The sequence below is a fragment of the Streptomyces sp. NPDC023723 genome (genome assembly GCF_040639815.1).
Classification (GTDB): Bacteria; Actinomycetota; Actinomycetes; order Streptomycetales; family Streptomycetaceae; genus Streptomyces.
In genome coordinates this window covers 110,637-168,307 of the sequence record NZ_JBFAAP010000014.1, presented here as the reverse complement: position 1 = coordinate 168,307, position 57,671 = coordinate 110,637, and the positions used below count along the sequence as shown (strand labels likewise).

The following is a 57,671-nucleotide window of genomic DNA, read 5'->3' as shown; positions in this document are numbered from 1 at the left end:
CGCCTTGTCCGGTAGCCGGCCGCTCCGCGTCCCGGTGGGCCGGGACGCCCACCGCTGGAGCACGTTCCAGGGCGACCGCACCCTCGTGGTCGCCGCCCGCACGGTCACCTCCACCGTGCGCGTCCTCGAAACGCTGCCGTCCCTCGTGCGCGACGACCCCCGGATCACCGTCGTCTTCGCCCACGACCCCACGTCCGCCTTCGACTCCGGCGTCCTCGACCTGCTGCACACGGCCGGCTGCCGGGTCATGCCCTGGGACCAGCTGGCTCACATCTCTCCCGACCTCATCCTCTCCGCCAGCGAGAACATCGACGTCCCCGAGGGCGACTGCCCGGTGCTCGTCCTGCCGCACGGCATCGGCTTCCAGAAACTCGTGCCCGACTCCCGCAGCCCCCGCGAGCGGCTCTCCGGTGTCGTACCGGACTCCCTGCTGGAGAGCGGACGCGCCTGGCTGGCGGTCTCGCACCCGGCGCAGGAGGAGCAACTGCTCGCCGCCCACCCGAAGGCCGCCGGGCACACCCTGCTGGTCGGCGACCCCTGCTACGACGAACTGGTCGCCAGCCGGCCGCACCGGGCGGCGTACCGGGCGGCCCTCGGGATCGCCGAGCACCAGCACCTGGTCATGGTCAGTTCCACCTGGGGCCCCACCTCGCTGCTGGGCCGCCACCCCGGCCTGCTCCCCCGCCTGCTCGCCCAACTGCCCTGCGACGAGTACCGGGTCGGCGCCATCATCCACCCCAACGTCTGGTCCGCCCACGGCGCCTGGCAGATCCGCACCCTGCTGGCCTCCGCCCTGGACGCGGGCCTGCTGCTGATCCCCGCCGTCCACGCCTGGCGCCCCGCCCTCGTCACTTCGACCGTCGTCCTGGGCGACCACGGCTCGGTGACGCTGTACGGCGCGGCGACCGGCACCCCCGTACGGCTGGCCGCGTTCGGTGACGACGCGGTGCCGGGCACCGCCGCGCACGCCCTGGCCGCCGTGGCCCCGCGGCTGGACACGCGCGGGGATCTGCTCCAGCAGGTGCGGCAGGCCGTGGCCGAGCACACCCCGCACCGGTACGCCGCCGTCGCCGAGCGGGCCTTCGCCGACCCCGGACACGCGCTCGCCCGGCTCCGCACCGCGCTGTACCACCTGATCGGACTCCCGGAACCGGCCGCCCCGCCCCCGCACTCCCTGGTACTGCCGGACCCCGATCCCCCCGCCGCCCCCGTCACCTCCTGGCAGGTGACCACCGAGGTCACTCACGAAGTCGCGGGCGACCCGACCGTCACCGTGCTCCGCACCCCGGCCGCCGTCGCCGCGTACGGCACACCCCGCCCCGGCGGCTCGGCCGCCCCCGTCACCCACCTGGCCTGCACGGACGACGAACGCGACCGCCGGCTGACCGAGAGCGCCTCCGTACTCCTGCGCAGCCGCCCGGCGCACACCGCCGTCGAGGCCAGGCGCTGGATCGGGGACACTCTCGCCCGGCTTCCCGGCAGCCTGCTCGCGGCCTCGGCCGTCCGCGGCGGCGGCTGCCTGGTCGGCCTCCGGGACGGCCGCACCGTAGAGGTCACGGTCACCGGCCCGCCCCTGGACCCCGGCCTGCCGACCGCGCTCGTCTACGCCTGCCTGCGCGCCGGCCTCCCTCTCGAACACACCCGGGCGACGCTACGGATCAGCACCGTGCGCGACGAGGACGCGACCGTACGGCTGCGCCCGGAAGCACCACGAGCACCACGGGCACCACACGCGTAGCCACGCACCGCCACGCGTAGCCACGCACCGCCACGCACAACCCCGTACCGCCACCCGTGGCCACGCACCGCCACCCGCGGCCCCGACCGCGAACAGCCCCCATACCGCCGGCCGCCACCACCCCGTCACCAGCACCGCCCCCGCCCCCATACCCGCCCCGCGTCACCCGTCAAGCCGCTCCACCCGCCGCCGCACGCTTTCCGCCCGAGGATCGCCGTTCGCCGCGTAGATCGCGTGAGCCCGCTCCAGATACTCGCGCACCAGGTCCCCCTGACCTCCCACCCGCTCCACGACACCGGCCAACTGCTCCAGCGCCTGCGCCGCGTAGTGCGCCGCGCCCTGCTCCTCCAGCTCCCGCACCGCGTCCCGCAGTTCCCGGACCGCCTCCTCGGTCGCCCCGAGCCGCGCGTGTACGCCGCCGATGGCCGCGCCCGCCCGGGCCGCCATCCGCCGGTCCGGCACCGCCAGGTCCACCAGGTCCTGCCGGGCCCGGCGCAGCGTGCGCAGGGCCTCGGTGTGATCGCCGCGGGCGTCCAGCGCGCACCCGAGGAAGAACGCCGCGAGCGCCGCGCCGCGGGCTTCCCCGGCCCGTTCGTTGAGTTCGAGGCAGCGGCGCAGGGTCTCGACGGCGCGTCCGGGCTCGTAGCGGTCCGGGAACCGGTCCTGGAACCGTCCGAGGAACTCCACTACGGACGCGTGGACGAAGAGGTTCCCGGCCACCTCGGCGAGAGCGGCCGCCCGTTCCAGTTCCCGGCCCGCCCGGGTGTCGTCGCCGAGGTCGAGCAGCGGACGCGAGAGCAGGCTGCGCAGCCGCGCCTCGGCCGCCGTGGCCCGCGCGATCTCCTCGGCGCTGTCCGCCGCCGCCGCTGCCGCCACGGCCGCCGCGATGCCCAGTTCCAGCGACTCCTGCCAGGCACCGAGGTAACGGCGGTGCAGGAACAGCGCGGTGAACGCCTCGGCGAGCTGCCACACCAGGCCGTGCAGCCCGTGCGCACCGGCCGCGCGCAGTACGGCGAGGATGGCCGGGCGCTCGGCGTCCATCCACTCCAGCGGGGACGGCCCGCCGGGCGCGGCGAACGGATCGTCGGCCCGGCTCAGCAGCCCGGACAGTACGGCGACCCGCAGCCGGTCCGCGCGCAGCGCCCGGTCGGCGAACGCGGTGAGGACGAGGTAGTGCGTGCCCACCCGCTCGGTCAGCGCCGCGTACGCGCCCTCCGTCTCCTCCCGCGTCGCGCGCTCCCGCGCGTCCAGCCGGACCAGGTCGTGCATGCGGTAGCGCCCGTCCCGCATCGTCTCGACGAGACTGGCCTTGGCCAGCACCCCGAGCAGCCGTTTCGCGCTCCCCGTGTCCAGGTCGGCGGCGACCGCGGCCACGCCCGCGTCAAAGACACCGACCGGCAGCCAGCCCAGCAGCCGGTAGAGCCGTGCGGCGGCCGGTGGCAGCAGCCGGTAGGAGGGACCCAGGACAGCCGACACCGGCGACTCCTCTCCGAACAGCGCCAGACCGGCCAGCCGGCCGGCCTCGTCCGCCAGTTCCTCGGCCAGCGCCGTCAGGCTCGGCCCGTCCCCGGTGACCAGCCGCGCCGCCACCACCTGGAGGGCCACCGGCAGACCACCGCACAGTTCCACCAGCCGCTCGGCCGCCGCCCGCTCGGCAGCCACCACGTCCGCGCCGCACCGGTCCCGCAACAGCTCGAGCCCGCCCCGCGCGTCCAGCGGCCGGACCGGGATCAGCCGGGCACCGGCGTCCAGCGCCAGTTCACCGAGCCGCCCCTGGCTGGTGACCAGCACCGCGCTGCCCGCCCCCTTGGGGATCAACGCCCGCACCTGCGCGGGCTGGTTCACGTCGTCCAGCACGAGCAGCAGCCGCAGATTCACCGAACGGGACCGGAACAGATTGGTCCGCGCCGCCACCGAGTCCGGAATGCCCTGGTCACCGCCGGGCAGCGAGCGCAGGCAGATGGCCAGTGCCTCGGACACGTCGGCGCCGGCGCCGCCCGACGCCGCGGTCTGATCCCGCAGGGCGGCGAAATCCACGTAGAGCTGCCCGTCCGGGAACCGCTCCCGAGCCCGCTCCGCCCACCACCAGGCCGTGGTCGTCTTGCCGACCCCGGGCAGCCCCTCCAGTACGCCGATGCCGACGCGCCCGCGCTCCGCCGACCCGAGCGCCTGGTCCAGCACCGCGAGTTCGGCCGTCCGGTTGCTGAACGGGACGGTGACGACCGGAACCTGGTCCGGCCGCTGCGGCCGCTCCGGCGCGGACGGCTGGGCCGGCTGGGGCCGGACGTTGAAGACGATCCCGCCGTGGATGTGCGACCCCTGAAAAGCCGGCCCATAGTTCACCCCGCCGCTGACCAGGCTCACGAAGTTCCGCGACGCCTCCGGCGCCATCTCGGCCAACAGCCCCGCCAGCTCCGTAACCGCCTCGGGCTCCTCCCGGAAGACCCCTTCCAGCCGCCCCTGCCACCGATCCCGCACGACCTCCTCGGTACGCCCGTCCCCCACCGCCCGGGCCCGGACCAGCTCCTCCCGGTCCGTCCGGAGCTCGTCCTCGGCCGCCGCGTCCCCGGCCCGCCGCCCCAGGAACCGGGCCAGCCGCCCCTTCGCCTGCTCGAACGCCTCCGACACCAACAGCCCCACGAACGCCGTGGCCCCGGACGCGGCAAGCGCCGCCAACTCGGCTTCCACGCAACCCCCTTCGTGTCCCGGCCCCAGGTGAGCCGCCGGGCACCCACCGTAGAGAGATCTACCCCCGTTGCCCACCACGGCACGCGGCACACCGCTCTCAGCTCTGGGGCGATACAGGTCAAGTTGATCGTGCTGTCACACGGGGTTGGCCGCTCCCCGGAGCGGCTCCTGGAGGACGGCCGTCCGCGCGCCGGATCCCGGCCGACACGCCGGTTGCTCATCGCGCCCCGCACGCAAACAACAGAAAACCCCAGGTCAGCTACTACGCGACCTGGGGTTCATGGAGCCGCCTTCGGGATTCGAACCCGAGACCTACGCATTACGAGGGCCTGCAAGATCGTGACGGATCGTGCCGCAGTTGCACACCGGATCCTGTCTTGCCTGTTCAAGGGATTCGTCGGGCTCCGACCCGTGACGCCACGTCCAGCGTGTGGCGCTGTGTCCGCTCACGCATCGCTCACGCGCGGAGTCGGCGCCGGAGCAGATGATCGCAGCTGGTCAGCCCACCAATCTGCTGATCACTCATCGTGGTGGTCTGCTCTTCGACGCAGAACCTCAAGTCAGCGCCTGGAGTTCCCGATCTCGGCACACACACCGCCGAAAAGGGAGCCGCTCATGGCCATGCGCTTCACAGCCCGAACCATCGCAACTCTTGCTACGACGGCGGCGCTCGCCGTCTTACCTCCATCAGCGGCACACGCCACCGCCATCGGGTCCACTCCCGTCGCCACCTTCAACTACCAAGTCGGAGGCGTCACCATGAAGGTCCCGACAGGGTGTGCGTTCACCCACATCATCCGCGGCGGCGGCAAGAAGATCACCTACGAGAACGCCGGCGTCGACTGCGGCTTCGTCGGCGCTCTGAACAGCGGCTTCTGCAACTGGCGCATCGACTTCACCTACGCGGACACCAGCAACAGGACGTACCGCACCTCCCGCGGCAGGACCCACACCGAGTGCAAGATCGACCCGATGCGGAACAACGCCCCGCAGAAACTCCCCCACTACGGCAAGGCTTGCGCTCACCTCTCCGTCAACGGCGTGCGGCGAGTCAGCCAGTGCCACCACATCACCAAGTGAGCCGCACATGACCCCCGAGACCTCGTCCCAGGATCCCGTCCAGGAAGCGAAGCTCCGCCGCGCCGGCATCATTGCCTTCGCCATCGGCACCGCCGCATCGCTCGCGTTCTTCGCCTTCTTCCCTGGCCTCCCCCACGTCATCGACTGGGGTGCCATCCTCGCCTCCCTCGTCGTCGGTGCACTCACTCGCTGGGTCTGGCTGGCCCGGGCCCGAAGGAAGCGCGCCAGCGTGGGGTAGCTCGTCACGGCCGCTCCCACCACCGAAGCTGCCACGCGGCGGGCACTTACCAAGCCAATGCGCATCAAGCCAGACCCGATGTTGCTTCCCACCTGGTGCTACTTCCTCCGGAACCTCAGGCCCCAGTCTCCAGGCGCCCACGATCAAAGGGAAGCTTCAGAAGGGGCATACACGGAAACCGAGACACACCCCCGCACACGGAGCAGTTCCTGCAGCTCCGGGCTCCGCGCAATTCCTCAAAGCAGTCCCGCCTGGCGCCACCCACATCTACGCTGCCACCAGGTCCGTGAGATGCAGCGAGGCTCGATGCAGCAACAGCCCTGGAACAGCGACCGCCGCCGGACGGCCATCGGTCGTACGGCCCTCTCCGTACCTGCCCGTCAGGCTCTCGCCGACAGACAACTCACGCCCGACAGAACCGTCCTCGACTACGGCTGCGGGCGCGGTGACGACGTTCGGGCCTTGGAAAGGCTCGACTGCAAGATCACCGGCTGGGACCCGTACTACCGCTCAGAAACACGCGCAGAGCCCTCCGCCGTCGTCCTCCTCACCTACGTCTTGAACGTGATCGAAAATCCAGCTGAACGCCACGCGACCTTGAAGCGCGCCTGGGAGCTCGCAAACACCGTCTTGATCGTCTCCGCGCGACTCACCTGGGAAAAGTCCAAGGTACGCGGCGAGTCATTCGGCGACGGACTGCTCACCAGCCGCCAGACTTTCCAACACCTCTTCGGAGTGAGCGAGTTGCGCTCCTACGTAGAGGAGGTCACTGGAGCTCGGGTGGTTTCGGCAGCCCCGGGCATCGTCTACGTATTCAAGGATGACGCGGCCCGGCTCAGCTATCTCGCCCACCGGATCAATCCCGATGCCGAGTGGCTCACCTCAGAGGACACCGCGTCCGCGATCACGGCTCTGGTCGACTATGTGGAGCGGCGGGGACGCCCACCCCGGACTGACGAGATGCCCCGTGCGACAGCTGAGCTCCTCGCGCACCTAAAGCCCAGCGAGGTGAAGCGTCTCGTGAACGACACGGCGGACAGCGACAAGGTCTCGGAAGGAGGCAAGCGCTCCACCTTGAACACTCTGCTCTACCTCGCGGTGGAGCTCTTCAACGGCCGCGGCCCTTTCGCCAGCCTCCCCGTCAGCGTGCAGCTCGACGTCCGAGCATTCTTCACTTCGTACAAGGAGGCGTGTCAGCGAGCGGACCGCCTGCTGCTCAAGCTGCGGGACAGCGGCTACATCCGCGGGGCCATGAACGCCTCAGCCGTCGGAAAGGTAACTCCCACCGCTCTGTACGTGCACCAACGCGCGGTGGGCCTGATGCCCACCGCGCTGCGGTTGTACGAACACTGCGCGTCGATCGCCGCCGGACGTCCGCAGGAATGGACGATCGCCAAGTTGAAGCACCAGGGACGCGCGGTGTCGTGGCTGAGCTACCCGGACTTCGACAAGGATCCGCACCCGCGCATCGAGTCTTCGTACATGGTGGACCTCCAGTCGTTGGAGACCTCGCACCTCTCGTACGCCAACTCGGCCAACCGCCCCCTCCTGCACCGTAAGCACGAGTTCCTCGCTCCGGACGACCCCGATGCTCCTCGCTATCGCCGCCTCACCGAGTCCGAGCTCAAGGCGAACCTCTATGCGAATCCGCACCTCATCGGCACCGAGAACGGGTGGGAGGCCGAACTCACGCGACGCGGGCGCGCGCTGCGAGGACACCGTCTCGTACGGCGCCTCACGAACTGACAACCCCAGACTGCTGGATGGGTCGTCACGAAGATGCCGGCTGCGCGTGGGCGATCGTCTCGGCCAGCTCCTCCGGGTTGAAGTCGGCAACTTGGCCAGGGAACCACGAGAACCGCAGCCCGTTCGCCGCCACTTCAGGGGGCAACCCCATAGCTGTCAGGACGTGGCTCGGCGTGTACGAGGCGCTGGTGCAGGCCGAACCCGTCGCCACGGCAGCCTGGCCCTTCAACCGTACGATCAGGGCCTCCGCGTTGAGCCCGTCGAACGTCACGTTCAAGATGTGGGGCACGGAGTGCTCGGCATCTCCGTTGATCTGGAAGCGCGTCTTCCCCAGCGCCGCGAGCAGGCGCTCACGCATCGCAACGGCATCTCGCTCCCATCGGGGCCGCCCCTGCTGGAAGATCTTCGCCGCCTCGTACAGCCCCATGATCAACGGGACGGGGAGGGTGCCCGGCCGCAGCTTTCGTTCCTGCCCGCCGCCGAACATGATCGGCTCCAACGGAACCTTGTTCCAGCCCCGACGCCGTGTGACCAATGCGCCTACGCCCTTCGGTGCCCCGATCTTGTGCCCGCTGATGCTGATCAGATCGATGGGAGCCTTAAGGTCCTCGGGGACCTTTCCGTAACCCTGTGCGGCATCGACATGCATAAAGGTGTCGGTCTCGCGCAATTCGCGCGCGAGCTCGGCCACCGGCTGAATTACTCCGGTCTCATTGTTGACGTGCATGAGCGAGACCAGCAGGGTGTCTTCGCGCACCTTGTCGAGCACAGCTTCCCTCGAAAGGCGACCACCGGGCCCAGGCTCCAGGAAATCTACTTCGAATCCCTTTTCCTGCAGGTGCAGCAGAGGTTCAATCACGGCTTTGTGTTCGATAGCAGACGTAATGATGTGGCGGCGCCCGGTCTTCTGGCCAAGAGTGATGTGGGAAACCTCCAGCTTCTGCTGCAAGTCAGCAACCTGACGCAGCCGTCTTGTCTGACCGAGTCTGGTCACCTGCAAGACGCCGTACCTGTCAGGAGTCGCGACCAGAGTGATGTGGCTGCCCTTGGTCCAAAGCTCCCTGGGCCGGGTGGTCGTCCATGTCCACTCACGGCGTCCGGAGGCCGGGAACAACTCCTCTTGCCATTCGAGATACGCCCTCTCAGCCTCTGTGCACCTGATGATCGCGACCATGCCAATCATTCTGTCGTCCGGACTCGCCGACGGTTGACGTTTGGGCAAGGACGGGCCAAGGCGTGCCCCGGGCAACTCGGTACGGACAGGTCGTGCACTCACGGCTTGTCCGCCAGTGGGGCTAGGCAAAGGGAAAGAAGCCCAAGAAGTAGGCCCTGCGGGCCCACCGCTCACGCATCGCTCACGCAAGCACTTCCGCGACCTCCCCGTCGCGCGGCCCGCCACACCCCAGGCGTGAAAAACCCCAGGTCACGGCGAGTGAGTCCTGGGGTTTCTCTGAGCCGCCTTCGGGATTCGAACCCGAGACCTACGCATTACGAGTGCGTTGCTCTGGCCATCTGAGCTAAGGCGGCGTGTCCTGCGCACATGGTGCGGTCAGCGACGTCGGTAAGTCTACACAGTTTCGCGGAGTGCTTCGTACCGGCCCCGGGCCGGTCCCGGGCCGGTCCCGGGCGGGTCCCAGACCTGCCCCCGGCCGGCCCCGAGCGGAACCCGGGGCCGGTGCACGACCGGTCGCGAGGTCGGTTATGAGCAGCGCTTGCCGTTCGCCGGGGCCGTGCCCCGCAGCAGGTAGGCGTCGATCGCGGAGTCGACGCAGGTGCTGCCGCGGCCGTAGGCGGTGTGGCCGTCGCCGTCGTAGGTGAGCAGGCGGCCGGCGGAGAGCTGGGCGGCCAGGGCCTCGGCCCAGCGGTAGGGGGTGGCGGGGTCGCGGGTGGTGCCGACCACGACGATCGGGGCGGAACCCTCGGCGGCGATGCGGTGGGGCTCGCCCGAGGGCTGGACCGGCCAGTACGCGCAGTTCAGGGAGGCCCAGGCGAGGCCCTCGCCGAAGACGGGGGACGCCTTCTCGAAGTCGGGGAGCGCGGCGCGGACCTCGTCCGGGGAGGTGAAGGCCGCCGGGAGGTCGAGGCAGTTCACGGCGGCGTTGGCGGACATCAGGTTGCTGTAGGTGCCGTCGGGGTCGCGTTCGTAGTAGCTGTCGGACAGGGCGAGCAGGCCGGCGGCGTCGTTCTTCTTCGTCGCCGCCGTCAGTGCCTCGCGCAGCTGGGGCCAGGCGCCCTCGTCGTACATGGCCGCGATGACGCCGGTGGTGGCCAGCGACTCGGTGAGCTCGCGGCCGTCGGTGCCGGCGGTGCGGATCGGGTGGGCGTCCAGTTTCCCGAAGAACGCTTTCAGGTTCTTGCCCACCTGGTCGGGTGCGGTGCCCTTGCCGCCGAGCGGACAGCCGGACTGCCGTACGCAGTCCTTCGCGAAGGACTGGAACGCGGTTTCGAAGCCGGCCGTCTGCTCCATGTTCAGCTGCCGGGCGGGCAGGGAGGGATCCATCGCGCCGTCGAGCACGAGCCGGCCGACCCGGTCCGGGAACAGTCCCGCGTACGTCGCTCCGAGAAACGTTCCGTACGAGGCGCCCACGTACGTCAGCTTCTCGTCGCCCAGTACGCCGCGCAGCAGGTCCATGTCGCGGGCCGACTCCGCGGTCGAGACGTGCCGGAGCAGTTCGGGGGCGTCGGTGGAGCAGCCCTCGGCGAACGTCTTGTAGGCGCCGACGAGCTGCTCGGTCTCCTTCTCGTCGTCCGGGGTGGTGTCGGTCCGGGTGTACGCGTCCATCTTCGGGCCGTCGAGGCACTCCACGGGCTCGCTGCGGGCCACGCCTCTCGGGTCGACGGCCACCATGTCGTAGCGGGCGCGTACCTCCTCGGGGTAGCCGATGCCGGCGTACTGCTGGAGGTAGCCGACCGCGGAGCCGCCCGGGCCGCCCGGGTTCACCAGCAGTGACCCCAGCCGCTGCCCCGGGCCGGTCGCCTTCTTGCGGGCCACGGCGAGCCGGACATCCCCCTCGGCCGGGTGCGCGTAGTCGAGCGGCGCCTTCATGGTGGCGCACTGGAAGCCGGGCACGCCGCAGTCGCGCCAGCTCAGCTTCTGCCCGTAGTACGGCGCCAGCTCCGCGGGCGTGGCCTGCGGCAGCGCGGCCAGTGACGCTCCCGAGGCCGATCTCGCGGAGGTCGACGCGTCCGTCGAGGAGCAGGCGGTGGCGAGGAGAGCGGCGGCGAAGAGGGCGAGACCAGTGCGGGATCTGCGAGTTCTGCGGCAAGTGCTCCTTGTGTGCATCCAGCGAGCGTAACGGTCAGCGATGGCCCGAACGCCGTGCGTGCCCACCGTGCCCCGGACGAGTTACCCCGCTCCGTGTCCCGCCGTTCAGCCCGCTCGCAGTGCCATCGTCATCGCCTCCACGGCCAGCAGCGGCGGCACATTGCGGTCGAGGGCTTTCCCACAATCGGCGACGGCCTCAATACGGCGCAGAGTCGCTTCAGGGGTGCCCGCGTTGGCCAGGTGCTCCAAGGCTTCCATCGAGTCGGCGTTGGCGATCGCCACACGGGAGCCGAGCTGGACGGCAAGAACGTCACGGTAGAAGGTGGTCAGGTCGCCCAGCGCGAGGTCGAGGCTGTTGCGCTGGGTACGCGTCTTGCGGCGTTTCTGGTTTTCCTCCAGGTCCTTCATCACACCGGCCGTGCCGCGCGGCAGTCGCCCGCCCGGGGCCGCGCCCAGGGCGGCCTTCAGCTCCTCGGTCTCCTTGTTGTCCATCTCCTCAGCGACTTCCTTGGCGTCCGCGGCGGCCGCGTCGACCAGTTCCTGCGCCGCCTTGAGCGCGCTTCCGATGTCGTCGACGCGCAGGGGCAGCTTCAGCACAGCGGCCCGACGTTCCCGAGCGGCCGGGTCCGTCGCCAGGCGACGGGCGTGGTCGATGTGCCCCTGGGTGGCCCGCGCGGCGGCGGCGGCGACGTCCGGCTCGATGCCGTCACGACGTACGAGCAGGTCCACGACGGCCTCCACCGGCGGCGTGCGCAGATTCAGGTGGCGGCACCGGGAGCGGATCGTGGGGAGCACGTCCTCGATCGACGGGGCGCAGAGTATCCAGACGGTGCGGGGGGCTGGTTCCTCCACCGCCTTCAGGACGGCGTTTCCGGACTTCTCGTTCAGCCTCTCGGCTTCCTCGACCAGAATGACCTGCCAGCGACCGTTGGCAGGTGAGGTGAACGACTTGCGCACGGTCTCCTTCATGTCCGGGAAGCGGATCTCCGCGCCCACCGCGGCCACCGTGCTGACGTCCGCGTGCGTACCCACCAGCGCGGTGTGGCAGCCGTCGCAGAATCCGCAGCCGGGGACGCCGCCCAGCGCGCGGTCGGGGCTCACGCACTGGAGCGCGGCGGCGAAGGCCCGCGCCGTCTGGGACACGCCCGCGCCGGGCGGTCCGGTGAACAGCCAGGCATGCGTCATCTTCGACGCCTCGGGCGGCGGGGTGTCGGCCGCCGCGGCCGTGACGAGCGCGTCGGCGTCCCGGGCGGCGGCGGTGAGCTGCTCGCTCACCCGCTCCTGCCCGACCAGGTCGTCCCATACGGTCATGGGTCACGCCGTCCTTCCGTGCGCTGTCCGCCCGCTTGCGTTCTGCCCCCATTGTGCGGGCGGCCACTGACAGCGGCCCCTGACAACGGACGTCGGCGCGAGGTTCAGCGCCCCCGGCCGCCCTTGCCCCGGCGCCCCCTGTCGTCGTCCTCGCGCGGTCCCAGCAGTTCGTCCGCCAGCGACGGCAGGTCGTCCAGCGGGGTCTCCTCGGCCCAGTCGGGCCGGGGCCGGCGGCGCGACGCCTTCGGAACACCGTCGGGGTCGACCTGGGGCAGCTCCCGCGTACGGTCCTCGCCCCCGCCGGACCGGTCCCGCCCGGCGTCCTGCTCCTCGTCCCGGAAGTAACCCGGCGGCACCCGGTCCGCCGGCCCGTCCTCGCGCACCTGCGGCAGCACGGCCGTCTCGTCGGCCGCGCCGGGCGCCACCGACGGCAGCTCCGCCGTCACCTCCGCCTCGCCCGGCCGCACCGCCGGGAGCACCGCCGTCTCCTCCGCCGCACTCGGCGCGGCGGGCGGGGCCGGCGGGATCGGCAGCTCCGCGGTCACCTCGGCCTCCGAGGCTCCGGAGCTTCCGGAGCCTGCGGAAGCGTCGGACCCTCCGTCGTTCTCCTCCTTGGAGAGACTGATCCGCTCCCCCCGTGCCCCGGCCCCGGCAGCGGGCTCGTCCCGGACCGGCCGCAGTACCGCCGTGTCCTCCACCGGGCCGCCGGAGGCGTTGGTCGGCGTGACCACCGGGGTCGGCACGGTCGACGCGTCCGGGGGCGTCTGCCGCCGGGGCGCGCCCGCCGCGGGCGGGGCCGTCGGCCGCGGTCCGGTCGCTGCCGCCGCGGCCGCCTGCTCCGCCGCCCGGCGGGCCTCCTCGGCGCGCAGCAGCGCCTCCTCCGCCTTGCGCTGCTTCTCCAGCCGCTTGGCCTCGGCCTCGGCGCGCAGCCGCGCCTCCTCCTCGGCCTGCTTGCGCAGCCGCTCCTGCTCGGCCTTGCGCCGGGCCTCCTCCTCGGCCCGCGCCTTCTCCTCCGCGAGCAGCCGCTGCCGTTCCTCCTCGGCCCTGCGGCGGGCCTCCTCGGCCCGCTGCCGGGCCTCCTCCGCCTGCCGTTCGGCCTCGCGCCGCTGCGCCTCCTCCAGCTCGCGCCGCTTGCGCTCTTCCTCCTCCTTGCGCAGCCGCTCCAGCTCCGCGAGGCGCTCGCGCTCCAGCCGCTCTTCCTCGGCCTTGCGGGCGGCCTCCTCCTCGGCCTTGCGGCGGGCCTCCTCCTCGGCCTTGCGGCGCGCCTCCTCCTGGGCCTTGATCTCGGCCTCGGACAGCGGCAGCACCCGGTCGAGCCGGTGCCGTACGGCGGTGGTGACGGCCTCCGGCTCCTGGCCGGCGTCGACCACCAGGTACCGCCCGGGGTCGGCGGCGGCCAGGGTCAGGAAACCGGCCCGTACGCGCGCGTGGAACTCGGCGGGCTCCGACTCCAGCCGGTCGGGCGCCTCGGTGAACCGTTCGCGGGCGGCCTCCGGCGCGACGTCCAGCAGCACGGTCAGGTGCGGGACCAGCCCGTTGGTCGCCCAGCGGTTGATGCGGGCGATCTCGGTCGGGGACAGGTCGCGGCCCGCGCCCTGGTAGGCGACCGAGGAGTCGATGTACCGGTCGGAGATCACGACGGCGCCGCGCTCCAGCGCGGGCCGGACCACCGTGTCGACGTGCTCCGCGCGGTCGGCGGCGTACAGCAGCGCCTCCGCGCGGTGCGACAGTCCGGCGCTGGAGACGTCCAGCAGGATGGAGCGCAGCCGCTTGCCGACCGGCGTCGCGCCCGGCTCCCTGGTGAGCACGACCTCGTGCCCCTTGCTGCGGATCCACTCGGCGAGCGCCTCGGCCTGGGTGGACTTCCCGGCGCCGTCGCCGCCCTCCAGGGCGATGAAGAAACCGGTGGCCGCGGGGGCCTGCACCGGGTCGTCGCCGCCGAGCAGCGCGTCGCGCAGGTCGTGCCGCAGCGGCACCCCGGCGCGGTCGTCGACCTTGGCCAGCACCAGCGCCGCCACCGGCAGCAGCAGCGCGCCGACCAGCATCAGCGTGAACGCGGCGCCGCCGTGCGCGAAGACGAACCTGCCGTTCTCCAGCCGGTGCGGTCCGATGCCCGCGGCCACCAGCGGGGCGATCACCACGGCGAGCGCCACGACGAACCGCACGCACGCGTGCAGGTGCTCGGTGGTCCGCGCCCGGCGGGCCTCCTCGGTCTCCTGGTCGAGCAGGGCGTGTCCGACATTGGCCGCCACCCCCGCACAGGCCCCGGCCAGCGCCAGGAGCAGCAGCACGGTGGTGCCGTCCGGGACCAGCCCGGCCACCAGCAGGGCGATCCCCTGGAAGGCGATCACCAGGGCCAGCAGCCGCCGCCGGGACAGCGACGGCAGCAGCGCGGGCGCCGTGCGGATACCGACGACCACGCCGCCGGTCAGCACCCCCACCATCAGCCCGTACAGCACCGGTCCGCCGCCCAGGTCCTTGGCGTGCAGGACGGCCACGGCGACCGCGGCGGCGACCGCGCCGGCCACCGCCACGCAGGCCAGCACCAGCAGCGGCAGGACTCCGGTACGGCCCTTGTCGGCGGACGGGCCGCTCCTCGGGCGGCGCAGCCCTTCCAGCGGCGACCGGGCGCGCGGGGTGCGCGCGTCGGGCAGTTCCAGGAAGGACACCACCGAGACGGACGCGGCGAACAGTCCGGCCGCCACGTACGAGGCGAGGGCCGCCTGGTGCTGCGCGAACCAGTCGATGCCGGCGCCCAGCAGGTTGTTCAGCAGCCCGGCGACGACCAGCGCCAGCGCCGCGAGCGGCACCGCCACGAAGCCGGTACGCAGCGACAGCCGGCGCAGCGCGTCCATGTGGTCCGGCAGCGGGCGTACCGTGGCGCCCTCCAGGGGCGGCGCCGGCAGCAGTGCGGGGGCCGCGCTTTCCCGGCACACCGTCCAGAAGCGCTCGGCGACGCCGACCACGAAGACGGTCACCAGGAGGGCGGCGAGGGAGTCGTCCGGCGTCCAGTCGATCCACAGCGGCGCGACGATCAGCAGCGCCGCGCGCACCCCGTCCGCGCCGACCATCGTCCAGCGGCGGTCCAGCGGGCCGTCCTGCGACGTGAGCGAGGTGAGCGGTCCGAGCAGCACGGCGCCGAACAGCAGCGTCGCCAGGATGCGCACCGCGAAAACGGTCGCCACTGCGAACGCCACGCCCCGGTAGCCGCCGCCGAACGAGCCCACCGAGATGGCCGCCTGAACGGCCAGCAGCACCAGGACCAGCAGGGCGAGCGTGTCGCCGATGCCGCCCACCAGCTGGGCACTCCACAACCGGCGCAACTGCGGCCGGCGCAGCAGGGCGCGCACGGCGCGCTCTCGGGAGTCCGCCACCAGCGCGTCGTCGGGGGCCGGCTGTGGGGCCGTGGGCTGCTCGGCTCGCGTCATGCGTTCAGCCTATCGGGAGCCACCGACAGCACCGCCTCCCCCGTCGAACGTACGCGCGCCCCGACACCGAATCGATGCCGGGGCGTTCGTTTCGCGAAGCGAGACCTTCAGCCGACGCGAGGGAACCGACGCAGGGAAACCGACGCGCGGGAACCGACGCGGGGAGAACCTCGCGGTCGGCGGAGCCCCTCAGTCCTCGGCGCCCTTGGCCGCGGTCGCCTTCTTCGCGGTGGCCGTCTTCTTGACCGCGGTGGCCGTGGTCTTCGCGGTCGTCTTCTTCGCGGCGGTCTTCTTGGCGGTGGCCGTCTTCTTCGCCGGGGCCTTCTTCGCGGCCGTCTTCTTGGCGGGCGCCTTCTTCGCCGTCTTCTTGGCGGGCCCCTTGGCCCGCTTCTCGGCGAGCAGTTCGAAGCCGCGCTCCGGGGTGATCTCCTCGACGCTGTCGCCGGAGCGCAGCGTCGCGTTGGTCTCCCCGTCGGTGACGTACGGCCCGAACCGGCCGTCCTTGACCACGACCGGCTTCTCGCTGACCGGGTCGGTGCCCAGCTCCTTCAGCGGCGGCTTGGCCGCGGCCCGGCCGCGCTGCTTGGGCTGGGCGTAGATCGCCAGCGCCTCGTCCAGCGTGATGGTGAAGAGCTGGTCCTCGGAGGTCAGGGACCGGGAGTCGGTGCCCTTCTTCAGGTACGGGCCGTAGCGGCCGTTCTGCGCGGTGATCTCCACGCCCTCGGCGTCGGTGCCGACGACCCGCGGCAGCGACATCAGCTTAAGGGCGTCGTCCAGCGTCACCGTGTCCAGCGCCATCGACTTGAAGAGCGAGGCGGTGCGCGGCTTGACCGCGTTCTTGCCGGTCTTCGGAGTGCCCTCGGGGAGCACCTCGGTGACGTAGGGGCCGTACCGGCCGTCCTTGGCGACGATGGTGTGCCCGGTGGCCGGGTCGGTGCCCAGCTCGAAGTCGCCGCTCGGCTTGGCGAGCAGTTCCTCGGCGAGTTCCACCGACAGCTCGTCGGGGGCCAGGTCCTCGGGCACGTCGGCCCGCTGGTGGTTCTCGGAGTCCTTCTCGCCGCGCTCGATGTACGGGCCGTAGCGCCCGACGCGCAGCACGATGTCGTTGCCGACCGGGAACGAGGAGACCTCGCGGGCGTCGATCGCGCCCAGGTCGGTCACCAGCTCCTTGAGCCCGCCGAGGTGGTCGCCGTCGCCGTTGCCGGCCTCGGCCGCCCCGCCGGACACGCTGCCCTCACCGAAGTAGAAGCGGCGCAGCCACGGCACGGCCTGGGCCTCGCCGCGGGCGATGGCGTCGAGGTCGTCCTCCATCTTGGCGGTGAAGTCGTAGTCGACGAGCCGCCCGAAGTGCTTCTCCAGGAGGTTGACCACGGCGAAGGAGAGGAAGGACGGGACGAGCGCGGTGCCCTTCTTGAAGACGTAGCCGCGGTCGAGGATCGTGCCGATGATCGACGCGTACGTCGACGGGCGGCCGATCTCCCGCTCCTCCAGCTCCTTGACCAGCGACGCCTCGGTGTAGCGGGCCGGGGGCTTGGTGGCGTGTCCGTCGACCGTGAGCTCCTGGGCGCTCAGCGGGTCGCCCTCGCTCACCTGCGGCAGCCGGCGCTCGCGGTCGTCCAGTTCGGCGTTGGGGTCGTCGGCGCCCTCGACGTACGCCTTGAGGAAGCCGTGGAAGGTGATCGTCTTGCCGGACGCGCTGAACTCGACGTCCCGGCCGTCGGCCGCGGTGCCACCGATCTTGACGGTGACGGAGTTGCCCGTCGCGTCCTTCATCTGGGAGGCGACGGTCCGCTTCCAGATCAGTTCGTACAGCTTGAACTGGTCACCGGTCAGACCGGTCTCCGCCGGCGTGCGGAAACGATCGCCGGAGGGCCGGATCGCCTCGTGCGCCTCCTGCGCGTTCTTGACCTTCCCGGCGTACGTACGCGGCTGCGGCGGCAGGTAGTCGGCGCCGTACAGCTGCGTGACCTGGGCGCGGGCGGCCTTGACCGCCGTGTCGCTCAGGGTCGTGGAGTCCGTACGCATGTAGGTGATGTAGCCGTTCTCGTACAGCTTCTGCGCGACCTGCATGGTGGCCTTCGCGCCGAAGCCGAGCTTGCGGCTCGCCTCCTGCTGGAGCGTCGTCGTGCGGAACGGGGCGTACGGCGAGCGGCGGTACGGCTTGGACTCGACCGAGCGGACGGAGAAGGCGGTGTTCTCCAGGGCGGCGGCGAGCGCGCGGGCGTTCGCCTCGTCGAGGTGGAGGATGTTCGCGCTCTTGAGCTGTCCCAGCGAGTCGAAGTCGCGGCCCTGCGCGACCCGCCTGCCGTCGACGGTCTGGAGGCGGGCGACGAGCGAGGACGGGTCGCTCGCGTCCCCGGCCCGGCCGGTCCCGAAGGTGCCGGTCAGGTCCCAGTACTCGGCTGAACGGAAGGCGATGCGCTCGCGTTCCCGCTCGACCACGAGCCGGGTGGCCACCGACTGGACACGGCCCGCCGACAGCCGCGGCATGACCTTCTTCCACAGCACCGGCGAGACCTCGTAGCCGTAGAGGCGGTCGAGGATGCGGCGGGTCTCCTGGGCGTCGACGAGCTTCTGGTTGAGCTGGCGCGGGTTGGCGACGGCGTCCCGGATCGCGTCCTTGGTGATCTCGTGGAACACCATGCGCTTGACCGGGATCTTCGGCTTGAGGACTTCCTGGAGGTGCCAGGCGATGGCCTCGCCCTCGCGGTCCTCATCGGTGGCGAGGAAGAGTTCGTCGGAGTCCTTCAGCAGGTCCTTGAGCTTCTTGACCTGGGCCTTCTTGTCGGCGTTGACCACGTAGACGGGCGCGAAGTCATGGTCGACGTCCACCCCGAGGCGGCGCACCTCACCGGTGTACTTCTCCGGCACCTCGGCGGCGCCGTTGGGAAGGTCGCGGATGTGCCCGACGCTCGCTTCGACGACGTAGCCGGGGCCGAGGTAGCCCTTGATCGTCTTCGCCTTGGCAGGCGACTCGACGATGACGAGTCGGCGGCCGCCCTTTGCGGTCTCGCTGGTCGGGGACAACTTCGCTCTTCTCTCCGGTCGACGCTGGGGACTGACCCGGCAGGGTCCCAGCGTGGGTCCCGGGGTCGGGTCCTGCTTCTTTGTTCGCTCGTGACGCTGCGGAGTGTGACGGTACCTCCCGCCCCCGTGTCAAACGGGAAAAGCCCGCAACGGCCACTCGAACGGTAACCCGACTAACCCTCTTCCTGCCGCCCGGAGTGCCCACGGGCTTCCTCGGACGTATCCGGAGCGCGACCCTTCGGTTACGCCCCGGGCGGCGTCCGCGGCCTTCGGAATCCGCCGCTCAGAGGTGACGGAGGGGTGCGTCGGACGCGCCGCTCAGAGGCGGTCGGACGGGTCGCTCAGCGGTGGCCGGGAGGTGCCTCAGACATGCGTCAGACACCAGCCGCCGACCGCCAGCGCGATCACGGCGGCGACGCTCGCGACGGTCGCCGATGCGACGGGGCTCACACCCCGGGCGACCGGGCGCCGGTAGCGCAGCTGGGTCGCGGTCCACGCCAGCAGGCCGCCTCCGAACAGGACGAACACCACGCCTGTGAAGATCGCCGGCCCACGTTCCATGGCTACCGTGCCCCTTGTTTCCGTCCGTGACTACCACGCCTCACGGAGGCTGACACGCGCGGGCGGCGGCCAGGCGAAGCCGAGGTGAACAGGGGGCCGACGGGACGTCTCGTGGTACTCCGCTCCCGCGGCGGCACCGGGTGACCACCGGGTGCCCACCGGGTGACCACCGGGTGCCCACCGGGTGCCCACCGGGCGTCCTGGTCCGCTCCCGACGCGGCCGCGCGCGTACCTGACCTGGCTTCACGGGTACCTGGCCTGGCTTCACGCGTACATGACCCGGCCGCACGCGAACCCGACCCGGCGTCACGCGTACCTGGCCCGGCTTCACGCGAACCCGACCCGCCTTCACGCGTACATGACCCGGCCGCACGCGTACCCGACCCGGCTTCACGGGTACCTGGCCCGGTTTCACGCGTACCCGCCCCGGCTCACGCCGCCGGTTCGATGAACCCCTGCTCCACCAGCAGCCGGATCTGCGCGGGCGTCCGGTCCCGGAGCAGCACCGGGTCCTCGGCCAGCAGTTGGGCGATCGCGTCCAGGATGCGGCCGGCGCTCATCGTGCCGTCGCAGACGCCGGCGAACCCGGCGGCGACCGTGTCGACCCGGGTGGCCCGGCGCATGCCGCGGTTCTGCCGCAGCACGACGTGCTCCGGGTCCTCGGCGCCGGGCAGCCCGACCTGTTCCTGGACCACCTCGCCGGCCAGCGTGAAGCACGCTTCGAGCAGGGCCGCGTCGTCGTGCGCGCGCAGGTAGTCGATCCGGTCGAAGTGGGCCCGGACCGTCTCGCCGAGCGGCTGCTCGACCGGATGCGGCCATTCCTCGACGGTGACCGAGGGTTCGGCGGCATCGCTGCGGCGCAGGGTGATCCAGCCGAAGCCGACGGCCCGGACCTTGCGCGCCTCGAACTCGTCCAGCCAGGCGTCGTACCGCGCCTGGTAGGCGGCCACGTCGTCACGGTGGTCGCCCGCGTCCCGCAGCCACAGCTCGGCGTACTGGTTGATGTCCTGCACCTCGCGCTGGACGATCCACGCGTCGCAGCCGCGCGGCACCCAGGAGCGCAGCCGGTCCGTCCATTCCTCCCCCTCCACGTGCTGCCAGTTGGCGAGGAACTGCGCGAACCCGCCGGCGGTCAGCCGTTCCCCCGCCTCCTGAACGAGCGTGCGGCACAGATCGTCCCCGCCCATCCCGCCGTCCCGGTACGTCAGCCGGGCGCCCGGCGAGATGACGAACGGCGGGTTGGAGACGATCAGGTCGTACCGCTCGTCCTGGCGCACCGGCTCGAACAGCGAGCCTTCGCGCAGGTCGGCGGCGGGCACCCCAGACAGCGCCAGGGTGAGGCCGGTGATGTGCAGGGCGCGCGGGTTGACGTCGGTGGCGGTCACCCGCGTGGCGTGCCGGGAGGCGTGCAGCGCCTGGATGCCGGAACCGGTGCCGAGGTCGAGGGCGGCGGCGACGGGCGTCCGGACGGTGAGTCCGGCCAGCGTCGTGGAGGCGCCGCCGACGCCGAGCACGACGCCCTGCGCGCGGCTGCCGATGCCGCCCGCGCCGCCGACCGCGCAGCCCAGGTCGGACACGATGAACCAGTCCTCGCCGTCGGGCCCCCCGTAGGGCCGTACGTCGACGGTGGCGGCCACCTCGTCGGCGCCGGCCCGCGTCAGCCAGCCACTGTCCAGGCAGTCGCCGACGGGCAGGATCCGCGCCACGCGCGCGTGCGGCACCGGCTGCTGGAGCAGGAAGAGCCGGACCAGCAGCTCCAGCGGCGTGTCGCCGCGGGTGGCGCGCAGCGCGGGGACGGTCTCGCTGCGGGAGAGCGCCGCGTAGGCGGGGGCGCCGAGCAGCTCCAGCAGTCCGTCGGCGGTGTAAGAGGCCCCGAGCAGGGCGTCGCGGAGCCGGGCGGCGACGTCGGGGCGGTCGGGTGCGGGCAGCGGGGCGAGGGCGTCGGCGTTACTCACGTCCCCATTGTGGCCCTCATCGCGTCCACCGCCGCCTGTGCTCCCGCCCGCATCGCGTCGCCGCCGTCCGCTCCTGCCCGCATCGCGTCGCCGCCGTCCGCTCCTGCCCGCATCGCGCGCCGCCCGCCCGCCCGCGGACCTCAGCTGGTCGTCGCGGAGGCCGGCGCTGAGGCCGACTTGCAGCTGGCCTGCTTGGCCATCGCCTGGCCGACGTCGCCCTCCTCCAGCGCCTTGAGGGCGTCGTTGCCGCTCTGGCTGAGCTTGTTCAGCTCGGTGGCGACGTCCTTGAGGCCGTCGGCGAACTTCGCCTGGTCCTTGGTGTCCAGCTCCTCGACCTGCTTCTTCAGGGAGGCGTACGACGACGACAGGGCGTTCAGTTCCTCGACGGCCGCCTTCTGCTTCTTCTCGCCGTCCTCGACGTCCGGCGCGCCGGCCTTCTGCACGGCCGTGCCCATCGCCTTGTAGGCGTTCGACATGTCCTGGAACGCCTGCGCGTCGGTCTCCTGCACGTCGGACGGCTGGCTGCTGTCCGAGGTCTGCTTCTGGATCGCGGCGTTGGCGGCCTCGATCTTCTTCGCCTGCGGCTGTACGCCCTCGCAGACCTGCTTGGCCCAGGAGTTCAGCTTGTCGCTGTTGTCGTCGCCGCCGCATCCCGTCAGCGCCAGTACCAGTACCGCACCGCCGGACAGCGCGGCCGCGAGCTTCTTGTTCACCGGATTGGTCCCTTCCATGGCTCTCGGCCCCGGAACATACACGCCATCTGGGCGACAACCGCGTGACCAACATCCGATACGACCGCTATTGCAGCCATTTGCACCAGGCGAGAGAAGGCTCACGGAAGCTTCACGGAGGTGCTGGTGAGGGGCTGGTGAGGGGGCGCACCCGGGCATGACGCGAGCGGTCGGCGCGCCAATACGCCCCGTCCGCCCGCGTCCTGACGAGCTGTGACTCCCGCCCGCTACGAGACCACCGCCCGGTCCGCCGCTTCGGGCTCCCGGTCGCCGTCGTCCTCGTCCCCCATGGCGATGCCGCGTCGCTTGGAGACGAACACCGCGCCGGCGACGACCAGGAGGGCGACCACCGCGATCAGCACCCGGACCACGACGTTCTCGTCCGGACCGTACGAGAACTTGATCACGGCCGGCGCGATGAGCAGCGCGACCAGGTTCATCACCTTCAGCAGCGGGTTGATGGCGGGTCCCGCGGTGTCCTTGAAGGGGTCGCCGACCGTGTCGCCGATGACGGTGGCGGCGTGCGCCTCGCTGCCCTTGCCGCCGTGGTGGCCGTCCTCGACGAGCTTCTTCGCGTTGTCCCAGGCGCCGCCGGAGTTGGCGAGGAACACCGCCATCAGGGTGCCCGCTCCGATGGCGCCCGCCAGGAACGCCCCGAGCGCGCCCACGCCGAGGGTGAACCCGATGAAGACGGGCGCCAGCACGGCGAGCAGCCCCGGCGTGGCGAGTTCCCGCAGGGCGTCCCGGGTGCAGATGTCGACGACCTTGCCGTACTCCGGGGTCTCGGTGTGGTCCATGATCCCGGGTTTCTCCCGGAACTGCCGCCGCACCTCGAAGACCACCGCGCCCGCCGACCGCGACACGGCGTTGATGGCCAGTCCGGAGAAGAGGAAGACGACCGCCGCGCCCGCGATCAGTCCGACGAGGTTGTTGGGCTGGGAGATGTCCATCATCAGGCTCATCGGCGCGCCCGCCCCGCTGAGCTGCTCTCCCACGTCCCGCGCGCCGGTGGTGATGGCGTCCCGGTACGACCCGAAGAGCGCCGCCGCCGCGAGCACGGCGGTGGCGATGGCGATGCCCTTGGTGATGGCCTTGGTGGTGTTGCCGACGGCGTCCAGGTCGGTGAGGACCTGCGCGCCCTCGCCCTCGACGTCGCCGGACATCTCGGCGATGCCCTGCGCGTTGTCGGAGACCGGCCCGAAGGTGTCCATGGCGACGATCACCCCGACCGTGGTGAGCAGTCCGGTGCCGGCCAGTGCCACCGCGAACAGCGCCAGCATGATCGAGGCGCCGCCGAGCAGGAAGGCCCCGTAGACGCCGAGGCCGATCAGCAGGGCGGTGTAGACGGCGGATTCGAGGCCCAGCGAGATGCCGGCCAGGACGACCGTGGCCGGGCCGGTCAGCGAGGTCTTGCCGATGTCCCGGACCGGGCGCCGGGTGGTCTCGGTGAAGTAGCCGGTGAGCTGCTGGATGAGCGCGGCGAGCACGATGCCGATCGCCACCGCGACGAGCGCGAGGATCCGCGGGTCGCCGTCCTTGCCCGCGATGGCCGCGTCGGTGACGCCGTCGAGGTCGGCGTACTTCCCGGGCAGATAGACGAAGACGGCCACCGCCACCAGCACCAGCGAGATCGCCGCGGAGAGGAAGAAACCCCGGTTGATCGCGCTCATCCCGCTGCGGTCGCTGCGCCGCGGCGCCACCGCGAAGATGCCGAGCATGGCGGTGATCACCCCGATCGCCGGCACCAGCAGCGGGAACGCCAGCCCCGCGTCGCCGAAGGCCACCTTGCCCAGGATCAGCGCGGCGACCAGGGTCACGGCGTACGACTCGAAGAGGTCGGCGGCCATGCCCGCGCAGTCGCCGACGTTGTCGCCCACGTTGTCGGCGATGGTCGCGGCATTGCGCGGATCGTCCTCCGGGATGCCCTTCTCGACCTTGCCGACCAGGTCGGCGCCGACGTCGGCGGCCTTGGTGAAGATGCCGCCGCCGACCCTCATGAACATCGCGATCAGGGCCGCGCCGAGCCCGAAGCCCTCCAGCACCTTCGGCGCGTCGGCCGCGTACACCAGCACCACGCAGGAGGCGCCGAGCAGGCCGAGCCCCACCGTGAACATGCCGACGACGCCGCCCGTGCGAAATGCGATCTTCATCGCTTTGTGCGAGACGAGGGTGAGATCCTTTTTCGGTTCACCCGGTGCCGGTGTCGCTTCCCGGGCCGCCGCGGCGACCCGCACATTGCTGCGCACGGCGAGCCACATGCCGATATATCCGGTGGCCGCCGAGAACGCCGCGCCGACCAGAAAGAAGATCGAACGTCCGGCCCGCTGATTCCAGTCGTCCGCGGGCAGCAGCATGAGCAGGAAGAACACCAGGGCGGCGAATACCGCGAGCGTGCGCAACTGCCGGGCCAGATAGGCGTTGGCGCCCTCCTGGACGGCTGCGGCGATCTTCTTCATGCTGTCGGTGCCTTCGCCGGCCGCGAGCACCTGGCGCACCAGGACACCCGCGACCACCAGAGCCGCGAGGGCCACGACGGCGATGACGGCGATGAGCAGACGGTTGCCGTCGGTCAGTACGGCGGCCAACTGATGTGAGGTGGAAAGCTCCGCCATTCGTCCTCCTTGACGCTTGGGCTGAGCTCAAGATGTGGACGGATTCTAGATACCGGAACCTGATCTAAACAGTGCATGACAAAAGTATTCGGCCCGTCAAGCGGAAAAGGGGTAATGCCTTTAACGCATTGACTCGGCCGGACGGAGATCGATAAAGCAGCGACGGAAAGATCTGGTAGGCAGATCAGACAGAAAGATCCGGTGGGAGATCAATTCCGCGTGATCGATATTCTCACTGTAGGCGCCGACCTCGTCTTCCGCACATGGCGAAGGGCCCTACGTGGTAGGGCCCTTCGGGTGAGCGGAGGCGGCGGCAGTCAGGCCAGCGGCGGCAGCATGGGGGGCGGGGTGGTCGGCCAGGTCATGCGGATCAGTCCGCCGTCCGGGCCGGCCTTGACCTCCACGTCGTCGACGAGCCCGCTGATGACCGCGAGGCCCATCTCGTCCTCCTCGGCCTCCGGGTCGTCACCGACCGCGCCGGGCGCACCGCCGCCGACCGCGTGCGGCGCCTCGTCGCCGACCTCGATGGAGAACTGTTTCTCCTCCTCGATCAGCGACACCTTGACGGGCGCCGTGATGCCACTGTTCTGGTGCAGTCCGACGGCTCGGGTGCAGGCCTCGCCGACGGCGAGCCTGACCTCGTCGAGGACGGCCTCGTCCACTCCGGCCCTGCGCGCCACCGCGGCCGCCACCAGCCGGGCGGTCCGGACGTGCTCGGGCAGCGCGCTGAAGCGGAGCTCAACGGTGGCCATGCATCCCCCTCGGAACTACGGGCGTGCTGTCGAGGGACCGGGCCGCCGAAAGCCCGGCCCCCTGATTCAACTCTGCGCCGCCCCGGACACCAGGGCCCGGGGCGGCGGTCGTCATCAGTCGGTGGCCGCCACCGCTTCCTCGACCGAGGTGTGAATCGGGAACACCTTGGTGAGGCCGGTGATGCGGAAAATCTTCAGAATGCGCTCCTGGTTGCAGACCAGGCGCAGCGAGCCCTCGTGGGCACGCACCCGCTTCAGGCCGCCGACCAGCACGCCGAGTCCGGTGGAGTCGAGGAAGTCCACGCCCTCCATGTCGACGACGAGGTGAAAACTCCCGTCGTTCACCAGCTCGACCAACTGCTCGCGCAGCTTGGGCGCGGTGTATACGTCAATTTCGCCACCGACCTCGACGACCGTACGATCGCCGACGGTACGGGTCGACAGGGACAGGTCCACGGATCCTCCAGCACCTTGCTATCGAGCGGTCGCCCCTCGGGGTTACCTCGGCTTGATCCCCCTGGACGGTTCGCCAGCCGCGATGGCATTCAATCACTTACCGGCAGGCGTGCACGACGCCTTGGTCCCATTGTCCGTCACGCCAGTGACAGACTCGGTGCCGATGGCCAAGAATCACCGATCCGAACGACCCCCGACGGACCCCGTCTCCCGGCTGGACGACCGGCTGGATCCGGGCGCGGTCCTGGGCCGGCTCGCCGCGGGGCGGGACCGGGCTTCGCGCATCACTCATACGGAGCACTTGCCCCCGCGCGCGGGTCGCCATGCCCGCTGGCCGGACGGGATTCGCCCCGAAGTGCTCGCCGCGGTGCGGTCCGCGGGCATCGAACACCCCTGGGCCCACCAGGCACGCGTGGTCGAGCACGCCCTCGACGGCGACTCGGTGGTGGTGGCCACCGGCACCGCCTCCGGCAAGTCCCTGGCCTATCTCGTGCCGGTCCTCTCGGCCCTCCTGGACGGCTCCGAGGCGCCGAACGGCCGCGGCGCCACCGCCCTCTACCTGGCCCCGACGAAGGCCCTCGCCGCCGACCAGTGCCGGGCGGTGAAGGAACTTTCACAACCTCTCGGCAGCGCCGTGCGCGCCGCCGTCCACGACGGCGACACTGCGTTCGAAGAACGCGAATGGATTCGGCAGTACGCCACCCTCGTCCTCACCAATCCGGACATGCTGCACCGCGGCATCCTGCCCTCCCACCCCCGCTGGTCGTCCTTCCTCAAGGCGCTGAAGTACGTCGTCATCGACGAATGCCACACCTACCGCGGTGTGTTCGGCTCCCACGTCGCCCAGGTGCTGCGCCGGCTGCGGCGGCTGTGCGCCCGCTACGGCTCCTCCCCCGTCTTCCTGCTGGCCTCCGCCACCGCCGCCGAGCCCGCGACGGCCGCCCGGCGGCTCACCGGACTGCCGGTGGTGGAGGTCGCCGACGACGCCTCGCCCCGCGGTGAACTGGTGTTCGCCCTCTGGGAGCCGCCACTCACCGAACTGGAGGGCGAGAAGGGCGCACCCGTCCGCCGCACCGCCACCGCCGAGGCCGCCGACCTCCTCACCGACCTCACCGTGCAGGGCCTGCGCTCCATCGCCTTCGTCCGCTCCCGGCGCGGTGCCGAACTGATCTCCGTCATCGCCCAGGAACGCCTCGCCGAGGTGGACCGGTCACTGACCCGGCGGGTCGCGGCGTACCGCGGCGGCTATCTGCCCGAGGAACGCCGCGCCCTCGAACGCGCGCTGCACTCCGGTGAACTCCTCGGGCTCGCGGCGACCAACGCCCTGGAACTCGGCGTCGACATCTCCGGCCTGGACGCCGTGGTGATCGCCGGCTATCCGGGCACCCGCGCCTCGCTGTGGCAGCAGGCGGGGCGGGCGGGCCGGTCCGGACAGGGAGCGCTGGCCGTCCTGGTCGCCCGGGACGACCCGCTGGACACCTTCCTCGTCCACCACCCCGAGGCCCTCTTCGACCAGCCCGTCGAGTCCACCGTCCTCGACCCCGACAACCCGTACGTGCTCGCCCCGCACCTGTGCGCGGCGGCGGCCGAGCTGCCGCTGACGGAGGAGGACCTGAAGCTGTTCGGTCCCGCGTGCGAGGAACTGCTGCCGCAGCTGGAGGCCGCGAAACTGCTCCGGCGCCGGACCCGGGCCTGGCACTGGACCCGCCGCGAACGGGCCGCCGACCTCACCGACATCCGCGGCGAGGGCGGGCGCCCGGTCCAGGTCGTCGAGGAGGGCACCGGCCGGCTCCTCGGCACGGTCGACGCCGGCGCCGCCCACACCACGGTCCACGAGGGCGCGGTCCACCTGCACCAGGGCCGCACGTATCTGGTGCGGTCGCTGGACCTGGAGGACTCCGTCGCCCTGGTGGAACAGGCCAGTCCGCCGTACTCGACGGTGGCCCGCGACACCACCGCCATCTCCGTGCTGGAGACCGACGTCGAGGTCCCCTGGGGCGACGGCCGGCTGTGCTACGGCTCCGTCGAGGTCACCAACCAGGTGGTCTCCTTCCTGCGCCGCCGGCTGATCACCGGCGAGGTCCTCGGCGAGTCCAGACTCGACCTCCCGCCTCGTACGCTGCGCACCCGCGCCGTGTGGTGGACGGTCACCGAGGACCAGCTCGACGCCGCCCGGATCAACCCGGAGATCCTCGGCGGCGCCCTGCACGCCGCCGAGCACGCCTCGATCGGCATGCTGCCGCTCTTCGCGACCTGCGACCGCTGGGACATCGGCGGCGTCTCGATCCCCCTGCACCCCGACACCCTGCTGCCCACGGTCTTCGTCTACGACGGTCATCCCGGCGGCGCGGGCTTCGCCGAGCGCGCCTTTCACACGGCCCGCGAGTGGCTCACCGCGACCCTCGAGGCCATCGCCTCCTGCGAGTGCGAGGCCGGCTGCCCGTCCTGCATCCAGTCCCCCAAGTGCGGCAACGGCAACGACCCACTGCACAAGAGGGGCGCGGTACGGCTGCTCACGGTGCTGCTGCGGGGGGCTCCCGCTCCGCGACAGCCGGGAGAGGCGACGGTGGCGGCAGGGGCGGCGGCAGCGGGGGCGGAGACGCCGCGGGGGACAGGGGAGCCGTCGGAGGCGGGGGGGCCGTCGGAGGGGCCGGCTCCGGTTCCGCCGGACCCGCACGGGCCCTGACCTCCGCGGCGAACGGTCCTCGTCCCGACGCGGCCGTCACGTCGGACACCTGCCCGGTGAGCACGCATCGCACGATCCGCGCCCCCTGCGCCCGGGCCACCCGGTCGGCTCTGGAGCACGCCCCGGCACCGCCCGCCGCCCAGTGGTCCGCGGCCGCCAGTGCCGCGAGGTCGGCGCCGCCGGCCGCCCGGTGCCGGGCCACGACCGCCTGCCCCAGGGCCAGGACCGCGCCGAACACCACGCACAGGACCGTGATGACACCGACGCTCCAGACGGTGGCGGAACCCCGGTCGGAGTACGGGCGGGGCGTGGCGCGCCGGGGCGGACCCCGCCGGCCCCGCCGACCCCGCCGGGCTCGGGCCGCATCACTCACCGCCGTATCCGTTGCCGCCGTATCCGTGACCGCCGCACCCGTGACCGCCGCACCCTTGACCGCTACATCCGCCACCACCGCATTTCCCACCACCGCATCCCCCGCCACCGCACTCGTCGCCGCCGCACCCTTCGCTGCCCCGCCTTCCACTGACCCGCCCCTCACGGCCCCGCCCCCACCGTCCGCTCCACCGAGGCCACGGCCTCCTCCCGCACCTCGAACGGCAGCCCGCTCAGCACCGGCGGTCTCGCCACGACGACCACCCGGACCTGGTCCGCCTCCCGGCCGACCGTGACCTCCGCGCCGTCCGGCGCCGCCGCCCGGGTCACCTCGACGACCGCGTCGGCCGGGTCCTGCCGGGCCGCCGCGCGGGCCCCGGTGCGGGCCGCGTCCACACACTGGATCTGCGCGGCCACCACCAGCAGCCCCCACACCAGCGCCAGGGCGAACATCACCAGCACCGGAAGCACCACGGCCGACTCGGCGGTCACGAAACCCCCGTCGCCCCGACGGCTCGCGTTCCTCTCACATCCGCGCATCGAGCGCCTGCTTCACGATGCGTTCCAGCTCACCGCCGACCGCTCCGCCGGTCACCACCTTGTAGAGGACCACCGCGAACGCCACCGCCGCCACGATGCCCATCGCGTACTCCGAGGTGACCATTCCGCCGTCCCGCCGCGCGGCTGAGCCCGTCCAGTCCACCGCGCGCAGCCTGCACACCAGGGCACGCAGCCGCGCCCGAACCATTCGACACATTCCGACCCCCGTGGGTTTCACTCACTGCACTGCCTTCACTCACTGCACTGCCTTCTGTGGCCTTTCCGGCATCTCCTCCTCATCCACCACCCCCTCCCAGCACCCCGCCCGCCAGGCCGATCACCACCGGCAGTACGCCCACCGCGATGAACGCGGGCAGGAAGCACAGGCCCACCGGTGCGGTGACCGCGACGGCCGCGCGCCGGGCCCGTGCCGTGGTGGTCCGGGCCCGGTCCGCGCGGGTCTGTTCGGCGAGGTGCGCGACCGGGCCGGCCGCGGGCAGCCCGGACACGTCGGCGCGTTCCAGCAGGCGCGCCAGCGGCGCCGCTCCCCGGATCGCGGCCAGCTCCCGCCACGCACCGCCCGGTTCGCCGCCCAGCCGGACCTCGGCCGCACCACGGGCCAGCGCGTCGCCGACCGGTCCGCCGAGGGCGTCCCCGACGGCCCGGGCAGCGGCCACCGGGCCGGCCCCCGCCGCGATGCAGGCCGCCAGCAGATCCGCCGCCAGGGGCAACTGCCGGGCCGCCGCCGCACCGCCACTCCGGGCGGCCGCCCCCTCGGCGGGCCGCCGCCGCTGCCACTGCCACAGCCCGGCCGCGACGGCCGCCCCCACCAGGACTCCCGTGACACCGCCGACCATCGCCCACCCCGCGCCCACTGTCCCCGCCAGCGGCAGCCAGGCACGGACCCGCCGGGCGAGTACATCGCCGTGCGTCCGACGCGCAGGCGCCGGGAGCTCAGGACACCCCGCGGGTTCGGGAGGCGGCGGGGGCAGCAGCGCGGCGAGCCGACCCCGTGCCCTCCGTTCGAGCCGGGCGGCGCACGCCCACCGCACCAGCCGGCCGGCGAGCAGCAGTGTCCCCAGGGCCGCCCCCAGGCTGTGGGCAAGGTTCTGGTTCATGCCTCCGCCTCCGCCCGCCGTACGATCCGGCTCACCCACCACATGCCGAGCCCTTCCAGCGCCCCGCCGGCCAGCAGACAGCCCAGCCCCGCCCCGCTGTGCAGCAGGACACGCAGCGGATCGGCCCCGAGGGCCGCACCGAACAGCAGGCCCAGGGCCGGCAGGCCGGCCAGCATCGCGGCGGTGGCGCGGGCCCCGGCCAACTGGGCGCGCAGGTCGGCCCGGCTGTCCCGTTCGGCGCGCAGCGCCCCCGCCAGCCGGTCCAGTCCGGTGGCCAGGCCGGCGCCCTGGTCGACGGCCACCCGCCAGCACGCGGCGAGCCCCCGCAGCCCTTCGGCGCCGGGCTGCCGCGCCGCCGTGGCGAGCGCGCCCGGCACGTCCCCGCCGAACCGGGCAGCCGCCAGCACCGCCGGCTGCCCGTCGCCGAGCCCGCCGGACTCCCGCGCGGCGCACAGCAGCGCCTCACCCGGCTGCCGGCCCGCCCGTACCTCGCCCGCGAGGAACGCGCACAGCCCGATCACCGCGTCCTGCCGCCGCTCCCGGGCACGTCGCGCCCGGCCGGCCAGGCGGGTCCGGCGCAGTACCGGAACCCCGGCCGCCGCCACGACGAGCGGCAGGACCGACGCCCCCAGCACCGCCAGCACCAGCCCGGCCACCGGGGCCCACCACTCGGCCCGCAGCCGCCCGCGGAGCCGACGCAACTCCCCGGCCACCCGCGCGGCACCTGCCACCGCCCGGTCGGCCCCCGGCGGCCCGGTCACGACCGCCCCGCCGCCCGCGAGCAGCAGCCGCGCCCGCCGGACCCCGGAGTGCCGCCCACCGGCCAGCCACACCGCGCCCCCGAGGCACGCCAGGGCCACCCCGGTCGACAGCTCACTCACCCCCAGCACCCGCACCACCCCCGTCACTCGTCAGCAGCCCCCGCAGCCGCTCCCACCCCCGCTCCCGCACGAACGCCTGCTCGCCCCAGCGCAGCGCCGGCACCGTCCGCACCAGCCCCGACGGGTCCCTCTCCAGCACCCGTACCTCCGCGATCCGCCGCCGTCCGGTCCGGTCGCGTACGAGGTGCAGCAGTACCGAAAGCGCGGCGGCCACCTGGCTGTGCAGGGCGGCCCGGTCGAGCCCGGCGGCCGTGCCGAGCGCCTCCAGCCGGGCCGGGACGTCCGCCGCGGCGTTGGCGTGCACCGTGCCGCAGCCGCCCTCATGCCCGGTATTGAGAGCCGCCAGCAGGTGGACCACCTCGGGTCCCCGCACCTCGCCGACGACCAGCCGGTCCGGTCGCATCCGCAGCGCCTGGCGCACCAGGTCCTCCAGCGTCACCAGGCCCACGCCCTCCTGGTTGGCCCCTCTGGCCTCCAGGCGTACGACGTGCGGATGGTCCGGCCGCAGTTCCGCCGAGTCCTCGGCGAGCACGATCCGCTCCCCGCTGCCGACCAGTCCGAGCAAGGCGCTCAGCAACGTCGTCTTGCCGCTGCCGGTACCACCACTGACCAGGAAGGACAGCCGGGCGTCCAGCAGTGCCCGCAGCACCCGGTCACCGCCCGGCGGCACCGTCCCCGCGGCGACCAGCTCGTCGAGGGTGAACGCGCGCGGACGCACCACCCGCAGCGACAGGCAGGCGCAGCCGACGGCGACCGGGGGCAGTACCGCGTGCAGCCGGGTCCCGTCGGGCAGCCGGGCGTCCACCCAGGGCCGGGCGTCGTCGAGGCGGCGCCCGGCGACGGTGGCGAGCCGCTGTGCGAGCCGCCGTACCGCCCCGGCGTCCGGGAAGGACACGGAGGTCAGCTCCAGTCCGCCGCCCCGGTCCACCCAGACCCGGTCCGGGGCGGACACCAGTACGTCGGTCACCGACGGGTCGGCGAGCAACGGCTCCAGGGGCCCGCTGCCGACGAGCTCGGACCGCAGCCGTTCGGCGGCACCGAGGATCTCGGCGTCGCCGAGCACCCGCCCCTGCGCGCGCAGCGCCTGCGCCACGTGCGCGGGCGTCGGCTCCGCCCCGCTCTCGGCGAGCCGGCGCCGCACCCCGTCGAGCAGCCCCACCGGCACGCCCCCGCCGGCGCCCGGCCGGGAGCGCCCGCGCACTGCGCCGCCCCCTCGCCCGAGCGGCTCCAGGGGCTCCCGTCCCCCGCTGCCTCCACCGCCCCCTGCGCCAAGACCACCCGCCGCCCTCATCCGGTCCTCGTCTCCGTCATCGCCCGCTCCCAGAACTCCCGGCAGAAGCGGGCCAGCGGTCCGCGGGCGGCGGCGCCCGGTGGATGTCCGCCCTCGGTGGCGCGCGGCAGTCCGGGCTCCGCAGGCACCTCGCCGGCCAGCGGCAGTCCGAGCAGCCGCGCCACCTCCCGGTCGTCGAGTCCGGGCGCGGCCGGGCCGCGCACCGCGACCCGCAGGTCGCGCAGGACCATGCCGACGGCGGAGGCGATCCGGCCGGCCGCCGCGACCGCCCGCAGTTCGGCCGGGACGACGAGCACCCCGAGATCGAGCTGGGCGAGGACCTCGGCCACCCCGTCGTCGATCCGGCGCGGCAGGTCGACGACGACCGCTCCGCCCCGGCGCCGGGCCGCGGCGAGCACCGCGCGGACCGCCTGGGGAGGTACCGCGACGCAGTCGCCGCGGTCCCAGCTGAGCACCCGCAGGGAGTGCAGTTCGGGCAGTGACTCCTCCAGGGCGCCGCCGCCGACCCGGCCGCGCGAGGCGGCGAACGCGGGCCAGCGCAGCCCCTCGGTGGTCTCGCCGCCCAGCAGCACGTCGAGTCCGCCGCCCAGGGGGTCGGCGTCCACCAGCAGGGTGCGCAGCCCCTCCCGCGCGGCGGTGACGGCGAGCGCGCAGGCCAGGGTGGAGGCCCCGGCGCCGCCCCGGCCGCCGATGACGCCCACGGTGAGCGCGGGCCGGCCGACGCCCTCGGCGACGTCGGCGATGCGGTCGACCAGCCACTGTTCGCCGTCGGGCAGCATCAGGACGTGGTCGGCGCCGATCTCGACGGCCCGCCGCCACACGCCGGGGTCGTCCTGGTCGCGGCCGACCAGCACCACTTGGCGTCTGCGGGGCGCTCCCCGCAGCCGGTGTGCGGCGTCGTCGCCCACCAGGACGAGCGGCGCGGCCTCCCAGCCGCCCCGCCGCTCGGGCACCGAGGGATGCACCTCGGGGGTGGCGCCCGCCGCCGCGCACAGCCGCAGCAGGTCGTCGAGCAGGTCGGGGTCCTCGGTGACGATCAGCGGTCCGCTCTGCCGTCCTGCGGCGGCGGGCGGCGGATCGTGCGTGACGGTTCCGGTCATGGTGTGCGTCCCCCTCGGTCATCCTGGGCGTCCTGGGCGCCAGAAGGGCCCAGGCGTCTCGCGCGGCCGCCCGGACCCCGCGATTCCCAAACGTGTGAAGAACCGGCGACCGGCCTTCATTTGAGTGGCCGACGGAAACCGGCGGCCCGCGTCCGACAAACCGAAGCCGCCGTGAACTCGGCGCGGCCGGGACGCGTTGGAATCACGGTGCAGTGAACCGGGAAATCGTGTGGATCTTGGTTGATAACTGTGGACAACTCGACGATTGTGAATATCGCCGTCACCCATACCGGTGAGACCCGTGCGCTCCGCGAGCGACTGCGCAAGACTGTCGCAGAGCAGTCCAATCGCTACGCACAGTGACAGTGAGCGATCACGGAAAAGAGGCGAGGATGATCGGGAAAGAGTGGCGTCCGGGGCCCGCGGTCCGCGCGAAAACCCATCCGGACATGCGACGACCCCCGCCGGGGGGGAGAGCGGGGGTCGTCTCCACGGCCGACTCGGGGGGGGGAGGAGTCGGACCGGGTTAGCACGGTCGCGAACGATCCGTGACTTCCATGGTGTACCCGAGAGCCTTCTCAGGCAAACCCACACGCCCCACGATACGCCGAATGGGGTGCGCCTATGCTCGGGGCGTGGAAAACCACTCGCCGACCCACTCGCCGACCCACTTGTCACCGCACTCGTTCGCCCGCACCGCGGCCTTCTTTGACCTGGACAAGACGGTCATTGCGAAGTCGAGCACGCTGACGTTCAGCAAGTCGTTCTACCAAGGCGGCCTGATCAACCGCAGGGCTGTCATGCGGACCGCATATGCCCAGTTCGTCTTCCTCGCGGGCGGCGCCGACCACGACCAGATGGAGCGGATGCGCGCGTACCTGTCCGCGCTCTGCCGCGGCTGGAACGTCGAGCAGGTCAAGGAACTCGTCGCCGAGACGCTGCACGACCTGATCGACCCGATCATCTACGACGAGGCCGCCTCCCTGATCGAGGAGCACCACACGGCCGGCCGGGACGTCGTGATCGTCTCCACGTCGGGCGCCGAGGTCGTCGAGCCGGTCGGCGAGCTCCTCGGTGCCGACCGGGTGGTGGCCACCCGCATGGTGGTGGGCGACGACGGCTGCTTCACCGGCGAGGTGGAGTACTACGCGTACGGGCCGACGAAGGCCGAGGCGATCCGGGAGCTGGCCGCCTCCGAGGGGTACGACCTGGCCCGCTGCTACGCCTACAGCGACTCGGCGACCGACCTGCCGATGCTGGAGGCGGTCGGCCATCCGCACGCCGTCAATCCGGACCGGGCGCTGCGCCGTGAGGCACTCGCGCGCGAGTGGCCGATCCTCGACTTCCACCGGCCGGTCCGGCTCAAGCAGCGCATCCCCGGGTTCTCCGTACCGCCCCGGCCGGCGCTGGTCGCCGCCGCCGCGATAGGGGCCGCGGCGGCCACGGCGGGACTCGTCTGGTACGCCAGCCGCCGCCGGGCGACCGTGGCCTGACCCGGGGCACTGGGCCCCCATGCGTCTCGTTTGAGACGAAAATTCAATTTGAACCTAAAAGTAAAGAAGTGTGGGCACCACTTCCGCTTGCCCCCCGCCTGGAGTACAAAGGACTCAACGGCCCGCGAGACCAAGGACATCCGAGAGGATCACCTTAATAACGCATATGGCCCCACGGACCGAGCATGGTCACCGAGCACCCACGCGACGTCGACCCGTCGATTACGGGCCAGCCGCACCAGGTGACGGGCGAAGTTCCCGACCTGATGGGCGACATATAAAGGACGCCTGGTAACCCGGTGAGCGTGCCAGCGGCGGTACGGATCCCGTACCGCCGCAACCTGTGTCCGGTGCGGAGATCCGGGTGGATCTACGCCGCCCCGCGCTGAAGCGCCTCGCACACGGCCGTCGACTCCCGAGCCCCCAGCACGACCGCCTTGCCGCAGTGCTCGATCCAGGCGGCCATGCCCTCGGCCGTCCCGGAGACATATCCGTCCAGGGCCGCCAGATACGCCGCCCGGCCCAGCTCGGCGTACCCGACCTCGGCGGGGCAGACCGACTTGGGGTCCAGGCCGCTGCCGACCAGGACGATCCGTTCGGCCGCGCGCGCGACCAGGCCGTTGTGGGAGACGAACGGGCGCAGCGCGAGCAGTTCGCCGTGCACCACGGCGGCCGTCACCAGGGCCGGTGCGGAGCCGCCCGCGACGATCAGCCCGGCGAGCCCTTCCAGCCGGCCGTGCGCCTCCTCGGCATCCGGCAGCGGCAGCTCGACCAGCGGCTCGTCGACCGGCTCCCCCGCCCGCCGGGGGCGTCCCACCTGCTCGGCCTGGTCCGCCGCCGCCACCAGGTGCAGCCGGGCCAGCACCCGCAGCGGCGACTGCCGCCAGACGGACAGCAGCTGGCCCGCCTCCGCGGTCAGCCGCAGCGCCGCGCCGACCGTGCGCGCCTCGCCGTCGCCGCTGAAGTCGGCGCGCCGGCGCACCTCTTCCAGGGCCCAGTCGGCGCCGGACAGCGCCGCCGAACCGCGCGCGCCGCGCAACGCCGCCTCGGAGGTGATCTCGTTGCTGCGGCGTCGCATGATCCGGTGGCCGTAGACCCGGTCCACGGCCTTGCGCACGGACTCCACGGACTCGGCCGCGCCGGGCAGTGCGCCCAGGGCCGCCAGCGGGTCGGACTCGGCGGTCGCACCTGTCGTACTCATGAGTACGACCCTACGCGCCCGCCCCGCGCCGGGAACCGGCCACCGACGGCCACACCCACGACTCGGGCCCTGGCTAGGGATAGGGCCACGACTAGGGCTACGGCTTCCCCACCGAGCCCCGCCGCGCCCCGCACCCCGTCCCGTCCGCCCCGCCCGCCCGGCTACCGCTTCTCCGCCGGGGCCCCCGGCACGCCCTTGGGGGCCGGGGCCGGGTCGGCCGACAGGTAGGACGCCCAGCCCTTCTTCGGCGGCTCGCCCACCTCCAGGTCGCGCAGCTTGCGCAGCGTCCCGGGGTCCTGTGCGTCCAGCCAGTCGGCGAGCTGCCGGAAGGAGACGCAGCGCACGTCTTTCTTGGTGCACACCTCCTCGACGACCTCCTCCAGCGCGCGCATGTACGTGCCGCCGTTCCAGGACTCGAAGTGGTTGCCGATGATCAGCGGCGCGCGGTTGCCGTCGTAGGCGCGCTCGAAGCCCTTGAGGAGGCCGTCGCGCATCTGGTCGCCCCAGAACTCGTGCATCGCGGGGTCGCCCTGGGTGGTGGTGCCGGACTGGTTGACCATGAAGTTGTAGTCCATGGTGAGCTGTTCGTAGGAGTGCCCGGGGAAGGGCACCAGCTGCATGGACAGATCCCACAGGCCGTTCTTCTTCTTGGGCCAGACCTGGTTGTTGACGCCGCTGCTGTCGTAGCGGAAGCCCAGCTCGGCGGCGGCCTCGGTGAAGTTCTTCTGGCCCTCCAGGCAGGGCGTGCGGGCGCCGATCAGCTCCTTGTCGTAGTCGAAGGGCAGCGGTGCGGCCTTCGCCGACCCGGTATTGGTCTTCCAGCTCTTGACGAATCGTTTCGCCTGGCGGATCTCGTCCTTCCACTCCTCGACCGACCACTCGCCGACCCCGCCGTCGGCGCCGCAGAAGTGGCCGTTGAAGTGGGTGCCGATCTCGTTGCCCTCGCGCCAGGCCAGCCGGAGCTGCTCGACGGTGTCGGCGATGCCCTGCGCGTCGCCGAAGCCGATGTCGGACCGGCCCGGCGAATGCTGCGGCGGCCGGTACTGGTCCCGCTTCTCCTCCGGCAGCAGGTACACGCCGCTGAGGAAGTACGTCATCGTCGCGTTGTTCTTCTTGGCCACCGCGCGGAAGTGGGAGAACAGTTTCTGACTGTCCTCGCCCGCGCCGTCCCAGGAGAACACCACGAACTGGGGCGGTTTCTGGCCGGGCTTGAGCCGCTCGGGCCTGGGCAGGCGCGGCTGCGCACCGGTGTAGGCGGTGGAGCCGTCGCCGATCAGCCGGACCGCGTTCTTCGGCGCCGGGGCCTGCTTGGCCTTCGGGCCGTGCGCGCCTCCCCCGGCGTCGTCGGTGCCGCAGCCGGCGAGCGACGCGGCGCAGACCGCGGCGATCACGGTGCCCGCGGCGATCCTGTGGGTGGCGGCCATTCCGCCCACCTTCTTCCTTCTCTCGGGCCAACGCCGATGACGGCGATGTCGGGTGCTGTGCCGGGCCGAGCCGTCAGCGCGGTCAAGCTCGCACGGAATCGAGAAGGAATTAGTACGACAAGCCGATCAAATGCCCCGTTCACTCCTACGAGCGTCCTACTACTCCATATGAGGGTAAAAACTATTCCTGGCCTTTACTTTGCATTACGATCCATTTACTCAGCGCGAGCATTTCGGCGCTGAGGCATCCCGCCGCTGTATGCCGTGACCCACGGCCGCGACCGACCCCGCCCCGAGCGGGACCCCCCATGCAACGCGACCGCGCAGCCCCGGAGGAGACGGGAAAACATGTCAGCCTGCGTTCCCACCCGTGCCGAGTCGGACCGCCCCAAGCACGTGCATCCGCCGCACAGCCCGCCGAAGGGCCCGGGCCGCTTCCGTATCGCCGGCGCCGACGTGTCGGCCTCGATCGCGGTCTTCCTGATCGCCCTGCCGCTGTCCCTGGGTATCGCCCTCGCCACCGGCGCCCCGCTCCAGTCCGGCCTCGTCGCCGCCGCGGTGGGCGGCATCGTCGGCGGCTGGCTGGGCGGCTGCCCGCTCCAGGTCAGCGGCCCGGCCGCCGGCCTGACGGTGGTCACCGCCGACCTCATCCAGCAGTACGGATGGCGCACGACCTGCGCCATCACCGTCCTCGCCGGCCTCGCCCAACTGGGCCTCGGCTGCCTGCGCGTGGCCCGCACCGCGCTCGCCGTCAGCCCCGCCATCGTGCACGGCATGCTGGCCGGCATCGGCGTCACCATCGCCGTCGCCCAGCTGCACATCGTCCTGGGCGGCACCCCGCAGAGCTCCGTCCCCGACAACCTGAGGGCGCTGCCCGCCCAGTTGGCCGGTCTGCACGCCGCCGACGTGTCGGTGAGCGCGCTGACCCTCGCCCTGCTGCTCATGTGGCCCCGGATTCCCGGCCGGGCCGGCCAGGCGCTGCGCACCGTCCCGGCCGCGCTCGTCGCCGTCGCCGGGGCCAGCGCCGTCGCCGCCCTCGTCGGGCTCCGGCTGCCCATGGTCGACCTGCCGTCCTGGAACAGCCACGCGCTGGCCGCGCTGCCCGACGGCCCGGTGCTCGGCCTGGTCGCCGCCGTCCTCACCATCACCCTGGTGTGCAGCGTGCAGTCGCTGCTCGGCGCGGTCGCCGTGGACAAGCTGGTCGCCGCCCGGGAGGACCTGACCGGCCGGGTCGGACGCGCCCACCTCGACCGCGAGCTGCTCGGCCAGGGCGCGTCCAACATCGTCTCCGGCACGCTCGGCGGACTGCCCATCGCCGGCGTCGCCGTCCGCAGCACGGCGAACGTCAACGCCGGTGCGGTGAGCCGGAACTCCACGATGCTGCACGGCGTTCTCGTAGTGATCGCCGCGCTGCTGCTGGTCCCGGTCCTGGAGCTGATCCCGCTCGCCTCGCTCGCCGCCCTGGTCATGGCCGTCGGCATCCAGATGGTGTCGCTGAACCACATCCGCACGGTCACCCGCCACCGCGAGGCGCTGGTCTACGCGGTCACCACCGCCGGCGTGGTGTTCTTCGGCGTCCTGGAGGGCGTCGCGCTGGGCATCGCCGTCGCCGTCGGCGTCGCCCTGCACCGCCTGACCCGCACCCGAATCACCCACGACGAGAGAGAAGGAGTCCATCACGTCCATGTCCGCGGCCAGTTGACCTTCCTGGCGGTGCCCCGGCTCAGCCGCGCCCTGCACCTCGTCCCGCAGGGGGTGGACGTCGTGGTGGAGCTGGACGGCTCGTTCATGGATCACGCCGCCTACGAGACGCTCCAGGACTGGCAGAAGACGCACACCGCGCGGGGCGGCTCGATCGACATCACCGGCCGCCGGCCCGGCACCCGCCTCTCCGAACCGGAGTCGGAGAACTGCCGCTGCCGCCCCTGGACGGCCTGGCGCAACCACCAGTGCGACCGGCCGCGGCCCGCGTCCCTCTCCGGCGACCTGCCGCAGCGCGCCGGTCAGCCGGACGGCCGGGAGAGCGGACGCGATCTGGCCCGCGGCATCAACGCCTTCCAGCGCAACACGGCCCCCCTGGTCCGCGGCGAGCTGGCCCGGCTGGCCCGCGAAGGACAGCAGCCCTCACAGCTCTTCCTGACCTGCGCCGACTCCCGGCTGGTCACCTCGATGATCACCTCCAGCGGCCCCGGTGACCTGTTCGTGGTCCGCAACGTGGGCAATCTCGTGCCGCTGCCCGGCGCGGAGAGCGGCGACGACTCGGTGGCCGCCGCCATCGAGTACGCGGTGGACGTACTGAAGGTGCGGTCCATCACGGTGTGCGGGCACTCCGGGTGCGGTGCGATGCAGGCCCTGCTCAGCAGCGAACCCAGGGGTGCGCACACCCCGCTGAAGCGCTGGCTGCGGCACGGCCGGCCGAGTCTGGAGCGGATGACCGACGACGACGGCGACTGGGCGCCGCTGGCCGGACGCCGGCCCGCCGACTCGGTCGAGCGGCTCGGACTGACCAACGTGGTCCAGCAACTGGCCCATCTGCGGGCCCACGACTCGGTCGTCCGCGCCCTGCGGGAGGGCACGCTGGAACTGCACGGCATGTACTTCCACGTGGGCGAGGCCCAGTCGTACCTGCTCACCGAGCACGAGGGCCGGCCGGTCTTCGAGCTCGTCCGGGAAGCGGACGACCAGCCCGTCTGACCGGCCCGTCTGACCGGCCCGTCAACCGGCCGGTGTGACCTGTGCAAAGCGGGGAAGGACTGAACTCCGGCCGTCCCGCGTCCGTGAACAGGGACGACCCCGGTGGCATCGGACCGCCGGACCGCCGGAGCGAGACCCGCTCCGGCGGCAGGCCCGACGGGCCGACAGGTCCAACAGGGCCGACCGGGCCCCAGGGACCAGCCAGTCCACCGGAGCAGCCAGCCCCAGGGACCAGCCTGCCCCACGGACCAGCCAGCGCCACAGGGCCGACCGGGCCCCACAGGGTCAGCCGGCCAACCGGCCAACCGGCCAAAGGACCAGCCGGTCCAACAGGGTCAGCCGGCCAACAGGTCTACACCAATTGTCCGTCGACCCTTGTCACCGGACCGTGCGGTCTGATGAGCTGTGGCCTGGGACACAACGGACAACCCTGGGAAAGGGAGATGTCGTGAGCAATGACTCCTTGGCCAACCTGCTGCGTGAAGAGCGTAGGTTCGCGCCGCCCGCCGAGCTGGCCGCGCACGCCAACGTCACGGCGCAGGCGTACGACCAGGCCAAGGCTGACAGGCTCGGCTTCTGGGCCGAGCAGGCCCGCCGGCTGAGCTGGGCGAAAGAGCCGACCGAGACGCTGGACTGGTCGAACCCGCCGTTCGCCAAGTGGTTCAAGGACGGCGAGCTCAACGTCGCGTACAACTGCGTGGACCGGCATGTGGAGGCCGGGCACGGCGACCGGGTCGCCATCCACTTCGAGGGCGAGCCCGGCGACAGCCGCGCGATCACCTACGCCGAGCTGAAGGACGAGGTCTCCAAGGCCGCCAACGCCCTGCTGGAGCTGGGCGTGCGGAAGGGCGACCGGGTCGCCGTCTACATGCCGATGATCCCGGAGACGGCGATCGCGATGCTGGCCTGTGCCCGCGTCGGCGCCGCTCACTCGGTGGTCTTCGGCGGCTTCTCGGCGGACGCGCTCGCCACCCGCATCCAGGACGCCGACGCGCGGGTCGTCATCACCTCCGACGGCGGCTACCGGCGCGGCAAGCCCTCCGCGCTCAAGCCGGCCGTCGACGAGGCCGTCGAGCGCGCCGGGAACGTGGAGCACGTCCTCGTCGTCCGCCGCACCGGCCAGGACGTCGCCTGGCACGACGCGCGCGACAAGTGGTGGCACGAGACCGTCGAGCGGCAGTCCGCCGAGCACACGCCGGAGGCGTTCGACGCCGAGCACCCTCTGTTCATCCTGTACACGTCCGGTACGACGGGGAAGCCGAAGGGCATCCTGCACACCTCCGGCGGCTATCTGACCCAGACGGCGTACACCCACTGGGCGGTCTTCGACCTCAAGCCGGAGACCGACGTCTACTGGTGCACCGCCGACGTCGGCTGGGTCACCGGGCACTCGTACATCGTCTACGGACCGCTCGCCAACGGCGCCACCCAGGTGATGTACGAGGGCACCCCGGACACCCCGCACCAGGGCCGGTTCTGGGAGATCGTGCAGAAGTACGGCGTGACGATCCTCTACACCGCGCCCACCGCGATCCGGACGTTCATGAAGTGGGGCGACGACATCCCCGCCAAGTTCGACCTGAGCAGCCTGCGGGTGCTGGGCTCGGTCGGCGAGCCGATCAACCCCGAGGCATGGGTCTGGTACCGCAAGCACATCGGCGCCGGCACCACCCCCGTCGTCGACACCTGGTGGCAGACCGAGACCGGGGCGATGATGATCTCCCCGCTGCCGGGCGTCACCGAGGCCAAGCCCGGCTCCGCCCAGCGCGCGCTGCCCGGCATCTCCGCCACCGTCGTCGACGACGAGGCGAACGAGGTGCCGAACGGCGGCGGCGGTTACCTGGTCCTCACCGAGCCCTGGCCGTCGATGCTGCGCACCATCTGGGGCGACGACCAGCGCTTCCTGGACACGTACTGGTCCCGGTTCGAGGGCAAGTACTTCGCCGGGGACGGCGCCAAGAAGGACGACGACGGCGACATCTGGCTGCTCGGCCGGGTCGACGACGTGATGCTGGTCTCCGGGCACAACATCTCCACCACCGAGGTCGAGTCCGCCCTCGTCTCCCACCCGTCGGTCGCCGAGGCGGCCGTGGTCGGCGCCGCCGACGAGACCACCGGCCAGGCCATCGTCGCCTTCGTCATCCTGCGCGGCACGGCGGCGGAGACCGAGGAACTGGTCGGGCAGCTCCGCGACCACGTCGGAGCCACGCTCGGCCCGATCGCCAAGCCGAAGCGGATCCTGCCGGTGGCCGAGCTGCCCAAGACCCGCTCCGGCAAGATCATGCGCCGGCTGCTGCGCGACGTGGCGGAGAACCGGCAGCTCGGTGACGTGACCACGCTCACCGACTCCACGGTCATGGACCTCATCCAGACCAAGCTGCCGGCCGCGCCGAGCGAGGACTGAGCACGGTGGGGGCGCCCGGCGCGCACGGAGCGCCCCCACCGGTAAGGTAAGAAGAAGGTCAACAACCGTACAAGATCCAAATGGGGCGCCGGGAAGTCTGGTCGGCACACGATTCGTGCTGCTCACCGACTTGTTCACCGACCGGAAGGCTCCTCCCCGTGTCCACGCCCCGCAAGCTTCTCGGCCGGCTCTCCTTCCCGGAGCGGACCTACCTCGCGGACGCGCTGCGCACCGAGACGGTCGGCGGAGTCCTGCTGCTGGTCGCCGCGATCACGGCGCTGATCTGGGCGAACGTACCGGCCTTCGGCCACAGCTACGAGAGCGTCAGCCACTTCCAGCTCGGCCCCGCCGCCCTCGGCCTGGAGCTGTCGATCGCGCACTGGGCCGCCGACGGACTGCTGGCCGTCTTCTTCTTCGTCGCCGGCATCGAGCTGAAGCGCGAGCTGGTCGCCGGGGACCTGAAAGATCCGCGGGCCGCCGCGCTGCCCGTGGTGGCCGCGCTGTGCGGCATGGCCGCCCCCGCGCTGGTCTACACCCTCACCAACACGGCCGGTGGCGGCTCACTGGCCGGCTGGGCGGTGCCCACCGCCACCGACATCGCCTTCGCGCTGGCCGTGCTCGCCGTCATCGGCACCTCGCTGCCCAGCGCGCTGCGCGCCTTCCTGCTCACCCTCGCCGTCGTCGACGACCTGTTCGCGATCCTGATCATCGCGGTCTTCTTCACCGGCTCCCTGAACTTCGCCGCCCTCGGCGGCGCGGTCCTCGGCCTCGCCGTCTTCTGGCTCCTGCTCCGCAAGGGCGTACGCGGCTGGTACGTGTACGTCCCGCTGGGCCTCGTCATCTGGGCGCTGATGTACAACAGCGGCATCCACGCCACTATCGCCGGCGTCGCGATGGGCCTGATGCTGCGCTGCCACCGCCACCAGGGCGAGGAGCGCTCCCCGGGCGAGCGCGTCGAGCACCTCGTACGGCCGCTGTCGGCGGGGCTGGCGGTGCCGGTGTTCGCGCTGTTCAGCGCAGGCGTCTCCATCTCGGGCGGGGCCCTCGGCGACGTGTTCGGCAAGCCGGAGACGCTCGGTGTCGTCCTCGGTCTCGTCGTCGGCAAGACGCTCGGCATCTTCGGCGGCACCTGGCTCACCGCCCGCTTCACCCGGGCCTCGCTCAGCGAGGACCTGGCGTGGGCGGACGTGTTCGCGGTGGCCACCCTGGCCGGCATCGGCTTCACCGTCTCCCTGCTCATCGGCGAGCTGGCCTTCGAGGGCGACGCGGTGCTGACCGACGAGGTCAAGGCCGCCGTACTGACCGGCTCGGTCGTCGCGGCCCTGCTGGCCACGGTCCTGCTGCGGATCCGCAACGCCAAGTACCGGGCGCTGTACGAGGCGGAGGAACGCGACGAGGACGAGAGCGGCGTTCCCGACGTCTACGAGCAGGACGACCCGGCGTACCACCTGCGGATGGCGGCCCGTTACGAGCAGAAGGCCGCCGAGCACCGCCGGATCGCCCGGCGGATCGCCCGGGAGCGGGAGGCCGCGCGGCTTGCCGAAGTGACGGGCGGGGCAGGCGAGCAGGGCGACCGTCCGGCATGATCTGACGAGACGGTACAAAAGCGAGACGGTACAAAAGACGGAACCGTACGCAGACGAGTTCGGCAGCGAAGTCCGCAGCGAAGCAGAAGTAGAGGGAGACCGCGATGAGCGCACCCGACGGCAGCCCGGTCGGTACCGAACGCAGCATCGGCCAGCTGTTCGCCTCGGCGACCACCGACATGTCGGCGCTCGTGCACGACGAGATCGCGCTGGCCAAGGCGCAGCTCAAGCAGGACGTCAAGAAGGGGGCCACCAGCGGGGGCGCGTTCTCGCTGGCGGGCGCCCTGCTGGTGTTCTCGCTCCCGATGCTGAACTTCGCCCTGGCGTACGGCATCCGCACCTGGAGCCACTGGAACCTGGCGCTCTGCTTCCTGCTCTCCTTCGCGGCCAACGTGCTGGTCGCCGTCGTCCTCGCGCTGATCGGCATGGTCTTCGCCAAGAAGGCCAAGAAGGGCAAGGGCCCGCAGAAGGTCGCCGCCTCCGTGAAGCAGTCGGCGGGCGTGCTCCAGAACGCCAAGCCGCACCCGCGTCCCGAGCTGGCCAAGGACCGGTCCCCCGAAGCCATCGAGGCTGTGGCACGCTCGTCCTCATGACGGATCCCGCCACACCCCCGGCGCAACCCGGTTCGCCCGTACTGCTCGACCTGCCCGGGCGCCAGGTGCTGCACCGGGACGTCGCCGCCAACGGCGCCCGCTTCCACATCGCCGAGCTGGGTGACGGACCGCTGGTACTGCTGCTGCACGGCTTCCCGCAGTTCTGGTGGACCTGGCGGCACCAGCTCGGCGCGCTCGCCGACGCGGGGTTCCGCGCGGTCGCCATGGACCTGCGCGGCGTCGGCGGCAGCGACCGCACCCCGCGCGGCTACGACCCGGCCGGCCTCGCGCTGGACATCACCGGCGTGATCCGCTCGCTCGGCGAGCCGGACGCCGCGCTGGTCGGTCACGATCTGGGCGGCTATCTGGCGTGGACGGCCGCGGCGATGCGCCCCAAACTGGTCCGGCGGCTCGCCGTGTCCTCGATGCCGCACCCGCGCCGCTGGCGCTCGGCCATGCTGCGGGACGCCCGGCAGACCCGCGCCAACTCCTACATCTGGGGGTTCCAGCGGCCCTGGGTCCCGGAGCGGCAGCTGACCGCCGACGACGGCGCGCTGGTGGGGAAGCTGATTCGCGAGTGGTCCGGACCCCGGCCGCCCGAGGACGACGCGGTGGAGGTCTACCGCCGCGCCATGTGCATCCCGTCCACGGCGCACTGCTCGATCGAGCCGTACCGCTGGATGGTGCGCTCCCTGGCCCGGCCCGACGGCATCCAGTTCAACCGGCGGATGAAGCGGCCGGTGCGGGTGCCGACGCTGCATCTGCACGGCTCGCTCGACCCGGTGACCCGCACCCGCAGCGCGGCCGGCAGCGGCGAGTACGTCGAAGCCCCCTACCGCTGGCGGCTGTTCGACGGCCTCGGCCACTTCCCCCACGAGGAAGACCCGGTCACTTTCTCCACCGAACTGATCAATTGGCTGAAGGACCCGGAACCCGATCGGTGACCGAGCGGCCACATGCCCGGCGCATAGGCCAATTGGGGGCCTCGGGAGCGGTTATCGACCTTGGGGCAGGGGCAGACGTCGGGGTATGGGCTGGACGCACGACTACAGTGACGCAGCACGCACTCGCCGCTCCCCGGGCGGTATGAGTCCCCACCAGCGAGGCGGGGCGCCGCAACTGGCGGCCACTGATCTCCGGGTGGGCATTCCGCGCATCCTGCGCCGCCGCGCCCGCTGGGTCTCGGTACGCCTGCGTCACCCACGCGGCTGAGCCGGCGCCACCGCGCCGGCGCCGCGGGCCGCTCCCGGCCCGGCCGCCGCGCCTTCGGCCCCGCCCGGCCGGCCCATCGCCCTCACAGCGCGCAGCTGTCGCTGTCCACCTGCTGACTGGCGGTCCGCCCGCGGGCGATGTCGGCCTCGATCTCGTCGGCGGTCAGCGCGTAGCCGGTCTGCGGGTCGTCGAGGGACTTGGCGAACACCACGCCGTAGACCTCGCCGTCGGTGGTGAGCAGCGGTCCGCCCGAGTTGCCCTGACGGACGGTCGCGTACAGCGAGTAGACGTCGCGGCGGACGGTGCCGCGCTGGTAGATGTCCGCGCCGGTGGCCGTGATGCGCCCGCGCAGCCGGGCCGCCCGGACGTCGTACGAGCCGTTCTCCGGGAAGCCGGCCACGATGGCGCCGTCGCTGATGTTCGCGTCCTGCTCGGCGAACCGCAGCACCGGTGCCCGCAGGTCCGGTACGTCGAGTACGGCGATGTCGCGCTGCCAGTCGTAGAGGACGACCGTCGCGTCGTATCTGCGGCCCTCGCCGCCTATCTGGACGGTGGGCTCGTCGACGCCGCCCACCACGTGCGCGTTGGTCATCACGCGGCGCTCGCCGAAGACGAAGCCGGTGCCCTCCAGGACCTTGCCGCAACTGGGCGCCGTCCCCATCACCTTGACGATGGAGCGCTGGGCGCGCACCGCGACCGCGCTCCTGGCGAGCGCCGGGTCGGGCGGGTCGACGTCGGCGATCGGCTCGTTCGAGAACGGGCTGAAGACCTGCGGGAAACCGTTCTGCGCGAGGACCTTGGAGAAGTCCGCGAACCAGTTGGTGGTCTGGTCGGTGGGCAGCGCGGCGGCGACCCCGCTGAGCACCTTGGAGTCGCGGACCGCCTTGCCCAGCGTGGGCAGCGTGGTGCCGGCGATGGCCGAGCCGATCAGCCAGGCGACCAGCAGCATGGCCAGCACGTTGACCAGGGCGCCGCCGGTGGCGTCCAGAGCGCGGGCCGGCGACCAGGTGATGTGCCGGCGCAGCTTGCTGCCGAGGTGGGTGGTCAGGGCCTGGCCGACGGAGGCGCAGACGATGACGATGACGACCGCGACGACGGCGGCGGTCGTGTTGACCTCCGCGTTGCCGGTCATCGCGTCCCAGACGACGGGCAGCAGGTACACGGCGACGAGTCCGCCGCCCAGGAAGCCGATCACCGACAGGATGCCGACGACGAAGCCCTGCCGGTAGCCGACGATCGCGAACCAGACGGCGGCGACCAGCAACAGGATGTCCAGCACGTTCACCGCTTCTAGCCTCGCCTCGTCGTTCCACCCGCCGCAGTCCGGCCGCGGCCCCGGAGCGGTATGCCCCCCGGGTGATCACGGCACGGCGCCCACCCTGTCATGCGCGCCAGTCCAGCGGCACCTGCCGGGTGCGGTCCCAGGGCCGCTCCCAGCCCGCGAAGTGCAGCAGCCGGTCGATGATGCCGGCCGTGAAGCCCCACACCAGGGCCTTCTCGACCAGGAACGCCGGGCCTCGGTGGCCGCTGGGGTGGACGGTGGTGGCCCGGTTGGCGGGGTCCGTGAGATCCGCCACCGGGACCGTGAACACCCGGGCGGTCTCGCCGGGGTCGACCACCCCGACCGGGCTGGGCTCGCGCCACCAGGCCAGTACCGGCGTGACCACGAAGCCGCTGACCGGGATGTAGAGCTTGGGCAGGACACCGAACAGCCGCACGCCGGCCGGGTCGAGGCCGGTCTCCTCCTCGGCCTCGCGCAGGGCGGCGCGCAGCGGGCCGTCGCCCAGCGGATCGCCGTCCTCGGGGTCGAGCGCGCCGCCCGGGAAGGCCGGCTGCCCGGCGTGCGAGCGCAGCGAACCGGCCCGCTCCATCAGCAGCAGCTCGGGGCCGCGCTCGCCCTCGCCGAAGAGGATCAGGACGGCCGACTGCCGGCCGCCGCCGTCCTCGGGGGGCAGGAAACGGCTCAGCTCGGTGGGCCGTACCGTGTCCACCGCCCGCACCATCGGCTCCAGCCAGCCGGGCAGGCCCGACCGGTCGAGCGCGACCTCCCGCATGTCGCTCGCACGCGTCATCGCCACCCCCGTTCTGTCGTGTCCAACGCCCGGCGTCCCCTAGATCGTTCCGCGGGCCGGTCCCCGGCATGCGTGGATCGTTCCGCGAACCGGTCCTCGACATGCGTGGATCGTTCCGCGGGCCGGCCCTCGACATGCGTGGATCGTTCCGCGGACCGGTCCCAGGCATGCGTCATCGTCCGGTCCCGGCACAGGTCATCAGGTGCGCCCCAGCGGGGGCGCCGGTTTGCCGCCCGCGTCCAGGTACGCCTGCGGCGGGTTCAGCCGCTGCCCCGGGAAGCCGCCCTTCTCGTACTTGAGCAGCTTCCGCGCCTTCTCCGGGTCCGTCTCGCCCTCGCCGTACGCCGGGCAGAGCGGGGCGATGGGGCAGGCGCCGCAGGCGGGCTTGCGGGCGTGGCAGATCCGGCGGCCGTGCCAGATGACGTGGTGCGAGAGGTCGGTCCAGTCGCTCTTGGGGAACAGCCCGCCGACCGCCGCCTCGATCTTGTCCGGGTCGGTCTCGGCGGTCCACTGCCAACGGCGCACCAGGCGCTGGAAGTGGGTGTCGACGGTGATGCCGGGGCGGCCGTAGGCGTTGCCCAGCACGACGAAGGCGGTCTTGCGGCCGACGCCGGGCAGCTTGACCAGGTCTTCCAGACGGCCGGGGACCTCACCGCCGAACACCTCCGTCAGGGCCTTGGACAGCCCTATGACCGACCTGGTCTTGGCCCGGAAGAAACCGGTCGGGCGGAGGATCTCCTCGACCTCCTCCGGGTCGGCCGCGGCCAGGTCCTCGGGGGTGGGGTACTTGGCGAACAGACCGGGGGTGGTCTGGTTGACCCGCAGGTCGGTGGTCTGGGCGGACAGCACCGTGGCCACCAGGAGCTGGAAGGGATTCTCGAAGTCCAGTTCGGGGTGGGCGTACGGGTAGACCTCCGCCAGCTCGCGGTCGATCCGCCGGGCGCGGCGGACCAGCGCGGTACGGGACTCCTCGCGCGGTGCCTTGGCGGCGACGCTCTTCGCCGGGGCCACGTTCCTGACGGCGGCGGTGGCCTTCTTGGCAGCGACGACGGGCTTCTTGGCGAGGGGCCTCTTGGTACTGGTGGCGGGCTTGGCCGTACTGCCGCTGGTCTTCTTGGCGGCGGTGTTCTTGGCGGCAGTCTTCTTCGCCGCGGTCTTCTTCGCCGCAGTCTTCTTCGCCGCGGTCTTCTCCGTACGCGCAGCCGTCTTCGTACGCGCAGCCGACTTCTTGGCCGGCCCCGCAGCCCCTTCCTTCACCCCCGCCTTCGCCCCGTCCGTCCCGTCCGCCGACGCGTCCGGCACGGACGACCGCTTTGTCGCTTTCCTCGTTTTGCTACCGCCATCGGGGCCTTGTTCGCCCACAGCGGAATCGCGACGTACAACCACCTGCCCAGCCCCCTCGGCCTGCGCTCTCACCGGCGATTTGGACACCCGGCCACCCTACGGCCCGGCACTGACATCCGCCCCGGGCCCTGCGGATCGGCGCCCAATTGGACCCCTGCCGCGTACCCCGGGACACCTGTACGGCATCCTTGTGACAGATCACACTGTTTGGACCGTCCGGCAAAATGGGCACCACGGACCCCTGGTACACCGGGGGAAGAAGATCCCCTGAGCAGGTCGAATAGGAGAGAACTCGTGGACGACGTTCTGCGGCGCAACCCGCTCTTCGCGGCGCTCGACGACGAGCAGGCCGCCGAGCTGCGCGCCTCCATGAGCGAGGTGACCCTCGCTCGCGGTGACTCGCTGTTCCACGAGGGGGACCCGGGCGACCGCATGTACGTGGTCACCGAGGGCAAGGTCAAGCTGCACCGCACCTCCCCCGACGGGCGCGAGAACATGCTGGCCGTGGTCGGCCCCGGGGAGCTGATCGGTGAACTGGCGCTGTTCGACCCGGGCCCGCGCACGGCGACCGCCACCGCGCTGACCGAGGCGAAGCTGCTGGGCCTGGGCCACGGCGACCTCCAGCCCTGGCTGAGCGTCCGCCCCGAAGTGTCCACGGCGCTGCTGCGCGCCGTCGCCCGCCGGCTGCGCAAGACCAACGACGCCATGTCGGACCTGGTCTTCTCGGACGTCCCGGGCCGCGTGGCGCGCGCCCTGCTGGACCTGTCCCGCCGGTTCGGCGTGCAGTCCGAGGAAGGCATCCACGTCGTGCACGACCTGACGCAGGAGGAGCTGGCCCAGCTGGTCGGCGCCTCCCGCGAGACGGTCAACAAGGCGCTCGCGGACTTCGCCCAGCGCGGCTGGCTCCGCCTGGAGGCCCGCGCGGTGATCCTGCTGGACGTCGAGCGGCTCGCCAAGCGCTCCCGCTGACCCGCTCCCCCTGGAGGAGGCGGGTCAGATGAGCCCGTGCTCCTCCAGGTAGTCCAGCTGCGCCCGCACCGACAGCTCGGCCGCCGGCCACAGTGAGCGGTCCACGTCCGCGTAGACATGGGCGACGACTTCGGCGGGCGCCCGGTAGCCGTTCTCCACCGCCGTCTCCACCTGGGCGAGGCGGTTGGCGCGGTGCGCGAGGTAGTACTCCACCGCCCCCTGGGCGTCCTCCAGGACCGGCCCGTGCCCCGGCAGCACCGTGTGCACGCCGTCGTCGACCGTGAGCGACCTGAGCCGCCGCAGCGAGTCCAGGTAGTCGCCGAGACGGCCGTCGGGGTGCGCGACGACGGTCGTGCCACGCCCGAGGACCGTGTCGCCGGTCAGCACCGCCCGGTCGGCGGGCAGATGGAAGCTGAGCGAGTCGGCGGTGTGCCCGGGGGTCGGTACCACCCTCAGCTCCAGGCCGCCGGCCGTGACCACGTCCCCGGCGCCGAGCCCCTCCTCGCCCAGCCTGAGCGCCGGATCCAGCGCCCGCACCCGGGTGCGGGTCAGCTCGGCGAACCGGGCGGCGCCCTCGGCGTGGTCGGGGTGACCGTGCGTCAGCAGGGTCAGGGCGACGCGCCGGCCGGCCCGCTCGGCGGTGTCGACGACGTGCCGCAGGTGGCCGTCGTCCAGCGGGCCCGGGTCCACGACCACGGCCAGCTCGGAGCCGGGCTCGGCGAGGATCCAGGTGTTGGTCCCGTCCAGGGTCATCGGCGAGGCGTTGGGCGCCAGGACGTTGACGGCCCGTTCGGTGGCGGGCCCGGTCAGCACCTGGCCCCGGGGCTGACCGGGCAGCGCGGTCGCGTCGGTCATGCGGGGGCCTCCCCGTTCTGCGCACCGGACGCCGCGCCGGACGCCTCGCCGGGCCCGACGCCGGCGGCCGGTACGTGCTTGGTGAACTCCTCGTGCCCCGGCCAGGACAGCACGATCTCGCCGTCCACCAGCCGGGCCCGGGCCAGTACGGGCGTCAGATCGCGTCCGGCGGCCGCCGCCAGCGCCTCGGCCGCCGTGCCGTACGGCGTGAGCGCCCGCAGGGTCGCGATGGTCGGCGGCATCATCAGCAGCTCGCCCCGGTCGTACCCGGCGGCGGCCTCGGCCGGCGTGCTCCACACCGTGCGGTCGGCCTCCGTGGAGGCGTTGCGGGTGCGCTGCCCCTCGGGGAGGGCGGCCACGAAGAACCAGGTGTCGTAGCGCCGGGCCTCGAACTCCGGGGTGATCCAGCGCGCCCAGGCGCCCAGCAGGTCGGAGCGGAGCACCAGGCCCCGGCGGTCCAGGAACTGGGCGAAGGACAGTTCCCGGGCGACCAGCGCGGCCCGGTCGGCCTCCCAGTCGTCGCCGGTGGTGTCCCCGACGACCGTCCCGGCGGTCGGCCCGGCGAGCAGGACGCCCGCCTCCTCGTACGTCTCCCGGACCGCCGCGCAGACGATCGCCTGGGCGGCGGGCTCGTCGACACCGAGGCGTTCGGCCCAGTACGCGCGCGTGGGGCCCGCCCAGCGCACAGCGCGGTCGTCGTCGCGCGGGTCGACGCCGCCGCCCGGATAGGCGTACGCGCCGCCGGCGAAGGCCATGGAGGTGCGGCGGCGCAGCAGGTGGACGGCGGGGCCGGGATCCCGCAGCAGCAGTACCGTGGCCGCGCGTCTGGGCGGGACCGGGGTGAGACCGCCGGCCGCGAGCGCGCGGATGCGCTCCGGCCACTCCGGTGGGTACCACTGACCGTTCGCCTGCCCTTGCGCCATGGCCGGAGGCTATCCGGTGACCGGCGGATGTTCGAGTGGCCGGTGTGCCCGGTCAAGTGGCCGGTGTGCCCGGTCGGACGGACAGCGCGGCCAGCCGGTCCGGTGTGCCCGGTCAAGTGGCCGGTGCTACCGGTCAGACGGGCAGCGCGGCCAGCCGGTCCGGTGTGCCCGGCCAAGTGACCGTTGTGCCCGGTCGGTGCCCGGTCAAGTGGCCGGTGCTACCGGTCAGACGGGCAGCGCGGCCAGCCAGACCGGTGCGCCTGGTCAAGTGACCGTTGTGCCCGGTCGGTGCCCGGTCAAGTGGCCGGTGCTACCGGTCAGACGGGCAGCGCGGCCAGCCAGTCGGTCAGCAGCCGGTTGGTCTGCTCGGGGCGTTCCTGCTGGAGCCAGTGGCCGCAGCCGTCCAGGAGGTGCGAGGCGGTGAGGCCAGGCAGCGTCTCGGGGTAGGCGGCGATGGCGTCGGACAGCCAGGTGGTGGAGGCGTCCTCGGTGCCGCCGAGGAACAAGGCGGGCTGCTTGACCGGCGCCCCGTGGTGTTCGGCGAGGTCGGCCCAGTCGCGGTCCATGTTGCGGTAGCGGTTCAGGGCGCCGGTGAGGCCGGTGCGCTCGAACTCCCCGGCGTAGACGTCGAGGTCCGCCGCCGTCAGCCAGGACGGCGGCGGACCGGCCGGGAAGCGCTCGCGCAGGGTGCCGCCGCGGGCGACGAAGTGCGGGTCCGGGGCGTCGGGTCCGGGCCTGGTGTCGGCGGACAGGGCGGCGTAGAAACCGGCGAGCCAGCCGCGTACGTCGGGCTCGATCTCCGCCTCCGCGCGGCCCGGCCGCTGGAAGTACGAGACGTAGAACTCCTGCTCGGCCTCCGGGCCGCCCAGCCCGGCGAACACCTCGCTCGGCCGCGGCCCGCCCGGCGGCGTGTACGGGACGCTGAGCAGGCCCACCGCGCGGAAGACGTCCGGGCGCAGCAGCCCGGAGACGGCGGCGATGGTGGCGCCCCAGTCGTGGCCGACGACCACCGCCTCGCGCTCCCCCAGCGCCGCCACCACGGCGGCGTTGTCGGCCACCAGGTCGAGCATCCGGTACGCCGCCGGATCGGCGGGCCGGGAGGAGCGGCCGTAGCCACGCACGTCGAGGGCGACGGCCCGGAACCCGGCGGCGGCCAGGGCGGGCAGCTGGCGGCGCCAGGAGTACCAGGACTCGGGGAAACCGTGCACCAGGAGGACCAGCGGGCCACTGCCCTGCTCGACCAGATGGATACGGCCGGCCGGGCCGGGCACCAGACGGTGCACGGGCGCGGTCGGTGACTGCTGCGGCATGGGTCCTCCCGGACGTGTTCAGGTCACTGCCGGGGCCCGCGGCGGCAGGCCCCCGGCAGCGATCCTGGAACGCCCGCCAAGCCCGCGACCAGGTTTGTTGCCGACCTGGCAACAGGGCGCGGGCCGCGGCTCACGCCTCGGTCAGCTCCACCTGGATCTCGACCTCCACGGGCGCGTCCAGCGGCAGCACCGCCACGCCGACCGCGCTCCGCGCGTGCACGCCCTTGTCGCCGAAGACCTCGCCGAGCAGCTCGCTGGCGCCGTTGAGGACGCCGGGCTGCCCGGTGAAGTCGGCGGCCGAGGCCACGAACCCGACGACCTTCACCACCCGCGCGACGCGGTCGAGGTCACCGGCGACGGACTTCACGGCGGCCAGCGCGTTCAGCGCGCAGATCCGGGCCAGTTCCTTGGCCTCCTCGGCGGTGACCTCGCCGCCCACCTTGCCGCTCATCGGCAGCGCGCCGTCCACCATCGGCAGCTGGCCGGCGGTGAAGACGTACGCCCCGGAGCGCACGGCCGGCTGGTACGCGGCCAGCGGCGGCACCACCTCGGGCAGTGTGATGCCCAGCTCGGCGAGCTTGGCCTCGACGGCACTCACGCCTGCTTCTCCCGCTTCAGGTAGGCCACCATCTGCTCGGGGTTGTTCGGCCCGGGCACGACCTGGACGAGCTCCCAGCCGTCCTCGCCCCAGGTGTCCAGAATCTGCTTCGTGGCATGGACGAGCAGCGGTACGGTCGCGTATTCCCACTTGGTCATGGGGCCGACTGTATCCGCTGTTATCCACAGCCCTCCGCGTAGCCCGGGCCCGGACTGGTTACGCTCGAATACGTGAGCAGGCTCCAGGTCGTCAGCGGCAAGGGCGGAACCGGCAAGACCACGGTGGCCGCCGCCCTAGCGCTGGCCCTGGCCACGGCGGGGAAGCGGACGCTCCTCGTCGAGGTCGAGGGCCGGCAGGGCATCGCGCAGCTCTTCGAAACCGAAGCGCTGCCTTATGAGGAGCGGAAGATCGCCGTCGCTCCAGGGGGCGGGGAGGTGCATGCCCTAGCCATCGACCCCGAACTGGCCCTTCTGGACTACCTCCAGATGTTCTACAAACTGGGCGGCGCCGGCCGGGCCCTGAAGAAACTCGGCGCCATCGACTTCGCGACCACCATCGCGCCCGGGGTGCGGGACGTCCTGCTGACCGGCAAGGCGTGCGAGGCGGTGCGCCGAAAGGACCGGGCCGGCCGGTTCGTGTACGACTACGTCGTCATGGACGCGCCCCCGACCGGCCGCATCACCCGCTTCCTGAACGTCAACGACGAGGTGGCGGGCCTGGCCAAGATCGGCCCGATACACAATCAGGCGCAGGCCGTGATGCGGGTCCTGAAGTCCCGCGAGACGGCCGTGCACCTGGTGACGCTGCTGGAGGAGATGCCGGTCCAGGAGACCGCCGACGGCATCGCGGAGCTGCGCGCCGCCCGGCTGCCGGTCGGCCGGGTCATCGTGAACATGGTCCGCCCCGAGGTGCTGGACGCCACCGGCCTGGAACTCGTACGGACGCTCCCGCGTTCCTCCCTCGCCCAGGCGCTGTCGGCCGCCGGGCTCGGCGGGGCGCGGCGCGGCGGGCACGCCGAGCGGCTGGTGGACCCGCTGCTCGACCAGGCCGGGCAGTACGCCGCGCGGTACGAGCTGGAGCAGGAGCAGCGGGCCGTGCTCGGCGAGCTGGGCCTGCCGCTGCACGAACTGCCGCTGCTCGTCGAGGGCATGGACCTGGCGGGCCTGTACGCACTGGCCACCGAGCTGCGGAAGCAGGGGATCGCATGAGCCCGAGCCGACCGGAACCGGCGCCCGCCCAGGACGGTGCGCGGCGGCTGTCCGCCACCCGCGCGCTGGAGATCGATCCGCTGCTCGACGACCCGAGGACCCGCATCGTGGTGTGCTGCGGTTCGGGCGGCGTCGGCAAGACGACGACGGCGGCGGCGCTGGGCCTGCGCGCGGCCGAGCGGGGCCGCAAGGTGGTCGTGCTGACCATCGACCCGGCCCGCCGGCTCGCCCAGTCGATGGGCATCGACTCGCTGGACAACGTGCCGCGCCGGGTGAAGGGCATCGACGACTCGGCGGGCGGCGAGCTGCACGCGATGATGCTCGACATGAAGCGCACCTTCGACGAGATCGTCGAGGCGCACGCGGACGCCGAGCGGGCCCGGGCGATCCTGTCGAACCCGTTCTACCAGTCGCTCTCGGCGGGCTTCGCGGGCACGCAGGAGTACATGGCGATGGAGAAGCTGGGGCAGCTGCGGTCCCGCGACGAGTGGGACCTGATCGTCGTCGACACCCCGCCGTCCCGCTCGGCGCTGGACTTCCTGGACGCGCCCAAGCGGCTGGGCTCCTTCCTGGACGGCAAGCTGATCCGGCTCCTGCTGGCGCCGGCGAAGGTGGGCGGCCGGGCCGGCATGAAGTTCCTCAACGTCGGCATGTCCATGATGACGGGCGTGTTGGGAAAGGTGCTGGGCGGGCAGTTCCTGAAGGACGTGCAGACGTTCGTGGCCGCGATGGACTCGATGTTCGGCGGTTTCCGCACCCGCGCGGACGCCACCTACAAGCTGCTCCAGGCGCCCGGTACGGCCTTCCTGGTGGTCGCGGCCCCGGAGCGGGACGCGCTGCGCGAGGCCGCGTACTTCGTCCAGCGGCTGGCGGCCGAGGACATGCCGCTCGCCGGTCTGGTCCTCAACCGGGTGCACGGCAGCGGCGCCGACCGGCTGTCCGCCGAGCGGGCGCTCGCCGCCGCGGAAAATCTTGAGGACGCCCGCATTGTGGATCAGGACGGCGGGAAAGCTGGACTTCGTAACGCTCCCGACACGTACGGCGGTTCCGGCTCCGGCTCCAATTCCGGCTCCGGTTCCGGGTCCGGCTCCCCCAAGGCTGAGGATCCCGCCGAGCAGGCCATCGGCGAGGCCGCCGCGGCCGCGGAGCACACCGACGCCGAGGACACCGGCGTGGGTACGGAACGCTCCGCCGACCAGCTCGCCGCGGGCCTGCTCAGGTTGCACGCCGACCGTATGCAATTGCTCTCCCGCGAGCAGCGCACGCGGGACCGCTTCACCGCGCTGCACCCCGAGGTGGCGGTGACCGAAGTGGCCGCGCTCCCCGGCGACGTGCACGACCTCGCGGGACTGCGGGACATCGGCGACCGGCTCGCGGCGGACCGGCCGGAGCTGCCCGACGCACGGGGATGACCCGACGTACGGTGATCCGACGCGCGGGGATGACCCGACGCGCGGTGATCCGACGTACGGGCGCCCGGTGATCCGATGCACGGGGGTGACCCGACGCGCGGATGGATGGCCCCGGCCTGTACGGCGGATGGGGGACCCCGGCCCGTGTCGAGGAGGCGCGGCGTGTCTCAGCCGACGGCCGCGAAGTTCTCGTAGACCTCGTCGTCGTCGAGGGACACGATGCCGGCCCCTCGCTCGTACTCCGTCCGCGCCGTCTCCAGCAGCCGGCGCCAGGAGGTCACGGTGGGCCGCCTGCGCAGCAGTGCGCGGCGCTCCCGCTCCGTCATGCCTCCCCACACGCCGAACTCGACGCGGTTGTCCAGCGCGTCGGCCAGGCACTCGGTCCGCACCGGGCATCCGGTGCACACCGCCTTGGCCCTGTTCTGCGCTGCTCCCTGCACGAACAGTTCATCCGGATCGGTAGTGCGGCAGGCGGCCTGCGCACTCCAGTCGGTTACCCAGCCCATACCGGCGCCGTCCTCTCCCGAATCGAGGCTCCCCCACGGCGGCAGCGGCATATTCACCGCCGCCAGTTGAGGACGTTACGGAAGGTGGGCACAGCGCAACACCCCCAGCGGGCCCAATCTTGAATGGCCCGAACGGACTATGGGTAAGCGGCAGATCACCCGGGGGAGTGAGGTGGTGACATACAGGACGAACCTGGCATCAGGGTCGTTTCCACTGCGCCACAACGGACACCATTCGACACACAAGGCCAATTCGGACACGCGCCGCACCCGCTCCGGCACGCACCCACC

General features: G+C 72.3%; 44 protein-coding genes, 1 tRNA gene and 1 pseudogene. 15 read left to right on the top strand and 31 right to left on the bottom strand.

All coding sequences use genetic code 11. From position 1 onward, the window contains the following. The first annotated feature begins 4 nt into the window (after nt 1-4). The gene (locus tag AB0G32_RS18135) at nt 5-1,738 is read left to right on the top strand and encodes a hypothetical protein (protein WP_361163720.1); all 1,734 of its coding nucleotides are present in this window, start codon (nt 5-7) and stop codon (nt 1,736-1,738) included. Between the two features lie 162 nt (nt 1,739-1,900). Here the strand turns inward: AB0G32_RS18135 and AB0G32_RS18130 are convergent, their stop codons facing one another. After that, complete coding sequence (locus tag AB0G32_RS18130) at nt 1,901-4,426, bottom strand: NB-ARC domain-containing protein (RefSeq protein ID WP_361163718.1); 2,526 nt, start codon at nt 4,424-4,426, stop codon at nt 1,901-1,903. A gap of 759 nt (nt 4,427-5,185) precedes the next feature. Between AB0G32_RS18130 and AB0G32_RS18125 the strand changes: the two genes are divergently transcribed. The 3 genes from AB0G32_RS18125 to AB0G32_RS18115 all read left to right on the top strand — a co-directional run bounded on the left by AB0G32_RS18125 (nt 5,186) and on the right by AB0G32_RS18115 (nt 7,490). Next, nucleotides 5,186-5,506 (top strand): hypothetical protein, encoded by a 321-nt coding sequence (locus AB0G32_RS18125; RefSeq protein WP_361163716.1) that lies wholly within the window; start codon nt 5,186-5,188, stop codon nt 5,504-5,506. A gap of 7 nt (nt 5,507-5,513) precedes the next feature. Beyond that, nucleotides 5,514-5,744, top strand: a complete 231-nt coding sequence (locus AB0G32_RS18120; RefSeq protein ID WP_361163714.1) for a hypothetical protein — start codon at nt 5,514-5,516, stop codon at nt 5,742-5,744. 306 nt (nt 5,745-6,050) lie between these two features. Then, complete coding sequence (locus AB0G32_RS18115) at nt 6,051-7,490, top strand: DNA phosphorothioation-associated putative methyltransferase (RefSeq protein WP_361163712.1); 1,440 nt, start codon at nt 6,051-6,053, stop codon at nt 7,488-7,490. 25 nt (nt 7,491-7,515) lie between these two features. On the opposite strand, the gene AB0G32_RS18110 is transcribed toward AB0G32_RS18115, so the two are convergent. The 12 genes from AB0G32_RS18110 to bldG all read right to left on the bottom strand — a co-directional run bounded on the left by AB0G32_RS18110 (nt 7,516) and on the right by bldG (nt 25,588). Next, entirely contained in the window at nt 7,516-8,664 is a 1,149-nt protein-coding gene (locus AB0G32_RS18110) for an aminotransferase class V-fold PLP-dependent enzyme (RefSeq protein ID WP_361163711.1), read from the bottom strand. Nucleotides 8,665-8,943: 279 nt separating this feature from the next. Further along, nucleotides 8,944-9,017 (bottom strand) — tRNA-Thr (locus AB0G32_RS18105). 172 nt (nt 9,018-9,189) lie between these two features. Then, nucleotides 9,190-10,773, bottom strand: a complete 1,584-nt coding sequence (locus AB0G32_RS18100) for an alpha/beta hydrolase (RefSeq protein ID WP_361163709.1) — start codon at nt 10,771-10,773, stop codon at nt 9,190-9,192. An 87-nt stretch (nt 10,774-10,860) separates the two neighbouring features. Next, on the bottom strand, nt 10,861-12,066 hold the full coding sequence (locus AB0G32_RS18095) for a DNA polymerase III subunit delta' (RefSeq protein ID WP_361163707.1): 1,206 nt from the start codon (nt 12,064-12,066) through the stop codon (nt 10,861-10,863). Nucleotides 12,067-12,170: 104 nt separating this feature from the next. Continuing rightward, nucleotides 12,171-15,494 carry a dTMP kinase gene (gene tmk / locus AB0G32_RS18090; RefSeq protein WP_361163705.1) on the bottom strand — a complete coding sequence of 1,108 codons (3,324 nt, stop codon included), beginning with the start codon at nt 15,492-15,494 and terminating at the stop codon, nt 12,171-12,173. 189 nt (nt 15,495-15,683) lie between these two features. Beyond that, complete coding sequence (gene topA, locus AB0G32_RS18085) at nt 15,684-18,521, bottom strand: type I DNA topoisomerase (RefSeq protein WP_361163703.1); 2,838 nt, start codon at nt 18,519-18,521, stop codon at nt 15,684-15,686. Between the two features lie 363 nt (nt 18,522-18,884). Continuing rightward, on the bottom strand, nt 18,885-19,082 hold the full coding sequence (locus AB0G32_RS18080; RefSeq protein WP_361163701.1) for a hypothetical protein: 198 nt from the start codon (nt 19,080-19,082) through the stop codon (nt 18,885-18,887). 431 nt (nt 19,083-19,513) lie between these two features. Beyond that, entirely contained in the window at nt 19,514-21,037 is a 1,524-nt protein-coding gene (locus AB0G32_RS18075) for a class I SAM-dependent methyltransferase (RefSeq protein WP_361163699.1), read from the bottom strand. 140 nt (nt 21,038-21,177) lie between these two features. After that, nucleotides 21,178-21,768, bottom strand: coding sequence for a small secreted protein (locus tag AB0G32_RS18070; RefSeq protein WP_361163697.1), 591 nt, complete (start codon nt 21,766-21,768; stop codon nt 21,178-21,180). Between the two features lie 227 nt (nt 21,769-21,995). Then, entirely contained in the window at nt 21,996-24,380 is a 2,385-nt protein-coding gene (locus tag AB0G32_RS18065) for a sodium-translocating pyrophosphatase (protein WP_361163695.1), read from the bottom strand. A 317-nt stretch (nt 24,381-24,697) separates the two neighbouring features. Then, the gene (locus AB0G32_RS18060) at nt 24,698-25,132 is read right to left on the bottom strand and encodes an ATP-binding protein (RefSeq protein WP_361163693.1); all 435 of its coding nucleotides are present in this window, start codon (nt 25,130-25,132) and stop codon (nt 24,698-24,700) included. A 114-nt stretch (nt 25,133-25,246) separates the two neighbouring features. Then, nucleotides 25,247-25,588 carry an anti-sigma factor antagonist BldG gene (gene bldG, locus AB0G32_RS18055; protein WP_003975386.1) on the bottom strand — a complete coding sequence of 114 codons (342 nt, stop codon included), beginning with the start codon at nt 25,586-25,588 and terminating at the stop codon, nt 25,247-25,249. A gap of 82 nt (nt 25,589-25,670) precedes the next feature. Here bldG and AB0G32_RS18050 point away from each other — a divergent pair, with 82 nt between their 5' ends. After that, complete coding sequence (locus AB0G32_RS18050) at nt 25,671-28,274, top strand: DEAD/DEAH box helicase (RefSeq protein WP_361163691.1); 2,604 nt, start codon at nt 25,671-25,673, stop codon at nt 28,272-28,274. On the opposite strand, the pseudogene AB0G32_RS18045 reads toward AB0G32_RS18050, so the two are convergent. From AB0G32_RS18045 to ssd, 7 genes and pseudogenes are all read right to left on the bottom strand, one after another. Beyond that, a pseudogene (locus AB0G32_RS18045) lies at nt 28,252-28,647 on the bottom strand (Rv3654c family TadE-like protein); the annotation flags it as partial. The gene AB0G32_RS18050 and the pseudogene AB0G32_RS18045 sit on opposite strands and share 23 nt — an antisense overlap. 161 nt (nt 28,648-28,808) lie before the next feature. Next, entirely contained in the window at nt 28,809-29,186 is a 378-nt protein-coding gene (locus AB0G32_RS18040) for a TadE family type IV pilus minor pilin (RefSeq protein WP_361163689.1), read from the bottom strand. After that, nucleotides 29,173-29,403, bottom strand: a complete 231-nt coding sequence (locus AB0G32_RS18035; protein WP_361163687.1) for a DUF4244 domain-containing protein — start codon at nt 29,401-29,403, stop codon at nt 29,173-29,175. Before AB0G32_RS18035 ends, AB0G32_RS18040 begins: the two co-directional genes overlap by 14 nt. Nucleotides 29,404-29,482: 79 nt before the next feature. Beyond that, the gene (locus tag AB0G32_RS18030; protein ID WP_361163685.1) at nt 29,483-30,304 is read right to left on the bottom strand and encodes a type II secretion system F family protein; all 822 of its coding nucleotides are present in this window, start codon (nt 30,302-30,304) and stop codon (nt 29,483-29,485) included. Further along, on the bottom strand, nt 30,301-31,194 hold the full coding sequence (locus tag AB0G32_RS18025; protein ID WP_361163683.1) for a type II secretion system F family protein: 894 nt from the start codon (nt 31,192-31,194) through the stop codon (nt 30,301-30,303). Before AB0G32_RS18025 ends, AB0G32_RS18030 begins: the two co-directional genes overlap by 4 nt. Continuing rightward, nucleotides 31,178-32,476: a TadA family conjugal transfer-associated ATPase gene (locus tag AB0G32_RS18020; protein WP_361163681.1), complete on the bottom strand. Its 1,299-nt coding sequence runs from the start codon at nt 32,474-32,476 to the stop codon at nt 31,178-31,180. The genes AB0G32_RS18025 and AB0G32_RS18020 overlap by 17 nt, the downstream gene beginning before the upstream one ends. Then, complete coding sequence (ssd, locus tag AB0G32_RS18015; protein ID WP_361163679.1) at nt 32,473-33,576, bottom strand: septum site-determining protein Ssd; 1,104 nt, start codon at nt 33,574-33,576, stop codon at nt 32,473-32,475. Before ssd ends, AB0G32_RS18020 begins: the two co-directional genes overlap by 4 nt. Nucleotides 33,577-34,187: 611 nt before the next feature. On the opposite strand from ssd, the gene AB0G32_RS18010 reads away from it, so the two are divergent. Continuing rightward, entirely contained in the window at nt 34,188-35,069 is an 882-nt protein-coding gene (locus AB0G32_RS18010; RefSeq protein ID WP_361163677.1) for an HAD-IB family hydrolase, read from the top strand. Nucleotides 35,070-35,439: 370 nt separating this feature from the next. On the opposite strand, the gene AB0G32_RS18005 is transcribed toward AB0G32_RS18010, so the two are convergent. Then, a complete protein-coding gene (locus AB0G32_RS18005; protein WP_361163675.1) occupies nt 35,440-36,270 on the bottom strand; it encodes an oxidoreductase in 831 nt (276 codons plus the stop codon). 161 nt (nt 36,271-36,431) lie between these two features. Next, nucleotides 36,432-37,694, bottom strand: coding sequence for a hypothetical protein (locus AB0G32_RS18000; protein WP_361163673.1), 1,263 nt, complete (start codon nt 37,692-37,694; stop codon nt 36,432-36,434). Nucleotides 37,695-38,042: 348 nt separating this feature from the next. Here AB0G32_RS18000 and AB0G32_RS17995 point away from each other — a divergent pair, with 348 nt between their 5' ends. From AB0G32_RS17995 to AB0G32_RS17970, 6 genes are all read left to right on the top strand, one after another. After that, a complete protein-coding gene (locus AB0G32_RS17995; RefSeq protein ID WP_361163671.1) occupies nt 38,043-40,388 on the top strand; it encodes a SulP family inorganic anion transporter in 2,346 nt (781 codons plus the stop codon). Nucleotides 40,389-40,836: 448 nt separating this feature from the next. Then, entirely contained in the window at nt 40,837-42,792 is a 1,956-nt protein-coding gene (gene acs / locus AB0G32_RS17990) for an acetate--CoA ligase (RefSeq protein WP_361163669.1), read from the top strand. A gap of 158 nt (nt 42,793-42,950) precedes the next feature. Next, entirely contained in the window at nt 42,951-44,378 is a 1,428-nt protein-coding gene (nhaA, locus tag AB0G32_RS17985; RefSeq protein ID WP_361163667.1) for a Na+/H+ antiporter NhaA, read from the top strand. 104 nt (nt 44,379-44,482) lie between these two features. Further along, the gene (locus AB0G32_RS17980) at nt 44,483-44,971 is read left to right on the top strand and encodes a phage holin family protein (RefSeq protein ID WP_361163665.1); all 489 of its coding nucleotides are present in this window, start codon (nt 44,483-44,485) and stop codon (nt 44,969-44,971) included. Beyond that, nucleotides 44,968-45,915 carry an alpha/beta hydrolase gene (locus AB0G32_RS17975; RefSeq protein WP_361163663.1) on the top strand — a complete coding sequence of 316 codons (948 nt, stop codon included), beginning with the start codon at nt 44,968-44,970 and terminating at the stop codon, nt 45,913-45,915. Before AB0G32_RS17980 ends, AB0G32_RS17975 begins: the two co-directional genes overlap by 4 nt. A gap of 85 nt (nt 45,916-46,000) precedes the next feature. Further along, complete coding sequence (locus tag AB0G32_RS17970; protein ID WP_361163661.1) at nt 46,001-46,183, top strand: hypothetical protein; 183 nt, start codon at nt 46,001-46,003, stop codon at nt 46,181-46,183. 82 nt (nt 46,184-46,265) lie between these two features. On the opposite strand, the gene AB0G32_RS17965 is transcribed toward AB0G32_RS17970, so the two are convergent. The 3 genes from AB0G32_RS17965 to nth all read right to left on the bottom strand — a co-directional run bounded on the left by AB0G32_RS17965 (nt 46,266) and on the right by nth (nt 49,512). Beyond that, complete coding sequence (locus AB0G32_RS17965; RefSeq protein ID WP_361163659.1) at nt 46,266-47,468, bottom strand: MarP family serine protease; 1,203 nt, start codon at nt 47,466-47,468, stop codon at nt 46,266-46,268. 97 nt (nt 47,469-47,565) lie between these two features. Then, entirely contained in the window at nt 47,566-48,255 is a 690-nt protein-coding gene (locus AB0G32_RS17960; protein ID WP_361163657.1) for a CoA pyrophosphatase, read from the bottom strand. Between the two features lie 198 nt (nt 48,256-48,453). Further along, complete coding sequence (nth, locus tag AB0G32_RS17955) at nt 48,454-49,512, bottom strand: endonuclease III (protein WP_361163739.1); 1,059 nt, start codon at nt 49,510-49,512, stop codon at nt 48,454-48,456. Between the two features lie 381 nt (nt 49,513-49,893). On the opposite strand from nth, the gene AB0G32_RS17950 reads away from it, so the two are divergent. Further along, entirely contained in the window at nt 49,894-50,568 is a 675-nt protein-coding gene (locus tag AB0G32_RS17950; RefSeq protein WP_361163655.1) for a Crp/Fnr family transcriptional regulator, read from the top strand. Nucleotides 50,569-50,592: 24 nt separating this feature from the next. Here AB0G32_RS17950 and AB0G32_RS17945 read toward each other — a convergent pair whose 3' ends face one another. From AB0G32_RS17945 to AB0G32_RS17925, 5 genes are all read right to left on the bottom strand, one after another. Then, nucleotides 50,593-51,423 carry an MBL fold metallo-hydrolase gene (locus AB0G32_RS17945; protein ID WP_361163653.1) on the bottom strand — a complete coding sequence of 277 codons (831 nt, stop codon included), beginning with the start codon at nt 51,421-51,423 and terminating at the stop codon, nt 50,593-50,595. Then, the gene (locus AB0G32_RS17940; protein WP_361163651.1) at nt 51,420-52,346 is read right to left on the bottom strand and encodes an NUDIX hydrolase; all 927 of its coding nucleotides are present in this window, start codon (nt 52,344-52,346) and stop codon (nt 51,420-51,422) included. Before AB0G32_RS17940 ends, AB0G32_RS17945 begins: the two co-directional genes overlap by 4 nt. Nucleotides 52,347-52,663: 317 nt before the next feature. Further along, nucleotides 52,664-53,656, bottom strand: coding sequence for an alpha/beta hydrolase (locus tag AB0G32_RS17935; RefSeq protein WP_361163649.1), 993 nt, complete (start codon nt 53,654-53,656; stop codon nt 52,664-52,666). Nucleotides 53,657-53,786: 130 nt separating this feature from the next. Then, entirely contained in the window at nt 53,787-54,254 is a 468-nt protein-coding gene (locus AB0G32_RS17930) for a RidA family protein (RefSeq protein ID WP_361163647.1), read from the bottom strand. Beyond that, the gene (locus AB0G32_RS17925; RefSeq protein ID WP_361163645.1) at nt 54,251-54,412 is read right to left on the bottom strand and encodes a DUF4177 domain-containing protein; all 162 of its coding nucleotides are present in this window, start codon (nt 54,410-54,412) and stop codon (nt 54,251-54,253) included. The genes AB0G32_RS17930 and AB0G32_RS17925 overlap by 4 nt, the downstream gene beginning before the upstream one ends. 72 nt (nt 54,413-54,484) lie before the next feature. Between AB0G32_RS17925 and AB0G32_RS17920 the strand changes: the two genes are divergently transcribed. Together AB0G32_RS17920 and AB0G32_RS17915 are read left to right on the top strand one after the other, a co-directional pair. Then, nucleotides 54,485-55,462 (top strand): ArsA-related P-loop ATPase, encoded by a 978-nt coding sequence (locus AB0G32_RS17920; RefSeq protein ID WP_361163643.1) that lies wholly within the window; start codon nt 54,485-54,487, stop codon nt 55,460-55,462. Beyond that, nucleotides 55,459-56,874, top strand: a complete 1,416-nt coding sequence (locus tag AB0G32_RS17915) for an ArsA family ATPase (RefSeq protein WP_361163641.1) — start codon at nt 55,459-55,461, stop codon at nt 56,872-56,874. The genes AB0G32_RS17920 and AB0G32_RS17915 overlap by 4 nt, the downstream gene beginning before the upstream one ends. A 167-nt stretch (nt 56,875-57,041) precedes the next feature. Here the strand turns inward: AB0G32_RS17915 and wblA are convergent, their stop codons facing one another. Continuing rightward, entirely contained in the window at nt 57,042-57,380 is a 339-nt protein-coding gene (wblA, locus tag AB0G32_RS17910; protein WP_361163639.1) for a transcriptional regulator WblA, read from the bottom strand. Nucleotides 57,381-57,671 lie beyond the last annotated feature (291 nt).

Excerpts from the sequence above, each read along its gene's own strand:
- AB0G32_RS18110 (WP_361163711.1), bottom strand. The coding sequence starts at position 8,664 with ATGGTCGCGATCATCAGGTGCACAGAGGCTGAGAGGGCGTATCTCGAA.
- AB0G32_RS17960 (WP_361163657.1), bottom strand. The coding sequence starts at position 48,255 with ATGACGCGTGCGAGCGACATGCGGGAGGTCGCGCTCGACCGGTCGGGC.
- wblA (WP_361163639.1), bottom strand. The coding sequence starts at position 57,380 with ATGGGCTGGGTAACCGACTGGAGTGCGCAGGCCGCCTGCCGCACTACC.
- AB0G32_RS18095 (WP_361163707.1), bottom strand. The coding sequence starts at position 12,066 with ATGACCGTATGGGACGACCTGGTCGGGCAGGAGCGGGTGAGCGAGCAG.
- AB0G32_RS17945 (WP_361163653.1), bottom strand. The coding sequence starts at position 51,423 with ATGACCGACGCGACCGCGCTGCCCGGTCAGCCCCGGGGCCAGGTGCTG.
- AB0G32_RS18050 (WP_361163691.1), top strand. The coding sequence starts at position 25,671 with ATGGCATTCAATCACTTACCGGCAGGCGTGCACGACGCCTTGGTCCCA.
- AB0G32_RS18040 (WP_361163689.1), bottom strand. The coding sequence starts at position 29,186 with ATGCGCGGATGTGAGAGGAACGCGAGCCGTCGGGGCGACGGGGGTTTC.
- AB0G32_RS17975 (WP_361163663.1), top strand. The coding sequence starts at position 44,968 with ATGACGGATCCCGCCACACCCCCGGCGCAACCCGGTTCGCCCGTACTG.
- AB0G32_RS17980 (WP_361163665.1), top strand. The coding sequence starts at position 44,483 with ATGAGCGCACCCGACGGCAGCCCGGTCGGTACCGAACGCAGCATCGGC.
- AB0G32_RS18080 (WP_361163701.1), bottom strand. The coding sequence starts at position 19,082 with ATGGAACGTGGGCCGGCGATCTTCACAGGCGTGGTGTTCGTCCTGTTC.
- AB0G32_RS18125 (WP_361163716.1), top strand. The coding sequence starts at position 5,186 with ATGAAGGTCCCGACAGGGTGTGCGTTCACCCACATCATCCGCGGCGGC.
- ssd (WP_361163679.1), bottom strand. The coding sequence starts at position 33,576 with ATGACCGGAACCGTCACGCACGATCCGCCGCCCGCCGCCGCAGGACGG.
- AB0G32_RS17970 (WP_361163661.1), top strand. The coding sequence starts at position 46,001 with ATGGGCTGGACGCACGACTACAGTGACGCAGCACGCACTCGCCGCTCC.
- AB0G32_RS18010 (WP_361163677.1), top strand. The coding sequence starts at position 34,188 with ATGGGGTGCGCCTATGCTCGGGGCGTGGAAAACCACTCGCCGACCCAC.
- AB0G32_RS18060 (WP_361163693.1), bottom strand. The coding sequence starts at position 25,132 with ATGGCCACCGTTGAGCTCCGCTTCAGCGCGCTGCCCGAGCACGTCCGG.
- AB0G32_RS18100 (WP_361163709.1), bottom strand. The coding sequence starts at position 10,773 with ATGCACACAAGGAGCACTTGCCGCAGAACTCGCAGATCCCGCACTGGT.
- AB0G32_RS18030 (WP_361163685.1), bottom strand. The coding sequence starts at position 30,304 with ATGAACCAGAACCTTGCCCACAGCCTGGGGGCGGCCCTGGGGACACTG.
- AB0G32_RS18070 (WP_361163697.1), bottom strand. The coding sequence starts at position 21,768 with ATGGAAGGGACCAATCCGGTGAACAAGAAGCTCGCGGCCGCGCTGTCC.
- AB0G32_RS18065 (WP_361163695.1), bottom strand. The coding sequence starts at position 24,380 with ATGGCGGAGCTTTCCACCTCACATCAGTTGGCCGCCGTACTGACCGAC.
- AB0G32_RS17915 (WP_361163641.1), top strand. The coding sequence starts at position 55,459 with ATGAGCCCGAGCCGACCGGAACCGGCGCCCGCCCAGGACGGTGCGCGG.
- AB0G32_RS18035 (WP_361163687.1), bottom strand. The coding sequence starts at position 29,403 with ATGTGTCGAATGGTTCGGGCGCGGCTGCGTGCCCTGGTGTGCAGGCTG.
- AB0G32_RS17940 (WP_361163651.1), bottom strand. The coding sequence starts at position 52,346 with ATGGCGCAAGGGCAGGCGAACGGTCAGTGGTACCCACCGGAGTGGCCG.
- AB0G32_RS18005 (WP_361163675.1), bottom strand. The coding sequence starts at position 36,270 with ATGAGTACGACAGGTGCGACCGCCGAGTCCGACCCGCTGGCGGCCCTG.
- AB0G32_RS17995 (WP_361163671.1), top strand. The coding sequence starts at position 38,043 with ATGTCAGCCTGCGTTCCCACCCGTGCCGAGTCGGACCGCCCCAAGCAC.
- AB0G32_RS17935 (WP_361163649.1), bottom strand. The coding sequence starts at position 53,656 with ATGCCGCAGCAGTCACCGACCGCGCCCGTGCACCGTCTGGTGCCCGGC.
- AB0G32_RS18000 (WP_361163673.1), bottom strand. The coding sequence starts at position 37,694 with ATGGCCGCCACCCACAGGATCGCCGCGGGCACCGTGATCGCCGCGGTC.
- AB0G32_RS18115 (WP_361163712.1), top strand. The coding sequence starts at position 6,051 with ATGCAGCAACAGCCCTGGAACAGCGACCGCCGCCGGACGGCCATCGGT.
- AB0G32_RS18120 (WP_361163714.1), top strand. The coding sequence starts at position 5,514 with ATGACCCCCGAGACCTCGTCCCAGGATCCCGTCCAGGAAGCGAAGCTC.
- AB0G32_RS18020 (WP_361163681.1), bottom strand. The coding sequence starts at position 32,476 with ATGAGGGCGGCGGGTGGTCTTGGCGCAGGGGGCGGTGGAGGCAGCGGG.
- AB0G32_RS17925 (WP_361163645.1), bottom strand. The coding sequence starts at position 54,412 with ATGACCAAGTGGGAATACGCGACCGTACCGCTGCTCGTCCATGCCACG.
- tmk (WP_361163705.1), bottom strand. The coding sequence starts at position 15,494 with ATGACGCGAGCCGAGCAGCCCACGGCCCCACAGCCGGCCCCCGACGAC.